At 72.9% G+C, this 57,481-nt stretch carries 46 protein-coding genes and 2 tRNA genes (1 of these 48 cut by a window edge); 22 read left to right on the forward strand and 26 right to left on the reverse strand.

The genetic code is table 11. The features are described from left to right. The 8 genes from HCN08_RS00675 to HCN08_RS00705 form a co-directional block, all read left to right on the forward strand. Window positions 1-316, forward strand: the end of a protein-coding gene (locus tag HCN08_RS00675) for a hypothetical protein (protein WP_167980812.1). 761 nt of this gene lie to the left of the window's left edge; 316 of the gene's 1,077 nt are visible here — the last part of the coding sequence; the start codon falls outside the window, past its left edge; its stop codon occupies window positions 314-316. Then, entirely contained in the window at window positions 313-1,995 is a 1,683-nt protein-coding gene (locus HCN08_RS00680) for a hypothetical protein (RefSeq protein WP_167980813.1), read from the forward strand. The genes HCN08_RS00675 and HCN08_RS00680 overlap by 4 nt, the downstream gene beginning before the upstream one ends. Then, on the forward strand, window positions 1,992-3,362 hold the full coding sequence (locus HCN08_RS00685) for an AAA domain-containing protein (protein ID WP_167980814.1): 1,371 nt from the start codon (window positions 1,992-1,994) through the stop codon (window positions 3,360-3,362). The genes HCN08_RS00680 and HCN08_RS00685 overlap by 4 nt, the downstream gene beginning before the upstream one ends. Before the next feature lie 167 nt (window positions 3,363-3,529). Beyond that, complete coding sequence (locus HCN08_RS00690) at window positions 3,530-3,736, forward strand: hypothetical protein (RefSeq protein ID WP_167980815.1); 207 nt, start codon at window positions 3,530-3,532, stop codon at window positions 3,734-3,736. Further along, entirely contained in the window at window positions 3,720-4,244 is a 525-nt protein-coding gene (locus tag HCN08_RS00695) for a DUF6879 family protein (protein ID WP_167980816.1), read from the forward strand. Before HCN08_RS00690 ends, HCN08_RS00695 begins: the two co-directional genes overlap by 17 nt. 269 nt (window positions 4,245-4,513) lie before the next feature. Then, window positions 4,514-4,648, forward strand: a complete 135-nt coding sequence (locus tag HCN08_RS36030) for a hypothetical protein (protein ID WP_265738138.1) — start codon at window positions 4,514-4,516, stop codon at window positions 4,646-4,648. Then, a complete protein-coding gene (locus HCN08_RS00700) occupies window positions 4,645-5,817 on the forward strand; it encodes a methyltransferase domain-containing protein (RefSeq protein WP_322974158.1) in 1,173 nt (390 codons plus the stop codon). Before HCN08_RS36030 ends, HCN08_RS00700 begins: the two co-directional genes overlap by 4 nt. A gap of 206 nt (window positions 5,818-6,023) precedes the next feature. Continuing rightward, a complete protein-coding gene (locus HCN08_RS00705; RefSeq protein WP_167980817.1) occupies window positions 6,024-7,595 on the forward strand; it encodes an alpha/beta hydrolase in 1,572 nt (523 codons plus the stop codon). Between the two features lie 377 nt (window positions 7,596-7,972). Here HCN08_RS00705 and HCN08_RS00710 read toward each other — a convergent pair whose 3' ends face one another. From HCN08_RS00710 to HCN08_RS00725, 4 genes are all read right to left on the reverse strand, one after another. After that, window positions 7,973-10,429 (reverse strand): phosphatidylglycerol lysyltransferase domain-containing protein, encoded by a 2,457-nt coding sequence (locus tag HCN08_RS00710; RefSeq protein ID WP_167980818.1) that lies wholly within the window; start codon window positions 10,427-10,429, stop codon window positions 7,973-7,975. A 150-nt stretch (window positions 10,430-10,579) separates the two neighbouring features. Next, window positions 10,580-10,653, reverse strand: a tRNA-Lys gene (locus tag HCN08_RS00715). Between the two features lie 56 nt (window positions 10,654-10,709). Further along, the gene (locus tag HCN08_RS00720; RefSeq protein ID WP_240969656.1) at window positions 10,710-11,312 is read right to left on the reverse strand and encodes a bifunctional DNA primase/polymerase; all 603 of its coding nucleotides are present in this window, start codon (window positions 11,310-11,312) and stop codon (window positions 10,710-10,712) included. Between the two features lie 176 nt (window positions 11,313-11,488). Further along, on the reverse strand, window positions 11,489-11,869 hold the full coding sequence (locus HCN08_RS00725; protein ID WP_167980819.1) for a hypothetical protein: 381 nt from the start codon (window positions 11,867-11,869) through the stop codon (window positions 11,489-11,491). Window positions 11,870-12,223: 354 nt separating this feature from the next. On the opposite strand from HCN08_RS00725, the gene HCN08_RS00730 reads away from it, so the two are divergent. The 3 genes from HCN08_RS00730 (at window position 12,224) to HCN08_RS00740 (ending at window position 14,370) form a co-directional block, all read left to right on the forward strand. Then, window positions 12,224-12,646: a hypothetical protein gene (locus HCN08_RS00730; RefSeq protein ID WP_407648628.1), complete on the forward strand. Its 423-nt coding sequence runs from the start codon at window positions 12,224-12,226 to the stop codon at window positions 12,644-12,646. Between the two features lie 83 nt (window positions 12,647-12,729). Further along, complete coding sequence (locus HCN08_RS00735) at window positions 12,730-13,599, forward strand: spermidine synthase (protein WP_167980820.1); 870 nt, start codon at window positions 12,730-12,732, stop codon at window positions 13,597-13,599. A 75-nt stretch (window positions 13,600-13,674) separates the two neighbouring features. Further along, window positions 13,675-14,370: a response regulator transcription factor gene (locus HCN08_RS00740; RefSeq protein WP_167980821.1), complete on the forward strand. Its 696-nt coding sequence runs from the start codon at window positions 13,675-13,677 to the stop codon at window positions 14,368-14,370. Between the two features lie 74 nt (window positions 14,371-14,444). Here HCN08_RS00740 and HCN08_RS00745 read toward each other — a convergent pair whose 3' ends face one another. The 4 genes from HCN08_RS00745 to HCN08_RS00760 all read right to left on the reverse strand — a co-directional run bounded on the left by HCN08_RS00745 (window position 14,445) and on the right by HCN08_RS00760 (window position 19,468). After that, a complete protein-coding gene (locus HCN08_RS00745; RefSeq protein WP_167980822.1) occupies window positions 14,445-15,926 on the reverse strand; it encodes a GH1 family beta-glucosidase in 1,482 nt (493 codons plus the stop codon). Window positions 15,927-16,028: 102 nt separating this feature from the next. Next, window positions 16,029-16,943, reverse strand: a complete 915-nt coding sequence (locus tag HCN08_RS00750) for a carbohydrate ABC transporter permease (protein WP_167980823.1) — start codon at window positions 16,941-16,943, stop codon at window positions 16,029-16,031. A 3-nt stretch (window positions 16,944-16,946) separates the two neighbouring features. Further along, entirely contained in the window at window positions 16,947-17,948 is a 1,002-nt protein-coding gene (locus HCN08_RS00755) for a carbohydrate ABC transporter permease (protein WP_167980824.1), read from the reverse strand. 161 nt (window positions 17,949-18,109) lie between these two features. Further along, a complete protein-coding gene (locus HCN08_RS00760) occupies window positions 18,110-19,468 on the reverse strand; it encodes an ABC transporter substrate-binding protein (RefSeq protein ID WP_167980825.1) in 1,359 nt (452 codons plus the stop codon). Between the two features lie 307 nt (window positions 19,469-19,775). Here HCN08_RS00760 and HCN08_RS00765 point away from each other — a divergent pair, with 307 nt between their 5' ends. Further along, a complete protein-coding gene (locus tag HCN08_RS00765) occupies window positions 19,776-20,807 on the forward strand; it encodes a LacI family DNA-binding transcriptional regulator (RefSeq protein WP_167980826.1) in 1,032 nt (343 codons plus the stop codon). Window positions 20,808-21,037: 230 nt separating this feature from the next. On the opposite strand, the gene HCN08_RS00770 is transcribed toward HCN08_RS00765, so the two are convergent. Both HCN08_RS00770 and HCN08_RS00775 read right to left on the reverse strand, forming a co-directional pair. After that, the gene (locus HCN08_RS00770) at window positions 21,038-22,873 is read right to left on the reverse strand and encodes a discoidin domain-containing protein (protein WP_167980827.1); all 1,836 of its coding nucleotides are present in this window, start codon (window positions 22,871-22,873) and stop codon (window positions 21,038-21,040) included. A 278-nt stretch (window positions 22,874-23,151) separates the two neighbouring features. Then, window positions 23,152-24,714 carry a cellulose binding domain-containing protein gene (locus HCN08_RS00775; protein ID WP_167980828.1) on the reverse strand — a complete coding sequence of 521 codons (1,563 nt, stop codon included), beginning with the start codon at window positions 24,712-24,714 and terminating at the stop codon, window positions 23,152-23,154. 242 nt (window positions 24,715-24,956) lie between these two features. Between HCN08_RS00775 and HCN08_RS00780 the strand changes: the two genes are divergently transcribed. Then, on the forward strand, window positions 24,957-27,893 hold the full coding sequence (locus HCN08_RS00780) for a glycoside hydrolase family 48 protein (RefSeq protein ID WP_167980829.1): 2,937 nt from the start codon (window positions 24,957-24,959) through the stop codon (window positions 27,891-27,893). 240 nt (window positions 27,894-28,133) lie between these two features. Here the strand turns inward: HCN08_RS00780 and HCN08_RS36840 are convergent, their stop codons facing one another. After that, complete coding sequence (locus HCN08_RS36840) at window positions 28,134-28,862, reverse strand: NADPH-dependent F420 reductase (protein WP_167980830.1); 729 nt, start codon at window positions 28,860-28,862, stop codon at window positions 28,134-28,136. Between the two features lie 313 nt (window positions 28,863-29,175). Between HCN08_RS36840 and HCN08_RS00790 the strand changes: the two genes are divergently transcribed. Beyond that, on the forward strand, window positions 29,176-29,571 hold the full coding sequence (locus tag HCN08_RS00790) for a winged helix-turn-helix transcriptional regulator (RefSeq protein ID WP_167980831.1): 396 nt from the start codon (window positions 29,176-29,178) through the stop codon (window positions 29,569-29,571). Window positions 29,572-29,646: 75 nt separating this feature from the next. Here the strand turns inward: HCN08_RS00790 and HCN08_RS00795 are convergent, their stop codons facing one another. Beyond that, entirely contained in the window at window positions 29,647-30,459 is an 813-nt protein-coding gene (locus HCN08_RS00795) for an SDR family NAD(P)-dependent oxidoreductase (RefSeq protein ID WP_167980832.1), read from the reverse strand. Between the two features lie 143 nt (window positions 30,460-30,602). On the opposite strand from HCN08_RS00795, the gene HCN08_RS00800 reads away from it, so the two are divergent. Continuing rightward, on the forward strand, window positions 30,603-31,247 hold the full coding sequence (locus tag HCN08_RS00800; RefSeq protein ID WP_167980833.1) for a winged helix-turn-helix transcriptional regulator: 645 nt from the start codon (window positions 30,603-30,605) through the stop codon (window positions 31,245-31,247). Window positions 31,248-31,315: 68 nt separating this feature from the next. Next, on the forward strand, window positions 31,316-31,573 hold the full coding sequence (locus tag HCN08_RS00805) for a hypothetical protein (protein ID WP_167980834.1): 258 nt from the start codon (window positions 31,316-31,318) through the stop codon (window positions 31,571-31,573). Window positions 31,574-32,145: 572 nt separating this feature from the next. Here HCN08_RS00805 and HCN08_RS00810 read toward each other — a convergent pair. The 3 genes from HCN08_RS00810 to HCN08_RS00820 all read right to left on the reverse strand — a co-directional run bounded on the left by HCN08_RS00810 (window position 32,146) and on the right by HCN08_RS00820 (window position 34,280). Further along, window positions 32,146-32,218: transfer RNA gene (locus HCN08_RS00810), tRNA-His, on the reverse strand. A 110-nt stretch (window positions 32,219-32,328) separates the two neighbouring features. Further along, on the reverse strand, window positions 32,329-32,946 hold the full coding sequence (orn, locus tag HCN08_RS00815; RefSeq protein ID WP_167980835.1) for an oligoribonuclease: 618 nt from the start codon (window positions 32,944-32,946) through the stop codon (window positions 32,329-32,331). Window positions 32,947-32,951: 5 nt separating this feature from the next. Next, on the reverse strand, window positions 32,952-34,280 hold the full coding sequence (locus HCN08_RS00820; RefSeq protein WP_240969657.1) for a helix-turn-helix domain-containing protein: 1,329 nt from the start codon (window positions 34,278-34,280) through the stop codon (window positions 32,952-32,954). 771 nt (window positions 34,281-35,051) lie between these two features. On the opposite strand from HCN08_RS00820, the gene HCN08_RS00825 reads away from it, so the two are divergent. Beyond that, window positions 35,052-35,600 carry a universal stress protein gene (locus HCN08_RS00825; protein WP_167980836.1) on the forward strand — a complete coding sequence of 183 codons (549 nt, stop codon included), beginning with the start codon at window positions 35,052-35,054 and terminating at the stop codon, window positions 35,598-35,600. A 40-nt stretch (window positions 35,601-35,640) separates the two neighbouring features. On the opposite strand, the gene glmS is transcribed toward HCN08_RS00825, so the two are convergent. From glmS to HCN08_RS00855, 6 genes are all read right to left on the reverse strand, one after another. Further along, window positions 35,641-37,455, reverse strand: coding sequence for a glutamine--fructose-6-phosphate transaminase (isomerizing) (gene glmS, locus HCN08_RS00830; RefSeq protein ID WP_167980837.1), 1,815 nt, complete (start codon window positions 37,453-37,455; stop codon window positions 35,641-35,643). A 155-nt stretch (window positions 37,456-37,610) separates the two neighbouring features. Then, a complete protein-coding gene (locus tag HCN08_RS00835) occupies window positions 37,611-37,886 on the reverse strand; it encodes a hypothetical protein (protein ID WP_167980838.1) in 276 nt (91 codons plus the stop codon). A 236-nt stretch (window positions 37,887-38,122) separates the two neighbouring features. Next, window positions 38,123-39,283 carry an acyl-CoA dehydrogenase family protein gene (locus HCN08_RS00840; RefSeq protein WP_167981217.1) on the reverse strand — a complete coding sequence of 387 codons (1,161 nt, stop codon included), beginning with the start codon at window positions 39,281-39,283 and terminating at the stop codon, window positions 38,123-38,125. A gap of 9 nt (window positions 39,284-39,292) precedes the next feature. After that, window positions 39,293-40,264, reverse strand: coding sequence for a hydroxymethylglutaryl-CoA lyase (locus HCN08_RS00845; protein ID WP_240969688.1), 972 nt, complete (start codon window positions 40,262-40,264; stop codon window positions 39,293-39,295). 107 nt (window positions 40,265-40,371) lie between these two features. Further along, window positions 40,372-42,462 (reverse strand): acetyl/propionyl/methylcrotonyl-CoA carboxylase subunit alpha, encoded by a 2,091-nt coding sequence (locus HCN08_RS00850; protein WP_167980840.1) that lies wholly within the window; start codon window positions 42,460-42,462, stop codon window positions 40,372-40,374. Between the two features lie 8 nt (window positions 42,463-42,470). After that, on the reverse strand, window positions 42,471-44,099 hold the full coding sequence (locus HCN08_RS00855) for a carboxyl transferase domain-containing protein (RefSeq protein WP_167980841.1): 1,629 nt from the start codon (window positions 44,097-44,099) through the stop codon (window positions 42,471-42,473). Window positions 44,100-44,197: 98 nt separating this feature from the next. On the opposite strand from HCN08_RS00855, the gene HCN08_RS00860 reads away from it, so the two are divergent. The 3 genes from HCN08_RS00860 to HCN08_RS00870 all read left to right on the forward strand — a co-directional run bounded on the left by HCN08_RS00860 (window position 44,198) and on the right by HCN08_RS00870 (window position 46,936). Further along, a complete protein-coding gene (locus HCN08_RS00860; RefSeq protein ID WP_167980842.1) occupies window positions 44,198-44,809 on the forward strand; it encodes an SACE_7040 family transcriptional regulator in 612 nt (203 codons plus the stop codon). Window positions 44,810-44,889: 80 nt separating this feature from the next. Beyond that, on the forward strand, window positions 44,890-46,047 hold the full coding sequence (locus HCN08_RS00865; protein ID WP_167980843.1) for an acyl-CoA dehydrogenase family protein: 1,158 nt from the start codon (window positions 44,890-44,892) through the stop codon (window positions 46,045-46,047). 13 nt (window positions 46,048-46,060) lie between these two features. Continuing rightward, complete coding sequence (locus HCN08_RS00870; RefSeq protein WP_167980844.1) at window positions 46,061-46,936, forward strand: acyl-CoA thioesterase; 876 nt, start codon at window positions 46,061-46,063, stop codon at window positions 46,934-46,936. A 95-nt stretch (window positions 46,937-47,031) separates the two neighbouring features. Here HCN08_RS00870 and HCN08_RS34955 read toward each other — a convergent pair whose 3' ends face one another. The 3 genes from HCN08_RS34955 to HCN08_RS00885 form a co-directional block, all read right to left on the reverse strand. Beyond that, entirely contained in the window at window positions 47,032-48,219 is a 1,188-nt protein-coding gene (locus HCN08_RS34955) for a sensor histidine kinase (RefSeq protein WP_167980845.1), read from the reverse strand. Beyond that, window positions 48,216-48,905 (reverse strand): response regulator, encoded by a 690-nt coding sequence (locus HCN08_RS00880; protein WP_167980846.1) that lies wholly within the window; start codon window positions 48,903-48,905, stop codon window positions 48,216-48,218. The genes HCN08_RS34955 and HCN08_RS00880 overlap by 4 nt, the downstream gene beginning before the upstream one ends. A gap of 84 nt (window positions 48,906-48,989) precedes the next feature. After that, window positions 48,990-49,793, reverse strand: a complete 804-nt coding sequence (locus HCN08_RS00885) for a phosphatase (protein ID WP_167980847.1) — start codon at window positions 49,791-49,793, stop codon at window positions 48,990-48,992. Window positions 49,794-49,991: 198 nt separating this feature from the next. Between HCN08_RS00885 and speB the strand changes: the two genes are divergently transcribed. Beyond that, window positions 49,992-50,957, forward strand: coding sequence for an agmatinase (gene speB, locus HCN08_RS00890; protein ID WP_167980848.1), 966 nt, complete (start codon window positions 49,992-49,994; stop codon window positions 50,955-50,957). 170 nt (window positions 50,958-51,127) lie between these two features. Further along, entirely contained in the window at window positions 51,128-54,946 is a 3,819-nt protein-coding gene (locus HCN08_RS00895; protein ID WP_167981218.1) for an ABC transporter ATP-binding protein, read from the forward strand. Between the two features lie 45 nt (window positions 54,947-54,991). On the opposite strand, the gene HCN08_RS00900 is transcribed toward HCN08_RS00895, so the two are convergent. Next, a complete protein-coding gene (locus HCN08_RS00900) occupies window positions 54,992-56,818 on the reverse strand; it encodes a glycoside hydrolase family 3 protein (protein WP_167980849.1) in 1,827 nt (608 codons plus the stop codon). A gap of 168 nt (window positions 56,819-56,986) precedes the next feature. After that, complete coding sequence (locus tag HCN08_RS00905; protein WP_167980850.1) at window positions 56,987-57,460, reverse strand: hypothetical protein; 474 nt, start codon at window positions 57,458-57,460, stop codon at window positions 56,987-56,989. Window positions 57,461-57,481: the final 21 nt, after the last annotated feature.

A 57,481-nucleotide genomic window follows, 5' to 3' on the forward strand; every position in this document is an offset into this window, starting at 1 on the left:
CGTCACCTTCGACCCGGCCGCCCCGCGCCCGGAGCTGACCGCCGCGGTCGACGCGGTCCCGGCCGCGTACGCGCCCGAGTGCCTGTCCAGCTGCGAGCTGGCCTTCCACTGCCGCGCCCGGGCCCGCGAGGCCGACGCCGTGGACGCGCTCGGCCGCGCCCTGCGCTCCGACCTCGGCGACCTGACGACGCTGGCGTCGGTGCGCGCCGCCTCCTGCTCCACCGCCCCCACCGCCGACCCGGCCGTCGCCGCCCTGCGCCGCGCGGCGGCCCTGCGCGCGGAGGCGCTCGCCGCGGCGACCGGCGGCCCCGCATGAGCCTGATGAACGTCCTGGCCCGCGCCGAAGCGGTGGCCGCGGGCCGGGCCGTCCCGGCGGCGACCGTACGGCACCGGCGGATCGCCGAACGGCCCCTCGTACTCGTCCCGCTCACCACCGCGGGCGAGGCGGGCGCGCCGCTCGGCGCGATGGTCGGCACGGACCGGGCGGAGCCCACGCTGCTGGTCGTCCCGCAACCGCTGGACCGCGAGCTGCGGTTCGCCTTCTTCGCCGGGCTCGCGGCGGCCGTGCTGCCGGTCGTGGACGCGTACGCCGACGAGGTCGAGACCGAGCCGGCGACGAAGAACCGCGAAGAGGTGGAGGTGTGCGCGGACGCGCCGCAGATCGTCGTGCCCAACTCCGCCGCACTGGACTACGTACGGCTGCTCGGCCGCTCCACGCGCTACCTGCGGACGGTCGAGGACCCCGACGCCCCGCACCCCGTGCCCGTCCCCGTGCCGCTGCTCGGCCGCTGGCTCACCCACTACGCCGAACGGGCCCGCACGCCCGGCAGTTCGCTGCTGGTCGCCATGACGGAGCTGCTCACCCGGCACTGGGCGACCGGCCAGAGCGCCATGGAGGACCAGCACCTCGGCGCGCTGCTCGGCTGGATCGACCCGCCGGACGGCCTGGACGGCGGGTCGGCCGCCGCCCGCGCGCAGACCGGCCGCGGCCCGGACGGCCTGCTGCTCAGCCCGCCCGCCGGCCCCGCGACCGACCCGGTCTTCGACAACCGCGTCCTCGCCCCCGCCCTGGAGCGCTACGACGCCGCGCGGTCGGCCGGCGCGACCGGCCCCATGCGGGTCGCCGAGGCGGACGTACGGCGGCTGGTCGCCTCGCAGCTGCGGCCCACATGGGACGACGTATGGCACGGCGTGGACCTGCTGCGGGCCCTCCCGGAGGGTGCGCACGTCGAGGAGCGGTGGAAGCGGGACCGCTGGTCCTTCACCGGCCACCGCGACCGGCTGCGCGCCGGCGAGCCCCCGCAGCCCCGCCGCGACGACGCGGTGACCGCCGCGCAGAAGCTCGCGGGGCGCGAGACCGCGCAGGCCAGGCTCTACGCCCAGGAGGCCCTGGACGACCCGCTGGTCATGGCCGCGCGCCGGCTCGCCGGCGAGGCGTTCACCGGCACGGTGCTCTCCGTCGAGATGACCTGGTCCGAGGGCCGCCGCCCCATGCCCCGCCCCCTGCTGACCCTGACCACCCCCGACCTCCCCCAGGCCGACCCCGCGACCCGCGCCTACCGCGCCCTCCCCGGCGCGAAGTCCGCCCAGACGGCGGAGGTCGTCTCCCTCACCCCGGCGCCCGGGGTCCCGGCGCAACGGGGGGCGGGCGGCGCACCCGCCGAGGGGCCGTCGGCGGCGGGTGGCGGGCCAGCGGCGGCGGACGTGCCGCCGGCCGCGGGCCCGGCGCCGGCGGCGGAGCCGCAGTCCGGTCCCCTGTGGCAGGTCGTCGTGCGGCTCACGGGTGGGATGGGCACGGGGAAGACGCCCCGCGAAGGGAGCGTGCCGGAGCCCGGGGACCGGGTGACGTTCACGCTCTTCGCGCACGACCAGCGGGGCGGGCCCGCGCTGCCCGAGGCGGAGGCGACACCGTGGACGCACGGCGGGCCGCCCCAGGCGCGCGAGACGGCCGTGCCCGAAGCTCCCGACACCGCGACCGCGGAGGACTTTCTGTGACGCAGGGCCTCGACCCCGCCGCGCCCGCCGACCCGTTCGACCCCGGGGCCGAGGCTGCCGCGGCGACCTCGGCGATCCTGGCCAGCACCCTGCGCGGGACCGCCCGCGGGGTGGTCGTCGACTCACCGCCGGGCGCCGGCAAGTCCACCCTCGTGGTGCGCGCGGCCCGCGAACTGGCCGCGTCCGGCGAGCAGTTGATGATCGTCGCGCAGACCAACGCCCAGGTCGACGACCTCGCCGACCGGCTCGCCACCGCCGACCCCGAGCTGCCCGTCGGCCGGCTGCACGGCACGGACTCGCCGCCCGACCCGGTCCTGGACCGGCACGCCCAGGTCGCGAAGTCCACCTCCGTCGCCGACCTGCGCGACCGCGCCGTCGTCATCGCGACCGCGGCGAAATGGGCGTACGTCAAGGACGTCGAGCCCTGGCGGCACGCCATCGTCGACGAGGCGTACCAGATGCGCTCCGACGCGCTGCTCCAGGTCGCGGGCCTGTTCGAACGCGCCCTGTTCGTCGGCGACCCCGGCCAGCTCGACCCGTTCAGCGTCGTGGGCGCCGAGCAGTGGGCGGGCCTGAGCTGGGACCCGTCCGCGAGCGCCGTCGTCACCCTGCTGGCCCACAACCCGGGCCTGCCCCAGCACCGCCTGCCGGTGTCCTGGCGGTTGCCCGCCTCGGCCGCGCCCCTGGTCTCGCGGGCCTTCTACCCGTACACCCCCTTCCGCAGCGGCACCGGCCACGGCGACCGGCGGCTCGCGTTCGGCGTGCCCGGCGACGGGAGCGGGCCCGACCGGGTGCTGGACGAGGCCGCGGAATCCGGCTGGGGCCTGCTGGAGCTGCCCGCCCGGCACACCCCGCGCACCGACCCCGAGGCGGTACGGGCCGTCGCCGCGGTCGTGCGCCGGCTGCTGGACCGCGGCGGCGTCACGTACTCCGAGCGCGGCCCGCAGCCCGCCCCGCTCACCGCCGACCGCATCGCCGTCGGCACCGCCCACCGCGACCAGGCCGCCGCCGTCCGCACCGCCCTGGCCGCCGCCGGCGTCCCCGCGGGCCCCGGCGGCGTCGCCGTCGACACCGCCAACCGCCTCCAGGGCCGCGAGTTCGACGTCACGGTCGTCCTGCACCCCCTGTCCGGCCGCCCCGACGCCACCGCCTTCCACCTGGAGACCGGCCGCCTGTGCGTCCTGACCTCCCGCCACCGCCACGCCTGCATCGTCGTCTGCCGCGCCGGCGTCCCCGAACTCCTCGACGAACACCCCTCCTCCGAACCCGTCCGCCTCGGCGTCACGGTGAAGTTCCCCGACGGCTGGGAGGCCAACCACGCGGTCCTGGCCCACCTGGCCGAACACCGCGTCCCGTGGCGCCCGTGAGGCGTACGGCTGCGCCCATCCTGACCAGCCGTCCCGACCGGCCGTCTCAGCCTGCTCTTTATGCAATGACGCGCATAGTCGCGTGAGCGCATGGACGGCTCACCCGCCCCGCTCGTACCGTCGTGACGACCGGCCTGCAAAGGGCCCGTGGCAGGGGGTTCGCAGCTATGGCTCGTGAGGAACTGACCCGACTGACCGGCAATGGGAACGGGAACTGCAACAACGACGACTGCCCGAACGTCTACCGCACCGCGTCCGGCTCGTTCGTGGTCCAGGGGGACGTTTCCAAGGCGTTCACCGCACCGGACGGCGAAGGGCTCGTCGAGATCCCCGAGAAGACCTTGAGGGAGGCTTTCGGTGCTCTTGGATGGTGAGGCCTGGACGGCGAGGACTCAGGGCTTCAAACACGAAGCGTGGCGACTCGAAACCCTTCCCGTCTACAAGGTGCCGAGTGAGGACGGAGACATCCGGGACTTCCTGGCCGGGCAACGGCTTGACCCCGAGAACTACTCCTCCGGTTACATGGAGGGCCTGAAAAGGATCAGGGCAGAGGGGAAGTCCAAAGGGCGGGTCCACATCGTCAGGCAGCCGCTCACGGACTATCTCCGCTTTGAGTTCATGTACTACGACGTTCACTCACGGGCCGGGGACGACATCCGCATCCTGGACGTAACAGAAAGACCCAACCCCCTTGCAGGGGTCCAGGACTTCTGGCTTTTCGACCGCTCGGAAGTCGTCCTCATGAACTACGCGGAGGACGGCACCCAGACCGGCCGGGAACTCTACGACGGCGACCCCGCGCCGTACATCGAACACCAGCGGATTGCCCTCGCGGAATCCGTACCGTTCAGGGAGTACATCAACGGTGGCCATCGAGCCTGACGAGCTGGACCAGTCGGGGCGTGAACTCGCGGCCATCCTCAAGCATCTGCGCAAGCAAGCCGGGCTCTCAACAAGTCCCGCCCGTCGATCCTGGATACAGGGCAGGAGCACGCGCGCTGATCACAGCGGCGGTGGACTCGCTCGGGTGAACGTCCGTGCAATCTCGTGCAACCTCGTGGACGGGCAACTCAGCCCCCTCCTAACGTCCTTGACGTAGGTAGTCATGCCGGTGAGGGAAACCGTGGGACTGACATACGAGGGAGACCGTCATGCACAGCGCACAGCCGTGGATCGTCAAGGGCGGGGAGGACGACAGTTCCAGCGGCAACAAGCACGGGGGCGGCGGCCAGGGTGAGGGCGACGACTCCGGTCACAGTGACACGAACGGTGGCAGCAGCAGGTGACCGAGCACCACGCGCGGGGGGTTGGCCCGGAAGGGCTGGCCTCGCAGCTCATGGCGAGCGGAGCGCTGACCTCGGACTGGCTGCCTGCTTACCGGGCCGTGCCCCGGGAGTTGTTCGTACCGGATGTCGTGTGGCCCGGGCGGCTCACGGGTACCGGTCAGGGTGAAGCGGTGGACCGCCGCGCCGACCCCGAGGCGTGGCGGGCGGCCGTGTATGCCGATGTGTCCTTGACCACGCAGTGGGACGACGGCGACCACACCGGCACGGACCGGGGCCGCTCCCCGACGTGTTCGAATTCCCAGCCCTCCATGGTTTTCCGCATGCTGGGCGCGTCGGACGTGCACGGCGGCGAGCGGGTCATGGAGGTGGGCACCGGAACGGGATGGAACGCCGCGCTGCTGTCGGCGCGGGTCGGAGCGCGCAACGTCGTGACCATCGAGGTTGACGCGTCCAATGCGGCAGCGGCGCATGAGCGGCTGGACAAGGCCGGCTATCGGCCCACCGCCGTGGTCGGCGACGGAGCGGCGGGCTATGCGGCGGGCGGGCCCTATGACCGGGTTCTGGTCACCGCGTCGGCTACCGGGATTCCCCGGGCGTGGTTGGGGCAGACCCGCACGGGAGGGGTCGTCGTCGCTCCCTACGCGACCGCCTACGGGAGCGAGGCGATCGTCCGTCTGACGGTCCAGCCGGATGGCTCGGCATCTGGGCCGTTCGTCCACTCCTCGGCGTTCATGCGTATCCGCCAGCACCGCTACAGCCGGTTGCACACCCGTGAATACCTCGGTGGGAAGCCCTGGCCCGCAGACGGAGACAAGTCGCTGTCCGGGCTGTCTCCGGAGGCGGTCGGCGACTGGTTGCCCATGTTCGTCATCGGGCTGAGGACCAAGGGCATGTTCCCCTGGGCTCAGACATACCCGGACGGGTCGTACACGCTGTGGCTGCGGGACAAGGCCGTGTCGTCGTGGGCGACGGTGGACTACGAACCGGGCCGGGAGGTCTTCGAGGTCTACCAGGGCGGAGAACGCCGGCTGTGGGACGAGGTGACCGACGCCTACGCCTGGTGGGAGAGCCACGGCAGACCCGGATTCGACCGGTTCGGCCTGACGGTCACCCCCGAGGGCAGCCACACCCCTTGGCTGGACGATCCCGGCACCCCGATCCTGGGGTGAGCCACCCCGAAGCGACGAAGCAGGGTCCGCGACCGACCTGGCCTCGTCGAGGTGCGCGGCTGGGACCGCGTTCCGGACGCCGGGTGTCCGCTTCGGGAGAGCTGTGGTTTCCGCCGTACGCCGGGTGCCGGTGCGCTTGGGTTCATGGCTTGGGTCGGACGCCGGGTGCGGGTGCGGGGGGAGCGGGCTGCGCTTACGTTGGGCGCATGGAGCGACTGCGTACCGTCGTCGTCGTTGCGGCGCTCGCGGCGGCTCTGGTGGCCGCGCCGCACGCGGCGGGCGGCTCTGCCGCGCGGGACCCGTACGGGCAGAAGATCACCTGGGCCGGGTGCTCGGACGCGCCGCCGCGCAGCCCGCAGGGCATGGAGTGCGGCACGCTGTCCGTGCCGCGCGACTACGCCGATCCCAAGGCCGGTGAGCTGGACCTCGCCGTGAGCCGGATCCCGGCGACCGGGCCCGGGCCGCGTATCGGCTCGCTCTTCGTCAACTTCGGCGGGCCCGGCCTCCCCGGTATCGACGAGCTCGCGATGGTCGTCGGCTCCGGCAAGCTCGCGTCACTCAACCGGCGGTACGACCTCATCGGCTTCGACCAGCGCGGGGTCGGGCGCAGCACGCCCGTCGACTGCGGCGACCTCTCCGGGGTCACCACGTCCGACCCCGTCGCCCAGGCCCGCCAGGTCGCCAAGGCGTGCCGGTCGCACTCCGGCGCGCTGCTCCCCTGGGTCGGCACGCCCAACGCCGCGCACGATCTCGACGTCGTGCGGTCCGCTCTCGGCGACGAGCGCCTGACGTATCTCGGCTTCTCCTACGGCGGGCGGCTCGGCTCGATGTACGCGCACGAATTCCCGCAGCACACCGGGCGGATGGTCCTGGACGGTGTCCCGGACCCCACGCTCGACGACGTCGGGACCGCGCTCGCGCAGGCCACCGCCTTCCAGCACGCGCTCACCGACTTCGCCGCGGACTGTGCTGCGCACAGCTGCCCCATCGCCGGGTCCTCGCCGGCGGAGATCGTGGCCGGGATCGCCGAGCAGGGGCGCACGCTGGACGCGGGCGGTGTGCCGACGGTCACCGGGCAGCTCGACCACGCGGGCTTTGTGCAGGGCGTGCAGAACGCTCTGTACTCCAAGGACGACTGGCCCGATCTGCGGGATGCGCTGGCCGCGCTGCGGGAGGGGGACGGGGAGCCGATGATGCAGCTGGCTTATCCGGGGGAGCCGGGGCAGCGGGTTGCCACGGGCGATTCGGCGGGGGCGGCTCGTGCCGCCGGGGGGTTGTGGCGGGTGGCGCTTCCGGCGCAGCCGCGGCAGCTGCGGCAACCGGGGCAGCCCGGGCCTACGCCGGGGCCGGGGTTCACGGCGCCGGACAACTACGAGATGGCGAAGCTCGCGATCGACTGCCGGGATACGCCGGAGCGGCGGACGGAGGCGGGGGTGCATCGGCTGGACGGGCGGTTCGAGCGGGCGTCGTCGGTGTTCGGGACGTCGCTGGAGGCGACGCTTCTGGCGTGTACGGGGTGGCCGGCGGGGGATGCGGCGACGCGGAACGTTGCCGCGCGGACGGCGCCGGAGGCGTTGCTGGTGGGGACGACGGGGGATCCGGCGACGCCGTATCCGGGGGCGGCGCATATGGCGGCGGCGCTCGGCAACAACAGCGTTGTTTTGACGTACCGGGGTGAGGGTCATGGGGCGTACTTCGCGCACAACGCGTGCGTGACGTCGACGGTCGACGCGTACTTCCTCTCCGGCACCCTCCCCCACCGCCCGGCCACCTGCTGACCGTCCTGGCCGGGCGGGGTGGGGCGCGGTCGGTTCGGTGGGTGGGGTGGTCGGGGGCGCTCCGGGGGGTACCTCCTCGGACTGCGCACCATGGCCTGCGTCCGCATTCGGTGGCCTCTTGTCGTGCGCAGTCCTGCGGGGGCACCCCCCGGATCACCCCCTCCCGCCCGTCGTCGGGCGGCTCTCCGCCGGTGGGGGCGGGGGTGGGTGGGGTGGACGTCCATGGTGCGCTGGGGCAGCTTTCCGCCGCCGCGGCTGGGGTGGGTGGGGTGACGTCCACACATGGACGGAGAGCCCCCGACGGTGGGAAAGGGCCACAGGGAGACCCGCACCCGCCCACTCATTCGCACGGGTGGCTGGGGGTGGGAACACACCTGCTACCCCCGGAGGGTGCGGTGGGGGAGGAGGAAGCCCTCGGCCACCGCGGTGGCCGCGGCTACGCGGGGGAGGTCGAGGCGGCGTTCGTAGAGGAGGAGGCGGCGCTCCCAGGTCGGGGCGTATGCCCCGTACGCATGGGCGCGTTCGGTGATGCGCCAGTGGTGGGCGAGGAAGCGCAGGGGGGCGCGGGCCAGCGCGGTGGAGTGGAAGGCGGTGACGTTGAGGGAGACGCGGGTGACGCCCGCGGGGGCGGTGAGGAGGAGGTCGGTGAGGAGGAAGTCGACCGGCGTACGGCCGGACTCGCGGTCGTACCGGACGAGGTCGAGGGTGAGCCCGTCCGCGCCCCAGGGGACAAAGCCGAGGAGTGCGCAGGTGCGGCCGTTGGGGTCGCGGCACTCCGCGAGGAGGCATTCGGCGTCGGCGGGGTCGCCGAGCCGGCCGAGGGCGACGGAGAAGCCGCGTTCGGCGGGGTGCCGACGCCAGGCGTCGGCGAGGTGGGCCAGGCGCTTGAACTCCTCGGGCTCGATCTGCCCCTGGCGGCGGTACGCCGCCGTGTAGCCCGCGTCGCCCACCATGCGGTGCAGCTCGCGCAGCCGCGCGGAGGTGAAGGCCGCGGGGGAGACCAGCGCCTCCTCGCCGGAGGTGATCGCGTGGAAGCCGGCCGCCGAGTAGGCGATCGCGGCCTCGGGCGTGGTGTTGGTGGCGGCGGGGACCCAGGCGTGCCGGCGGGCGAGGGTGAGCCAGGTGGTGATCGCGGTGGGCCAGGCGGCGGGCGGGCCGAGGGGGTCGCCGGAGGCGAGGGCGACACCGTTGACGACGCGGTAGCAGATCGCCGCGTCGCGGGCGGGGGTCCAGCTCACGGACTTGTCGCGGCGCAGGGCGAAGTAGCCGAAGGAGTCGCCGGCGCCGTGCGCGCGCAGCAGTTCGCGCAGCCGGCGTTCGTCGGCGGGCTGGAGGCGGGCGCGGCTGCGGGGGGAGCGGAAGAAGGCGAGCAGCACGACGAGCATCAGGGCGACGCTGAGGATGTTGATGGCCAGGTCGGTCCAGCCGGGCACGGTGATGCCGGGCACGTCGAACAGTCCGGAGACGGTGAGCACCCGGACGGAGGCGTACCGCAGGCTGCGGGCCCATTCGCGCGGCGGTGTGCGGTCGGTGGCGTGGACGAGCAGCGTGCCGACGCCCACGGCGACGACCGCCCCGACGAGCAGGCTGGTCAGGCCCAGCAGGACGTTGCCGCGTTCGCCGCGGACGTTGAACAGCGGGCGGGAGGCCAGCAGGGCGAGCAGGAAGAGCAGGGTGAGGGCGAGGGAGACCCAGTTGAAGGCGTGGCCGCGCGAGGAGCGCACGCCGAGGAGGGTGCCGGCCAGGATGAGGGTGTAGCTGGCGGCGAGCACGGTGGTGAAAATCCACGCGGCGCGCTTGCGGCGGCGCAGGGTGACGGACAGCACGAGCGCGAGGACGGCGCCGGTGAAGCCGGGGCTGACGAGGAAGGCGGTGACGTACTCGCCGTCGGTGGCGGCCCGGACGCGGGAGCGGAAGGGGGCGACGAGGCCGGTGACGACGTTGACCGCGGTCGCGGCCCGCAGGTACCAGACGGCCGCGACCGCGCCGGGGTCGCGCAGCGGGCGCAGCACCCGGTCGAGCAGGATCTCCAGGCGGGACGGCGGGATGTCGACGATGGTGGGCCGGGAAGGCGGCGCCTTGGTGAGGGAGACCGGGCTCGGCGCGCCGGCCACCGCGTCCATCGCGCGGGTCTTCCACGCCACCATCCGTACGTGGATGCGCTCCTCGCGGCGCTCGGAGCGGGCCATCCGGCGCGGCCTGCTGCCGTACCGCCAGCGGGCCCACGGGCTCGCCGGGCGGGCCAGCCGCAGGGCGCCGATGACGGCGAGGAAGGGCAGCATGACCCCGAGCAGGCCGGTCCACACCTTGCCCTTCATCAGGCACACCACGACGAAGGCCAGCAGCAGCGCCGCGACCAGGTACGTCGCGTAGGAGGTGCCGCCGACGTAGCCGCCGAGGGGCGCCTGGCCGATCAGGAGCAGGCCGATGACGCTGACGGCGAGGATCACCGCGTCGACGGACTGCCGGCCCTCCTCGCGCCAGTAGACGTCCTCCAGGTGCAGTACGAGCGCGAACTCGTCGAGGACCAGGCCGCAGCCGGCGCCGAAGACGACGGCCAGGACGTTGTGGGTGACGGGGCCGCCGTGCACGGCGAAGGAGCCGACGCCGCCGACGATCATCATGATCTGGCCGAAGACGACATGGTGGATGTGCAGGCCGCCGGGCTGGACGTTGCCGGGCCACCAGGACACGCCGCGGCGGATCATCCGGACGCTGAAGCGGATGAAGAGGAAGGAGCCGAGCAGGCCGGCCAGCAGCAGGAACAGGGGGGTGCGTCCGCCGGTGCCGGAGATGTGTACGTGGACGGCGTCCGACAGCGACCAGTGCCCCATCGTCCAAGGGTGCGGGTCGGGGCACACCGGGCCAAGCGGGCTCGCCGGTGGGCGTCGCGGAGGGCTGCACGGAGGGGGGAGCGGGGGTGAGCGGGAGCTCCCGGGCGTACGACGAAGGCCCTCCGCGACTGCGGAGGGCCTTCGATCAGGTGCGCCGCCAGGGACTCGAACCCCGGACCCGCTGATTAAGAGTCAGCTGCTCTAACCAACTGAGCTAGCGGCGCCTGCTGACGTGGAAAACATTAGCACCCACCCCGGCGACCTGGAAAATCGATAAGGCTCACGCGCTTCCGGGCACGCTCGCCAGGGCCGGCGGGGCGGCCGTCCGGGCGGCCTTGACGGCGCGGACGCAGGCCCACAGCAGGACGTCGGGGCCGGGCAGCCACGGGTGCCGGGTGTCGGGGGCGACGACCCAGCGGGACAGGGCGGTGCCGTCCTGCGGCGGGGCGGCGGGGTCGGCGTACAGGGGCGGGACGGTCACCGCGTCGCCGGCGCCGTGGCAGAGCATCGGCGGGACCGCGCCGGCCCACTCCTCCCAGCCGAGCAGCGCGGGCAGCCGCTGGGCGGTGCCCGGGGCGACCAGCAGCAGGACGCGGCCCCGGTGGACGGCGACCGGGCCGCTGCCCGGGCCCGCGGACCACAGCTGCTCCAGGAGCTTGCGGCCGAACAGCGGCGTGAGGTTGACCACGTCGAAGGCCCTGCCGCACGGCAGGACGCTGGGCGCGCCCGGCCGGGCCGACCACAGGGCCTCGACGCTGCGCGGGAAGGCGCTCGCGGAGGCGAGCCAGGCGGCGCCTTCCGGGGTGACGTACGCGGTGTGCTGCCGCCGCTGCGCTTCGGTGACGATTCCTACGACGCTGGTGGTCCCCTGCCATTCATCCATGGCGTCTACAGGTACCCGCTGGTGGGCGGCGCGCCGGTGGAATCGGCGGAATACGGGACAGCGGCGGGCCCGGGGCGTACCCTTCGACCCCGCACGGCGACGGGTCGGTTACGCGGTGACACCGCCCGGACCCGTTACGGACCCGCCGCGGGCTGCTTCACGTGGCCCGGGCCCCGTTACGGGGTGACGCCGCCGCCGGCGATCAGGCCGCGCCCCCACTCGGCCATCTTCTTGGCGTAGTCCTCGGACCAGCCGGCCCGCCCGGCGAGGTCGGCGATGCTGAGCCGGTCAAAGCGGCGGGCGTCGGTGAGCTGGGCGGCGGCCACGGCCTGGAACTCCGCGGCCCGCTCGGCGGCGGTGCGGAAGGCGTGCTCCAGCTCGGTGGCCCGGGCGAGCAGTTCGCGCGGGTCCTCCATGGACTCCAGCTCGAAGAACCGGTCGCCGCCGGAGTCCACGACGTCACCGGGCTCGAAGGTCAGCCGCGCGGGCCGCCGGGGCCGCTCCGTCCGCGCCTCGTCCCCTTCGCGGGCCGGCCGGCCCTGGTGCTCCTGCGACATTCCCTGACCTCCGCGCTGTCGTTCTCCCGCTCCCATTCTCCCGCCCGACCGCAAGTCCCCGCTCATGGCCGGCACGTCACGCAGTGTTCCGCCGGCGGCGGAAGCCGCTCGCGCGAGCCACACGCATGCTCACCCGAACAGCCGACGCCGCCGGCCGAGAATCACCCGCGGAGCGAATACGCCAGGAAACGCCACCCCCAACCGCCCGAATCCCACGTAGCCGGCGGAGCCGATGCGCGTTGTACCGGTGTGGCAGAGAAACGGTACGGCCGCGTCCGCCGCCGGACCGGGACACCGGGGGCCGGGCCCGACGGGGCCGGCGGCGAACCGGTCGTGAGAGGAGCGTTTGCCTTGGTGGAGACCAGTGGTAGCGGCACGCACAGGTCGGGGCCCAGCGCGGAGCGCAGCGAGTTGCCGGCGCCGTGCGATCTGGTGACCGTGCCGGCGCGGCAGGGCCTCGAAGCGGTGGACCTGCTGCGGCACGGCAGCGGGGTCGGCCCGGTGCTGCACGACCGCACGGGCGCGAGCCTGTGCTTCCTCGTGCCGCCCGGCACCGCCGACGCCTGGGACGTGCCCGGCAGTTCCTGTACCCGCACCGACGGCCGCGGCCTCGTCCTCGGAGCCGACGCGCCCCCCGTCGAGGACGGCGGCTGGCTGGTCCCGCCGCACACCGACACCGCCGTCACCGACCCGGCGGTGCTGCGCGCCGCCCTCGGCCAGGCGGCCCGCACGATCGAGCTCGCCGACTCCTACCAGGGCCGCCGCCAGACCCGCTGACGCCCGAAAAACCCCGCGGCGCCGGGCGGAGCCCCGCAGGGCCGTGCGTGAGAGCAGCCCGTACGCCACGGATAATGCAGCGCATGGCAGGCAGAAGGCAGCGCGGCGGCCGGGCGCGTACCCCCGAGGCGGTCACCGCACAGGTCGGCGGCGGCGCCGCGGCGCTCGTACCGGACCGGGAGCGCCCGCAGGCGTGGGCGCTGGTGGTGGACGGGGCGCCGCAGTCGCATGTGGACCTCGCCGCGCCCGACCACCTCACCTTCTCCTACCAGCGGCGGCTCGGCCACGTCATCGACCTCGTCGCGCCGCCCGGCGCCCCGCTGCGGGTGGTGCACCTGGGCGGCGGCGCGCTGACCCTGGCGCGCTACACCGCCCACACCAGGCCGCGCTCGACGCAGCAGGTCATCGAGCTCGACACCGCCCTGGTGGACCTGGTGCGCGCCCACCTGCCCTGGGACCGCGGCTGGCGGATCAAGGTGCGCGGCGGTGACGCCCGCGCGGGCCTGGCCAAGCTCCAGGACGGCTGGGCGGACCTGGTCATCGCCGACGTCTTCGGCGGCGCCCGCACCCCCGCCCACATGACCAGCGCCGAATTCCTCGCCGACGTCCGGCGCGTGCTGCGCCCCGGCGGCTCCTACGCCGCCAACCTCACCGACGGCGGCGACCTGGCCTTCCTGCGCGGCCAGCTCGCGACCGCGGGCCACGCCTTCGCCGAGCTGTGCCTGGCCGCCGACCCCGCGGTGCTGCGCGGCAAGCGCTTCGGCAACGCCGTCCTGTGGGCCGCCGACCGCCCGCTGCCCACCGCCGACTTCACCCGCCGGGTCGCGACCGACCCGCATCCCGGCCGGGTCGACACCGGGGCCGCGCTGACCGCCTTCACCGCCGGCGCCCCCGTCGTCACCGACGCCACCGCCGCGCCCTCGCCCCCGCCGCCGCCGGGCGCCTTCGGCTGACGCGCCCTCACCGCGCGCAGCCCGGTCGCGACGTTGTGCCACCAACTGGTGGCGCGACGCGCTAAGTTGCCGCCCATGGCCCGTGTGCTCGTCGTCGAGGACGACCACTTCCTGCGCTCCGCGCTCATCCGTCACCTGACGGAGTCCGCGGCGCACAGCGTGCGCAGCGCCGGTACCGCGCTGGAGGCGTTACGGGAGGTCGCCGGCATCCGGTTCGACGCCGTGGTGCTGGACCTGTGGCTGCCGGACCTGCGCGGCGCCGAGGTCCTGGCGCTGCTGCGGGCGGTCAGCGACGTCCCCGTGATCGTGACCTGCGACCCGGGCGCGGGGGAGGCCGAGGCGGTCCGGCTGCTCGACGCCGGCGCCGACGACCTCCTGGTCAGGCCGTACGCGCCCGAGCACCTCGCGGCGCGCCTTGCCGCGCTGCTGCGCCGGGCCGGGATCCGCGCGGCGGCGACCGCGGCGCAGGAGGTGCTGCGGGTCGGCGGGCTGACCGTCGACGCCCGGCGCAGGACCGCCGCGCTGGACGGCGTACCGCTGGAGCTGACCCGGCGCGAGTTCGACCTGCTGCGCTTCCTGGCCGCCCGGCCCGGCGAGGTGGTGGCCCGGCGCGAGCTGCTGGCCGAGGTGTGGCAGCAGGCGTACGGCGACGACCAGACGGTCGACGTCCATCTGTCGTGGCTGCGCCGCAAGTTGGGCGAGTCCGCCGCCCGGCCCCGCTACCTGCACACCCTGCGCGGGGTGGGCGTCAAGCTGGAGCCGCCCCCGTAGGAGCGCCCGTACACACGGAAGGGGCGGTACGGCAGCACCCTCGAACTGCCGTACCGCCCCTCTTTCCCGTCCCCTCAGGACTTCCCGTCCTCCTCCGGGAGGTCCGGAAGGACGTTTGTACGCGCCACCTGGGAGTACCAGTGCGCGCTCTGCTTGGGGATCCGGCGCTGCGTGCCGAAGTCGACGTACACCGCGCCGAAGCGCTTGCTGTAGCCGTAGGCCCACTCGAAGTTGTCCATCAGCGACCACAGGAAGTACCCGCGTACGTCCGCGCCGCCGGTGATCGCCTCGTGCACCGCGGACAGGTGGCCGCGCAGGTAGGCGACCCGCTCGGGGTCGTTGACCCGGCCCTCGGGGGAGATGTAGTCGTCGTAGGCGGCGCCGTTCTCGGTCACCATCAGCGGCAGGCCCGGGTGCTCGCGGGCGATCCGGTTGATCAGGTCGCGCAGCCCGGTCGCGTCGACGGCCCAGCGCATCGCGGTGGTCTCGCCGGGCGGCAGGTGGAAGGCGACATGCTCCGAGCCCGGCCACGGCGAGTGGTCGCTCGACCCGTGCCCGTCGTTGCGCGGCGGCTTCGGGCCGTCGCCGGCGACCCGGCCGTCGGACACCAGCGTCGGGGTGTAGTAGTTCAGCCCCAGCAGGTCGATGGGGCGGCCGATCTCGGCGAGGTCGCCGTCCCTGACCAGCGTCTCCCAGTCCACCAGGTGCGCGGTGTCGTCCAGCAGGTCGGCGGGGTAGCCGTCGCCGAGGATGGGCCCGAGGAAGACCCGGTTGCCGACCGCGTCGATCCGGCGGGCCGCGTCGAGGTCGGCGGCGGAGTCGGTGAGCGGGCGGATCTGGTGCAGATTGAGGGTGATCGAGGTCTGCGCTGTAGCGGGGAGAACGGAACGCAGAACCCCGATCGCCCGGCCATGGGCGAGGTTGAGGTGGTGCACGGCCTTCAGCGACGACTCCGGCTCGGTGCGCCCGGGGGCGTGCACACCGGAGCCGTAGCCGAGGTAGGCCGAGCACCACGGCTCGTTGAGCGTCGTCCAGTACGGCACCCGGTCGCCGAGCGCGCTCGCCACGATCTCGGCGTATTCGGCGAAGCGCTCGGTGGTGTCGCGTACGGTCCAGCCGCCGACGTCCTCCAGGTCCTGCGGGAGGTCCCAGTGGTAGAGGGTGGCGACCGGCGTGATGCCCTTGTCGAGCAGCTCGTCGGTGAGCTGCCGGTAGAAGTCCAGGCCGCGCTGCACGGCGGGGCCGCGGCCGGTGGGCTGGACGCGCGACCAGGACACCGAGAAGCGGTAGGCGCCCAGGCCCAGGTCCGCCATCAGGGCGACGTCGTCGCGGAAGCGGTGGTAGTGGTCGGCGGCGATGTCACCGGTGTCCCCGTTGCGGACCCGGCCAGGGGTGTGGCTGAAGGTGTCCCAGATCGAAGGCGTACGGCCGTCCTCGGCCGCGGCGCCCTCGATCTGGTAGGCGGCCGTTGCCGCCCCCCAGACGAAACCGGGGGGAAAGCGGAGCGAGGCAGAGCCGGTCGATAGCTCGGTGCCCTCTGAATGGACAGCTGTCATGACGGGGGACTCCAGGGGAATCAGGGGGTAGTCGGGGGAGGGGGGCTCCCACCGGGGGCCCGTACGGCACAGGGGGGTTGCGTCCCGTACGGGCCGGTGGGGTCAGCTCTTGACGGCGCCCGCGGTGATACCGCCGACGATCTGCTTGCCCAGCACGGCGAAGACGACCAGCAGCGGCAGCGTCGCGACCAGGGCGGCGGTCACGACCACGGCGTGGTCGACGGTGTGGTTGCCGGAGCCGACGCCGGCCAGCGCGACCTGCACCGTCGGGTTCTGCTCGTTCAGCGCGATCAGCGGCCAGAAGAAGTCGTTCCAGGCCTGGACGAACACCAGCATGCCCAGCACGGCCATCGCGGGGCGGGCGATGGGGAAGACCACGTGCCACAGGATGCGCAGGCTGTGCGCCCCGTCCACCCGGGCCGCCTCGATCAGCTCGATCGGCAGCGCCTCGGACAGGAACTGCCGCATGAAGAACACGCCGAACGCGGCGACCAGCGAGGGCAGGATGACCGACTGCAGATGGCCGACCCAGCCGACGTTGGTGATGATCTGGTACAGCGGGATGACGCTCAGCTGCGGCGGAATGGTCATGGTGGCGACCACGATCATCAGCAGCGCGTTGCGCCCGCGGAACTCCAGCTTGGCGAAGGCGAACCCGGCGAGCGTCGCGAACAGCACGGTGCTGAGCGCCACGCAGCCGGCGACCACGGTGGAGTTGATCAGCGCCTTGGTCATGTCGACCTCGCTCCACACCACCTTGATGTTCTCCACCAGGTGGCTGCCGGGCAGCAGCGGCGTCGGCGGGGAAACGATGTCGGTGTCGGTGTGGGAGGCCGCCACGACCGTCCAGTACAGCGGGAAGAGCGACACCGCGGCGGCGAAGATCAGCAGGACGTACGCGACCGGTCCCGCGTGCTGCTGCTTGCCCGGCGCCCCGGCCTTGGCGCGGCGGCGCGCGGGGGCGGCGGTGGAGTGGCGGGGCCCCGCGCTCTGCGTGGCCTGGGTCAGTTGAGCCATGGGTCAGCCCCCCAGCTTCCGGCGGTTGGCACGGGCGACGAGCAGGTTGGCCGCGCCGATGAGCAGCAGGATGAGCAGCATGACCCAGGCCACCGCCGACGCCCGGCCGAGCTCGCCGACGTTCCAGCCCTGGTCGTACATGTACAGGCTCAGCGTCTGGTACTGGTGGTCGGTGCCGCCGGTGATGCCGACGCCGCCGCCGTACATCAGCGGCTCGCCGAACAGCTGGGTCGCGCCGATGGTGGAGACGATGATGGTGAACAGGATCGTCGGGCGGATCGAGGGGATCGTGACGTTGATGAACTGCCGCCAGCGCGAGGCGCCGTCCAGCGCCGCCGCCTCGTACAGGTCATGCGGTACGGCCTGCATCGCGGCCAGGTAGATCAGCGCGTTGTAGCCGGTCCACCGCCAGGTGACGATCGAGGAGATGGCGATCTGCGCCGGCCACTTGGACGACTCCCAGTCGATGTGGCCCGCTCCGATGTGGCCCAGCAGCTGGTTGATCATGCCGTAGTCGGGGTTGAACAGCTGGATGAACACCAGCGTGGCCGCCGCGACCGAGGTCGCGTACGGGGCGAGGATCGCGACCCGGAAGAAGGACCGGCCGCGCATCTTGTAGTTCAGCAGGTGCGCGATGCCGAGCGCCATCATCAGCTGCGGGACGGTGGAGATCACGCCCAGCGTGAAGGTGTTGCGCAGCGCCTTCCAGAAGAACGGGCTGTTCCACAGGGCGGTGTAGTTGTCGAAGCCGATCCACTTGCCGTGCGCGCCCAGTTCCACCTGCTGCAGCGACAGGTAGCCGGTGTAGATCAGGGGGAAGAGGCCGAAGGCGGCGAAGACGATGAAGAACGGGGCGACGTAGGCGTAGGGGGACGCCTTGGTGTCGAAGCGGTAGAGCCGGGTGCGCCAGCCGGGAGGTCGGCTGCCGTCCTGGGTTGACGGGCGCTGGGCGGGCCTGGACGACGGCGGGCTGCCGTCGGACGTCGCCCTGACGGAGGTGGCCACGAGGGGCGTCCTTCCCGTAGGGGTGCGGGCGGTGGACCGGGTGGGGGAGGGTTGTTCAGAACTTGTAGGGGCCTCGGCGCGGTGCGTTCATTTGTCGCAGCCGGCCGTATGACGGGCCGCCCGGCAGGTGGGAGACACTGCCGGGCGGCCCCGCCTGGGGGTTACTGAACGACCTTGTCCTTGATCTGGCTGGTCACGTTCGACCAGGCCTTGTCCTTGGACGTGTGGCGCTTCTCCATGTCCATGATGCCGTTCTTGGTGATGATGTCCTTGACGTTGCCGTCCCACGGGCCGATCGGGGCCGGGGTGATGTTCTTCGCGGCACTCGCGAAGAGCTTGCCGACCGGGGTGCCCGGGAAGTACGGGTTCGTCAGGTTCTGCACCGCGGGGTCATCGAGGGCCTTGACGGTGGAGGGGATGTTGCCGAACTTCTGGAAGACCTTGATCTGCTGCTCGGGGGCGGTCAGCCACTGGGCGAGCTCGGTCGCCTCCTTGACGTGCTTGCCGGACTTGGGCACGGCCAGGAACGAACCGCCCCAGTTGCCGACCTGCGGCGGCGCCGCGATGTCCCACTTGCCCTGGCCCGCCGGGCCGGAGTTGCTCTGCACCAGGCCGACCATCCAGCTCGGGCAGGTGACGGTGGCGAACTTGTTGGTCTTGAACGCCGCGGTCCACGCGTTCTGCGGGTCCAGCTGCTGGTAGCCGGCGGTGATACCGGCCTCCACGGCCTCCGTCGACAGGTCCCAGGCGGTCTTGACGCCCTGGCTGGTGTCGTAGATGAGCTTGCCGTTGGCGTCGGAGTACTGGGTCGGCTGGCTGGCCAGGATCGCGTTGAACAGGCCGCTGCCGGAGTCGGAGAACTTCATCCCGGCCGGGGCCTTGGCCTGGAACTGCTTGCCCAGGTCGATGAACTTCTGCCAGTCGCCGTTCCACTGCGAGGCGAGCTGGTCGCGGTCGGTGGGCAGGCCGGCCTTGGCGAAGGCGTCCTTGTTGTAGCAGATCGCGGTCGGGCCGGCGTCCGTGCCCAGGCCGATGATCTTGCCGTCGCCGGTGGTGGCCTGCTTCTCCTTGTACGGCAGCCAGTCGTCGGCGTTGAAGCCCTGGACCGTCTTGAAGTCCACGAACTTGTTGGCCAGGTTCGGCTGGATGGCCAGGCCGATGTAGCCGACCTCGATGGCCTGGATGTCGTCCAGGCCGCTGTTCTGCGTCAGGTGCAGCTTGAGCTTGTCCCAGTACTGCTGGCCGTCGGAGACGTTGTCCTCGACGATCGTGATGTTGGGGTGCAGCTTCTGGTACTCGGCGTAGAGGGCCGCGCCCTTCTCGTTGTCGTAGCCGAACGAGCCGAAGTCGCCGACATGCAGGGTGATCTTCTCGTTCGACGACGCGGAGCTGCTGCTGTCGCTGCTGCCCTTGCTGTCGTCCTTGCTGTCGCTGCTGCAGCCGGTGATCAGGGTCGCGCAGGCTGCGAGACCCGCGACCGCGATGACGGCGGCCTTGCGGGTTCTGCCGGAAGTGCGCATTCCACTCTCCTTGTCAGGGTGGGTCGGCGTGCGGGTGGTGCGTGGTCCCCGGGGGTGTGACGGAAGTTGGCGTTGTGGGAGCGCTCCCACGTAGGCTTTCCGGAACATTCACGCCTAGGGGGGGTCAGTGTCAAGATGTGAAGTCCATTTCGTTGCCGGAACGTGTCCGGAGCTGACTGGCGATTACTTCTTGAACGGAAGCCGCGGCCTGGGGCTTGTAGTGTGGGAGCGCTCTCAAGAACCGCTCCTGCGGGGAAGGACCGGGCGCTAAGGTGGCGCGAAATGAGTACAGGAGGCGGCAGTGGCCATGAACGGACGGCACAGCGGGCGTCCCACCCTTGAGGAGGTGGCGCTGCGCGCCGGGGTCGGGCGGGGCACGGTCTCCCGGGTGATCAACGGATCGCCGCGGGTGAGCGACCGCGCGAAGGCCGCCGTCGAGGCCGCCATCGCCGAGCTCGGCTATGTGCCCAACCGTGCGGCCCGGGCCCTGGCCGGCAACCGCACCGACGCGATCGCGCTGGTCATCCCCGAACCGGAGACCCGGCTGTTCGCCGAGCCGTACTTCTCCGACATCATCCGGGGCATCGGCGCGGAGCTCGCCGACACCGACATGCAGCTGCTGCTCACCTTGATCCGGACGCCCAAGGAGCGGGCGCGCTTCGCGCAGTACCTGGCCGCCCACCGGGTCGACGGGGTGCTGCTGGTCTCCGTGCACGAGGACGACCCGCTGCCGGACCTGCTGGAGCAGCTGGAGATGCCCGCGGTGCTCAACGGCCGCCGCAGCGACCTGGAGTCCGTCTCCTACGTGGACGCCGACAACGTCGGCGGGGCGCGGGCCGCGGTCGCCCACCTCATCGCGCGCGGCCGGCGCCAGGTCGCCACCATCACCGGGCCGCCGGACATGTACGTGGCCCGCAGCCGCCTCGACGGCTACCGGCAGGCGGTGGAGTCCGCGGCCGGCGGCCTCGGCGGCTTCGACACCGCGCTGGTCGCCCGCGGCGACTTCACCGAGGAGGGCGGCCGGCGCGCGATGCGCGAGCTGCTGGTGCGCCGCCCCGGCATCGACGGCGTCTTCGCCGCCTCCGACGTGATGGCCGCCGGCGCCCGCGCGGTGCTGCGCGAGGCCGGCCGCCGGGTGCCCGAGGACGTCGCCCTGGTCGGCTTCGAGGACTCCGCGATCGCCCGCCACATGGACCCGGCCCTCACCAGCGTGCGCCAGCCCACCGAGGAGATGGGCCGCACGATGGCCCGGGTGCTGCTGGAGGAGATCGCCGAGCGCGCCTCCGTACGCCGCCACGTGGTCCTCGCGACCGAACTGGTCCAGCGCGACTCCGTCTGACCCCGCGGGCCCCCCAGGGGCCCCTCAGGCCCCGGGGAGGCCCCTGGGCGGCCCCCCCGGGCCGCACGACGCCGCCGGGGGCGGAGCCGGTGCGCGTGGGGCGCGTACCGGTCCGCCCCCGGCGGTTTTGTGGGGGGACTCGTGGGGGGTCTCGGGGAACGGGCCGTCGGGGACGGCCGGTCGGGCGGTGGGCCCTGGGCGCGGCGGTGCCGGCCCAGGGCCCGGTCGGCTCAGTAGCCGACCGCGATCTCCATCCACTGCGGGTTCTGCTGCGAGGCGTAGGCCGCCTGGCCGGCCACGTCGTCGTACGGGAAGCCGTACGCGAGGTGGTTGATGCCGTGGTCGTGCCAGTACTTGGCGTACCAGTTGGCCGGGTCGCCGCTGTAGAACTTGGTCGGGTCCTGCTGCTGGGCGGCGGGCAGGGTCGCGGTGTGCCGGTTGAGCGCCGCGCACTTGGCGGCGTCCGCGCCCATCGAGCCGGCGCAGCCGAAGATGTTCGACGTCGGCTCGTTCACCCCGACCGACTGGGCGTACGCCGTGAAGTAGTTGGCGTTCACCCCGCCCTCGCGGAAGCTCGGGTCGCTGCCGGGCGCGATGATCCGGTACGGCGCCTGGGTCTGCGCGAGCACCTTGAACTGCTGCGGCACCGAGGCCTGGAAGTTCGCGAAGACCTGGTCGCGGCTCATCGTGAACAGGTCCTGGCTGTCACCGAGCTGGATGTCCTGGCCGTCGTGCGAGTGCAGCCGGATGGCCAGCGGCAGGCCCCACGCGTCGACGCGGGTGGTGTTGCCGTTGAAGACGGTCGCGCCGATCGTGAACTCGATGAAGTCGTAGTACTGGCTGTTCGGCGAGCCGACGTAGAAGTACATCCGGCCCGAGGAGTTCGCCGGCATGTCGAAGTACGGCTGGTCGGCGATCGAGTGGACCTGGCCGTTGAAGCTCCAGTAGACCTGGCTGTCCGGGTAGGCGCCGTTGGTCCGGTTGAGGATCTTCAGCTCCATCACGTTGTGCGCGGCCGGGATGTCGTCGGTGGTGCCCCAGAAGGAGTCCGGCGGGGTGGTGCCGCCGGTGCTGCCACCGGTCGTACCGCCGTTGTTGCCGCCGCCGTTGGTGGTGCCGCCGGTGGTGGTGAAGACCTGGAACTCCCACAGCGAGACGCCGTACGCGGTGGCGCGGGCGGTGGTGTTGATCCGCACGTACCGGCCGGTGCCGGTCACGTTGAGGTTCTGCACGCCGCCGGTGGCGCTGGTCGTGGAGTAGACGGTGGTCCAGGTGCCCGACGGGTTGTCGGTGACCTGGATCTGGTACGCGGTCGCGTACGCCGCCTCCCAGTTCAGGCCGATGCCGCAGACCTGCTGCGACGCGCCGAGGTCCACCTGGAGCCACTGCGGGTCGCTGAACGCGCTGGACCAGCGGGTGCCGGTGTTGCCGTCGACCGCCGCGGAGGCCGGCGTGCCGGCGTTCTCGGTGGAGGAGGCGGTCGCGGTGTGGTTCAGCGCCGCGTTGGTGGTGTTGCACGCGCCGGGGTTGGTGCCGCCGGCGCCGTAGACCTGGAACTCCCACAGCGAGTAGCCCCACTGGGTCGCCCGCACGGTGCCGTTGAGCCGCACGTAGCGGCCGGAACCGTTTACGGTCAGGTTCTGCACGCCGCCGGTCGCGGTGGTCGTGGAGTAGATCGTCGTCCAGCTGGTGCCGTTGGTGGACGTCTGGAGGGTGAACGCCTTCGCGTACGCCGTCTCCCAGTTGAGCGTCACCTGGCTGATGGACTGGGTGCTGCCGAGGTCCACCTGGATCCACTGGGGGTCGGAGGCGGCGCTGGACCAGCGGGTGCCGGGGTCGCCGTCGAAGGCCGCCGAGGCGGGCGTGCCCGCGTTCTCGGTGGACGACGCGGTGGCCGGCTTGCCCTGCGAGAGCAGGGTGCCCGCGGCGCGGGCCGGTGACTGCGAGGTCACCACCAGGAGGAAGCCCGCCACCAGGGCGAGCAGGGCGGTTAGGACCAGATACGGCTGGCGCCCGCGATGGCGCCCCGGCCGTCGGCGCACCAACAGGGAAGTGCTGCCTGACATGTGTTCTCCTCAACCGGGTGGGGGTCCGTGACGGAGGCCGCCAGAGCGGGATGAGAGCGCTCTCTCGGCGAGGTGATGTATACAAGGCGCTCACGTCAGCGTCAATAAGTTGTTCAATAATGGCCGGTTGAGAGTTCGCGGGATTACGAGACTCGAACGAACTCCCGCCCCGCTCACGGCGGTTCAGCCGCTGCTCAGGGGGCCGGGAACGCGGGAGGGGCGGGCCCGTGCACGCCATCCATGCACGGGACCGCCCCCGTTCGCGGGGTGCCGCCGGATCAGCCCAGCGACGCCAGGTGGTTCTTCAGGCCGAGGCCGTAGTTGGTCGCCGTACCGTCGTAGCTGGAGATCAGCGAAGGGCCGGAGGAGCAGTCCCAGGTGTTCCAGGTCCACCCGAGGTAGGACAGCTGGTGGCTGTCCAGCCAGCTCATGAAGCTGTCGGTGAAGGAGTGCGCGCAGGTGTTCTCGCCGATCTCACCGGCGACCAGCGGCACCTTCGCGGCGACCGGCGCCAACTGGGAGTCCCAGCAGGAGCTGTTCGCGCATGAGTTGAAGTTGTACACATGAACGGCCGCCGCCAGGTTGCCCGTCGGGTCGGTCGGCTCGTGCGCCAGCCACCCGGTGAGGTCGTTGGAGTAGGCCAGTCCGCCCATCAGCACGACGTTCTGCGCGCCGGTGCCACGTACGGCGTCCAGCATGTCCTGCATACCCGCCACGTCGTAGCCGATGCCCGGGCAGGTGCCGCCGTCCCGCCAACACGTCCACGCCTGCTCGGTGTTGGAGGTCGCGCGGTCCGGGTAGGGCTCGTTGAACAGGTCGAAGACGATCGAGGTGTTCGACTTGAACGTGTTCGCCACACCGGTCCAGAACGGGATCGCGTACTGCGCGTCCGGCATCGGCTTCTGGCAGGTGGCGTTGACGTCCGTGCAGCCCGCCGAGTTGCCGGTGTAGAGGCCGTGCGTCCAGTGCAGCTCGACGATCGGCGTGATGCCGTGCGCGACCAGGCGGTTGACCCAGCCGGTGATCGCCGCGATGTAGTTGGCGCCGCCGTCGGCCGCCGGCACGTACGAAAGCCCCTCCCAGCAGTCCTCGTTGAGCGGCACGCGCACCGCGGTGACGCCCTTCCAGCTCTTGATCGCGTCGATCGCCGCGTCGTCGACCGGGCCGTCGAAGATGCCGTTGCCCTGCGCGCACGCGAACTCGGTGCCGGACCGGTTCACTCCGTGCAGGACGACCTGCTTGCCGGTGGAGTCGACCAGCTTGTTTCCGGCCACATGCAGCTTGGGCGGCGCGGTGTCCCCGCCGGGCGGGGTCGTGGGCGGCGTGGTCGGCGGGGTCGTCGGGGGAGTGGTCGGCGGGGTCGTGGGCGGTGTCGTCGGCGGGGTGGTGGGCGGCGTGGTCGGGGGCGCGGTGCCGTCGACGTTGCACGCCGTGCCGTTGAGCGTGAAGCTCGTCGGCGCCGGGTTGCTGCCCGACCAGCTGCCGAGGAAGCCGGCGCTGACGGTGCCGCCGGTGGGGATCACGCCGTTGTACGACATGGACGCCGCGGTCACGGTGCCGCCGGACTGGGTCCAGGTGGCGTTCCAGCCCTGGGTGACCTTCTGGCCGCCGGCGAAACCGAAGGTCAGGGTCCAACTGGTGGTCGGTGCCGCGTTGTTGGTGATGACAACGTTGCCCTGGAATCCGCTGTCCCACTGGTTGGTCACCGAGTAGGAGACCGCGCAGGCGGGCGCCGCGCCCGCCGCGCTGGTCGCGCCGAGCGTGGGTAGCAGCGCGGCGGCTGCCGCCGCCGTGCTCACGGCGGCCATGGACAGCGCCGCGGTGCGCGTGGGTCGTCGCATGTGCGACTCCTCGTGATGTGGGGGGATCAAGAAGTGGACGCGCTCCCACTGGTCCGGCGCAGAACCCTAGCGTCAAGTCCGCTCCAGGGGTAGAGGGGAATATGCGTCGGCCCGCGAACAGGCCGTTGCGCTTCACCTCTTGACAGGTCTTTGGCAACGCCTTGATGGTGGGAGCGCTCCCACTGGTTCACAGATCCATCGCAGGACACATCCCCCCACGAACCGCGAGGAGGACCTCTCGCATGGCAAGAGGAAGACCGATCGTCACGCGCGCGCGACGGCGGACCACCAAGTTGCTGACGGCGCTGGTCGCGGCGCTCGCCCTGCCGCTCGGCCTGACCGTGGCCACCGGCGGCGGTGTCGCGCACGCGGCCGGGCTGCAGTGCAGCGTCGACTACACGACGCAGGACTGGGGTTCCGGCTTCACCGCCAACGCCAAGATCACCAACCTGGGCACCGACGCGATCAACGGCTGGACGCTGACGTACTCGTACACCGGCAACCAGGCGCTGCAGAGCGGCTGGAACGGCACCTGGTCGCAGTCCGGCAAGGCCGTCACCGTCAAGTCGCTGGACTGGAACAAGACGATCGCGCCGAACGCCAACATCACCACGAGCGCGAACTTCAACTACAGCGGCACCAACGCCGCGCCGACGACCTTCAGCGTCAACGGCACGGTGTGCGGCGGCGCCCACCAGCCGCCGCTGCCGGTGCTCACCAGCCCGGCGGCCGGCGCCACCTACAGCGCGGGCGCGACCATCCCGCTGGCGGCGACCGCGGTCGCGGCGGACAGCGCGACCATCACCAAGGTCGAGTTCTACAGCGACACGACCCTGCTGGCCACCGACACCACCGCGCCGTACTCGTTCGACTGGACGAACGTCTCGGCCGGTGACTACTCGGTCTACGCCAAGGCGTACGACAGCCTCGGCGCGTCCGCCGAGTCCACCCCGGTGGGCGTGCACGTCGCGACCGGCCCGGCGATCGTCGCCTCGCCGACGACGCTGTCGGTCCAGCAGGGCAAGACCGGCACGTTCGGCGTGAAGCTCTCCAGCGCGCCGACCGCCAACGTCACGGTGGCCGTGGCCCGCACCGCGGGCAACACCTCGCTGAGCGTCCAGTCCGGGGCGAGCCTGACCTTCACCCCGGCCAACTGGTCCACCGCGCAGAACGTGACGATCGCCGCAGCCGCCACCGGCTCCGGCTCGGCCACCTTCTCGGCGACCGCCACCGGCTACAGCGCGGCGACCGTCAGCGTCAGCGAGATCGGCGCGACCGGCGACTACGCGGCCCGGTTCCTCACGCTCTACGGGAAGATCACCGACCCCGCGAGCGGCTACTTCTCGCCCAAGGGCATCCCGTACCACTCGGTCGAGACGCTCATGGTCGAAGCCCCGGACTACGGTCACGAGACCACGTCCGAGGCGTACTCGTACATGATCTGGCTGCAGGCCATGTACGGCGAGGTCAGCGGGGACTGGAGCAAGTTCAACGCGGCGTGGACGACCATGGAAACGTACATGATCCCCACACACGCCGACCAGCCGACCAACAGCTTCTACAACGCCAGCTCGCCGGCCACCTACGCCCCCGAGCACCCGCTGCCGTCGGACTACCCCTCGCAGCTGGACAGCAGCGTCAAGTCCGGTGTCGACCCGATCGCCGGCGAGCTGAAGTCGGCGTACGGCACGGACGACATCTACGGCATGCACTGGCTGGAGGACGTCGACAACGTCTACGGCTACGGTGACACGCCCGGTGGCGGCTGCGAGCTCGGCCCGACGGCGGCCGGCCCGTCGTACATCAACACCTTCCAGCGCGGCGCCCAGGAGTCGGTCTGGGAGACGGTCCCGCAGCCGACCTGCGACGCCTTCAAGTACGGCGGCAAGAACGGCTACCTGGACCTCTTCACGGGCGACTCGCAGTACGCCCAGCAGTGGAAGTACACCGACGCCCCGGACGCCGACGCGCGCGCCATCCAGGCCGCGTACTGGGCGGACACCTGGGCCAAGGCGCAGGGCAAGTCCGCGGACGTGGCGGACACCGTCGCCAAGGCCGGCAAGATGGGCGACTACCTGCGGTACTCGTTCTTCGACAAGTACTTCAAGAAGATCGGCAACTGCACCAGCCCGAGCTGCCCGGCCGGCACCGGCAAGGACAGCGAGCACTACCTGCTGTCCTGGTACTACGCCTGGGGCGGCTCGTCCGGCTCCGGCGGCGGCTGGGCCTGGCGCATCGGTGACGGCGCCTCGCACTTCGGCTACCAGAACCCGCTGGCGGCCTACGCGCTGACCACCGACCCGGCCATGGCGCCGAAGTCGGCGACCGGCAAGCAGGACTGGACCACCAGCCTGAGCCGGCAGCTGGAGTTCTACCAGTGGCTGCAGTCCTCCGAGGGCGCCATCGCCGGTGGCGCCACCAACAGCTGGGACGGCGCCTACGGCCAGCCCCCGGCCGGCACGCCCACCTTCTACGGGATGGCGTACGACTGGGAGCCCGTCTACCACGACCCGCCGTCGAACCAGTGGTTCGGCATGCAGGCCTGGTCGATGGAGCGGGTCGCGGAGTACTACCAGCAGACCGGTGACGCCAAGGCCAAGAAGATCCTCGACAAGTGGGTCGCCTGGGCCATGTCCGAGACCACCGTCAACGCGGACGGCACCTTCAAGATCCCGTCCGACCTCCAGTGGACCGGCGCGCCGGACACCTGGAACGCGGCCAGCCCGGGCAGCAACGCCGGCCTGCACGTGACGGTCTCGGCCTACGGCAACGACCTGGGCGTCACGGCGGCCTACGCCAAGACGCTGTCCTACTACGCCGCCAAGTCCGGCAACACCCAGGCCCAGAACATGGCCAAGGCGCTGCTCGACGGCATGTGGACGAACTACCAGGACCCGCTGGGCATCGCCACCCCGGAGACCCGGGCGGACTACAACCGGTTCGACGACCCGGTCTACGTGCCGTCCAGCTTCTCCGGCACGATGCCCAACGGCGACAAGATCGACTCCAACTCGACGTTCATCGAGCTGCGGTCCTTCTACAAGAACGACCCGAACTGGCCGAAGGTCCAGGCGTACCTGAACGGTGGGAGCGTGCCGAGCTTCACGTACCACCGCTTCTGGGCCCAGGCCGACATCGCGATGGCGATGGGGGCGTACGGGCTGCTCTTCGGGGCGTGACGCCCGGGGGGTGGCCTTCGGGGGTGTGACCTCCGGAGGCCGGCCCTCGGGGGTGATCCGGACCCCCGGTGGGAGCGGGGGCGGGAGATGACCCGGGACGCCTGACAGTCGCCCGGCCGCCTCCGCCCTCCCACCGGGCCTCACCGCGGCTCCGTTCCCTCCCCGGCACTGGGGGGAGCGGGGCCGCGGTTCTTTTGCGGCGCGGTTTCTTTTATGCCGCGGGGGCGCGGGGGCGGGGGCTTACGCGTCCGGAGCCGGCAGGCTGATGTGCGGGACGGCGCTCGCGGGGTCCACGCCCGCGAAGGCCAGGCCGATGACGAAGCCGGCGACCTCCTCCAGCTGCCGGGCCCGGCGCAGGGGGCCGAGGACGGCGGGCTGGCCGCCCGCGTCGGCCACGAGCTGCGACACGGCGGCGAGGGCGGCGTCGTCGTCGCCGGCGAGCACGACGGTGACGGGCTCGCGGGCGGGCTCGGCGGCGGGCTCTCGGCGGCGCTGCTCCGGGCCCGGCTCGGGGTGCGGCTCCGGGCGGGGCTCGGGGCCCGGCTCGGGGCAGGGCTGCCACTGGTCGGCGGCGAAGAGGTGGAAGCCCTTGACGACGTGCGCGCCCGGCGCGAGGTCCGCGAGGTGCTCGGCGGCCGAGCGGCCGTCAGGGGTGAGGAGTTCGCCCACGCCGTGCGCGACCGCGTTGGTCGGGTCGAGCAGGGGCGTGCCGGCGAGCGTGCCCTCCTTCGCGCCGGCGAGGGCGAGGATGTCGGCGAGCCCTTCCCACGCGACCGCGACCAGCACCACGTCGGCGCCCGCCGCCGCCTCCCGCGGTTCCACGGCGACCGCCGCCCCGCCGATCCGCCCGGCGGCTGCGGCGGCCTTCTCCCGCGACCGCCCGCCGATCCGTATCGCATGCCCCGCCCGCGCCCACGCCGTCCCCAGCCCCACGGCCAGCGTGCCCGTCCCCAGGATCCCGATCCGCATGCCCTGCTCCCGTTCCCGTTGCCGTTCCGGCTTCCCGGCGCCCCCGGCCTGCCCGGCGGCGTACCGGGGGCCACGGTAGGAAACCCGATACGCACCACCCGGTAGGCAACGCCTGGGGCACGATGGGGTGATGGAGACCGCGCGGGGCGCTCCGGGCGCCGGTGAGGGCACGGGTGCCGCCGGCGCGCGGCCCGTCCGGGGGTGCGGGGCGCCTGCGGGCGCCCGGGGGGCCGCCGATGCCGGGCCTTTGGCGGAGCGCGGGGTGCCGGCGGGCGCCGGGGCTGCGTGGGGCGCCGGGGCCGTACCGGAGTCCGTGGCAGGGGCGGGTGCCGACGGCTCCCGGGCGGCCGGCGACTGCCCGCCCTTCCTCGCCGACTGCCGGCTGCGGGCGGCGACCGAGTTGCTGGCGCACACCTGGGACGGTGTCGTCCTCGCGGGGCTGCGGTCCGGGCCGCGGCGGCGCCGGGACCTGCTCCGGTGGCTGGGCGGGGTGAGCGACAAGGCGCTGACCGAGACCTTGCGCCGCCTCCAGGCCAACGGCCTGGTCGACCGCCATCCGCGCCCGGCCGCCCCGCCGCACGTCGACTACGCCCTGACGCCGCTCGGCGCCTCCCTCGTCGACGGCCCCCTGCGGGCGCTGGCCGACTGGACGCTGGCCCACGGCGACGACCTCCTCGCGGCCCAGGACCCGCCGCCCGCGGCGGGGTGAGCCGGCGGTTACCCGGAGGGTGGGCCCGGCGGGGAACGGACGCCCCGCCGTCGATGCGCCCCGCGGGGCCGCGGCTCAGTCGACGAGCGCGCCGGCCGACATGTTGACGATCGCGCCGGTCATCGCGGCCGACCGGTCCGACGCCAGGAAGGTCGCGGTCTCGGCGACCTCGGCGAGCGTGGGCAGCCGCCCCAGCAGCGTCCCCTGCGCCATGCCTCCGCCCTCCAGCAGCTCCCGTACCGACACCCCGGCCGCCGCCGCGATCTTCTCGAAGAGCTCCCCGGTGTAGGAGCCGGCCGCCGGGGCGTCGACGACGGCGTGCGGCCGGATGCCGATGACCCGGACGCCGGCCGGCGCCAACTCCGCCGCCAGCGCCCGCGAGAAGGCCTCCTTGCCGGCCGCGCTGACCGCGTGCCCGAGGATGCCGCCCACCGCCAGCTTCGCGCCCGGCTCGGAGAGGGTCAGGATGACGCCGGACCGGTCGCCGCCCATGTGCCGCGCCACGGCCTTGCTGGTGAGGAACTGCGCCCGCAGGAAGCCGTCGACGGGCCGCATGAACTCCTCCAGGGTGAGGTCAGCGAGCGGCGTCCCCTGGTCGTGCGGGAAACTCACCGCGTTGAGGGCGATGTCGATGCCGCCGGCCGCCGCGGCGACGCCGGCCGCGTGCTCGTCGACCGCCCGCTGGTCGAGCACGTCGACCCGCGCGGTCTGCGCCGTCCCGCCCGCCGCGGCGATCTCGCCGGCCACCGCGTCGAGCGTCGCCTTCGTCCGCCCGGCGAGGAAGACCCGCGCGCCTTCCCGGGCGAACGCCCGCGCGACGGCACCGCCGATGGCGCCCCCGCCCCCGTAGATCACGGCGTTCTTGTCCTTGAGCAGCTGTCCACTCACTACGAAGCCTCCCGGCTCGCACTCGTCCGGGCCCGGTGCGGCCCGTGCGGAAAACCAACCACATCAGGTTGTGAAAAACAATCACCCGCTGTGCTATTTTCGGCTCGGAGCCGGACGGGGAAGTGACGACAGGGAGTGCGACCATGCCGACCACCCGCAGCTACCGGGACGCATGCGGGATCGCCCGGGCCCTCGACGTCGTGGGGGAGCGGTGGGCGCTGCTGGTCGTACGCGAACTGCTCCTGGCCCCGCAGCGCTTCTCCGAGCTGCGGCACGCGCTGCCGCACGTCAGCTCGAACCTGCTCGCCGACCGGCTGCGCGAGCTGGAGCACAACGGCGTGGTGCGCCGCGGCCAGGCCCCGGCGGCGGATCCGCGGGCCTATGAACTGACCGAGCGCGGCCGGGCGCTGGAGCCGATCCTGCTGGCGCTCGGCGACTGGGGCATGGCCGCGCCGCAGCCCCCGCCGCCGGCCTCACTCAGCGCGACCTCCGTGCTGATCTTCCTCCAGGGCGCCGCCCGCCCCGACCCGGCGGCCCCACCCCTCGACTGCCGCCTGGAGCTCGACGACCGCGTCTGGACGGTCCGCCTCGCCGCCGGCCGCGCCCACGTCCACCCCGGCGCGACCACCACCGCCGACGTCCTCCTGCGCACCGACCCCACGACCCTCAGCACCCTCCTGACCGACCCCACCACCCTCCCCGCCGCCTGCGCGGCCGGCACCGCCACGGTCGTCGGCGACCCCGCCACCGTCTCCCGCCTCCTCCACGCGATCCCCCCACCCGCATAACTGGCGCCCCGCCCCCGCCCCCGGTACCGTCGTCCGCCCGTTCCCGCCCGACGCCCTCCGGAGCCCCCATGCCCGCCGAGCCCCTCAAAGCCCACTTCACCCCGGACCCGATACAGCTCCCCGACGGCCGCAAAGTGCGCATCAGCGCCTACCCCGACGGCAGCATCCGCATCCGCGTCGACGGCCTCCCCTACGTCCTGACCGAGGCCTACCTCTCCGGCAACCCGGACAAGGACCAGGCGATCCTGAAGCTCTCCCCGGGCAAGCAGGGCAGCAACGCCGCCTACAACTACGTCGAGGAACTCGAAAAAAAGCTCCACCCGTAGGACCCGCCCCGGCCGCCACGCCCCCCTTAGTCCCCCACCACCCCACCCCGCCACCAACGCCGGCGTTTTCCAGCCTTTCCCCGAACGCCCCTCGGGGGGAGACCTGTCCGTACCCACCGGAGCAGACACCAAAGCCCCGGCGCCACTTGCCCGGCGCCGGGCCGGCCCAGCGGCAGTAACCCCGGCCGCCGCGACGGGGGACGCGGACGACCGGGGCCGTACGGGGGCGGGTCAGTGGGGGATGCCCGCGATGATCTCCCTCGCGCCCTGCCGCAGCAACTCGGCGGAGACGCGGGCGCCGACGGCCCGGACTCCTGGTTTGAGGCCCACCAGGCCGGTAGCGAGATCGTGGTGGGCATCGTCGATCTCCTCGTGGCCGTTTGGGACGGAATCCCGGCGCGGGGCTTCGGAGGCACGGCTGATGAGGCCCCGACCGAATCCGGTCGGGGCCTCTCCTAGCAGATCGGGCCTACCCAGGCAGTGTGTTCACGTCATGTTCGCGAGGGCCGACGCTGACCCAGCGAAATGGCCCCTGGCCTGCGTCGCCGCAGGTCAGGGGCCATTGTCAGGAGGGTGAGTGACGGGACTCGAACCCGCGACATCCTGGACCACAACCAGGTGCTCTACCAGCTGAGCTACACCCACCATCAGCGGCGTTTCCCCGGTGATCTTGCCGGGGTGGCGTCGCCTCGAAAAGTGTACAGGGTGGCGAGGGGTGGTCGCGCCCTGCTTTCGTGCCCGGTGCGGGCGGGTCGTCAGCGCGGGGCGTGGGGTTCCGCGGGGACGGTGTGGCGGGCGGCGATGGAGCGGGCGGTGTCGGAGTCCGGGCCGGGCTGGGGGACGAAGACGGCCTCGCGGTAGTAGCGCAACTCCGCGATGGACTCGCGGATGTCGGCGAGCGCCCGGTGGTTGCCGTTCTTCTCGGGGCTGTTGAAGTACGCCCGCGGGTACCAGCGGCGGGCCAGCTCCTTGACCGAGGAGACGTCCACGATGCGGTAGTGCAGGTGCTGTTCGAGCGTCGGCATGTCGCGGGCCAGGAAGCCGCGGTCGGTGGAGACCGAGTTCCCGCACAGCGGCGCCTTGCGCGGCTCCGCGACATGCGCGCGCACGTAGTCGAGCACGATCCGCTCCGCCTCCGGCAGCGACATCCCGCCCGCCAGCTCCTCCAGCAGGCCGGACGAGGTGTGCATCGACCTGACCACCTCGGGCATGGTGTCCAGCGCCTCGGCCGGCGGGCGGATGACGACGTCCACCCCCTCGCCGAGCACGTTCAGCTCCGAGTCGGTGACCAGGGCCGCCACTTCGATCAGCGCGTCATGCGCCAGTGACAGCCCGGTCATCTCACAGTCGATCCACACCATCCGGTCGTTCATGCGTCTCACCCTACGGGGCGATCACGCGGTCCCGGCAGTGCGGCGCCCAGACCGCGTCCGGCGCGCAGCCGGGCCCGGCCCGTACCGTCCGGGGGATCGCCCCGGCCCGGCTGGTCCGGCACCCGCGCGGCATAGGCGTCGCCGTCCGGTTTGCCCGGCGCCGCGAGCACCTGGGAGACCGGCCCGTGCAGCGGCCCGCCCGTACCGGCCGCCGCCACGCCCCGGCGCAGCGCGGACAGGTCCGGCGGCGTGGGCGCCCGGTCCTGCTCGTCCTGCGGCCTGCGGGCCCGGTAGGCCGCCCGGTAGGACGCCGGCGACGAGCCGAGCTGCCGCCGGAAGTGGCCGCGCAGCGCCACCGGGGAGCGGAAGCCGCAGCGGCCCGCGACCTCGTCCACCGAGTAGTCGGACGTCTCCAGCAGCCGCTGCGCCTGCAGCACCCGCTGGGTGATCAGCCACTGCAGCGGCGCACTGCCGGTGAGCGACCTGAAGCGGCGGTCGAACGTACGCCGGCTCATGTACGCGCGCGCCGCCAGCGCCTCCACGTCGAACTGCTCGTGCAGGTGCTCCAGCGCCCACGCGACGACCTCGGCGAGCGGGTCGGCGCCGATCTCCTCGGGTAAAGAGCGGTCCAGGTGCCGCTGCCCGGTCTGCCAGTCCGACCGCCGCGGCGGTACGACGAGCCTGCGGGCCAGCGCCGCAGCCGCCTCGCCGCCGTGGTCGGTGCGTACGACATGCAGGCACAGGTCGATACCGGCGGCGGTGCCGGCCGACGTGAGCACGTCGCCGTCGTCCACGAACAGCTCTCGCGGGTCGACATGGACCGACGGGTAGCGCTTGGCGAGCGTGGGCGCGTACATCCAGTGCGTGGTGGCGGGCCTGCCGTCCAGCAGCCCGGCCGCGGCCAGCACGAAGGCGCCCGTGCACAGGCCGATGATCCTGGCGCCCTCCTCGTGCGCCCGGCGGATCGACTCCAGCGCCTCGGGCGGCGGGGCCTGGGAGATCGACCGCCAGGTCGGCACCACGACCGTGCCGGCCCGCGACAGCGCCTCCAGGCCGTAGGGCGCGGTCAGTTCGAGGCCGCCGGTGGTACGCAGCGGTCCGTCCTCGCCCGCGCACACCAGCAGCCGGTAGCGCGGGACCCCGGCGTCCTGGCGGTCGATGCCGAAGACGGACAGCGGTATGGAACTCTCGAAGATCGGGCCACCGCTGAACAGCAGCACGGCGACGACTTCCGGTCGCCGGCGCGCGGAAAGTTTACGGATGGCGCGAGGCGATGCCGATGGTACCTGCGACGGGCCCTCCGTCGCCGTAACGGAACCGGACTCCTGGCTCATGGAGCTCAAGCCCCCCTCGTATCGACGCGTCGTCACCTCGGTCCTGCACGTTCCCCCCGCAAGGCCACCCAAGATCAAATCTACTGTGTCAGGTGGGGCGTCAGTGACCCCTTTGTCACCTGACGCTAAGTCGACAAGACAACGTGGCGTAAAGCATTCGATCACGAAGCGTTTCACTCGTTGCGCGCTGAGGGAAGTACGCCTCCCGTCACTTCGGCCACGCAGCGCTTCATCCGCGACACGCCGCATCGTAGAACCGCAGGTGACGGAGGTGTTAGCGGGCCTCGTCGCGAACTGCGGCGCGCGGCCGAGAAGTTGGCCGAAAAACGCCGTTCCGGAGGCGGGGGCGCGTACAAGGCGCGCCGTCGTGCGCCGGGCGTCCGCGCGGCCGGGCGCGAGCGGCTCGCCGAGGCGGTCGATTCCGGTGGATTTCCCATGGCAGTAGTGGGTATCACCCCGATACGGCGCGCGGACGCCCGCGGGTGATCCGGTGCGCCCCCGGTGCGCTCCGGTGCGCCGCGCCGTGCAGCCGGTTGGCGGGATGGCGTTGCGCTCACGGCGCCGCTCCGGCATTCTCCTGGGAACTCGGGGCACGCGACCTGTGAAGGCCCCGGCGCATCTGTGCACGCGGTCGTCGCGGCCGTACTCTTGAGAGAGCGGGACGGGAAGTGGCGAACTGGCCCAAACCGGCCGATCCGGCGGCCCGACCCGCACGCACCGTCCTGTCCGCTGCTCGGCGCGTCAGCGCCGCCCTCGCCGAGAATCCGCATCATGGCCGGTCATGACATTCCCGAGCCCGCCGATCGCAGGCCGGACCGCAGAGCCGAGCGCAGGCCACTGGCCGAGTCGGCCGCGGCGCTGCCCGAGCCGCAGGCCGGCCGGGCCCATCCCTGTGATCCCGCCTTCCGGCACGGCGTCGTCGTCGGCTTCGACGGCTCCCTGTCCAGCGAGCGCGCCCTCGCGTACGCCATCGGCATGGCCCGCAGGACGCGTTCGGCGCTGATCATCGTGCATGTGGCCAACCGGCTGCCGGCGACGGTGTGGGCGGGCTGCGAACCCCCGGTCTTCGTCGACGTCCCCGACCACCGCACCGAGGTGCTCGGGCTCGAACTGGCCTGCTCCGACCACCTCTCCGAGCTGTCCTGGGTGCTGGTGGAGCGCGGCGGCGACATCTGCCACGAACTGGAGGAGGTCGGCCGGGAGTACGAGGCCGACGCCATCGTGGTGGGCGGCACCCACGGGCTCGCCGGCCGGATCTTCGGCTCGGTCGCCGGGCGGCTGGCCCGCCGGGCGCAGCGGCCGGTCGTCGTCATCCCGTGAGCGGGGGCGTACGAGGCGTACGCCCCCGCGTCCGGAGCGGCTACTCCACGGTGACGGACTTCGCCAGGTTGCGCGGCTTGTCGATGTCCCGGCCCAGCGCCAGCGCCGTGTGGTAGGCGAACAGCTGGAGCGGGATGCCCATCAGGATCGGGTCGAGCTCGTCCTCGTTCTTGGGAACCACGATCGTGTGGTCCGCCTTCTCCTGCACCTGGTGCGCGACCGCCAGGATCCGGCCGCTGCGGGCCTTGATCTCCTCCATCGCCGCGCGGTTCTTCTCCAGCAGGTCGTCGTCCGGCACGATCGCCACCGTCGGCATCGAGGGGTCGATGAGCGCCAGCGGCCCGTGCTTGAGCTCGGAGGCCGGGTACGCCTCGGCGTGGATGTAGCTGACCTCCTTGAGCTTCAGCGACGCCTCGCGCGCCACCGGGTAGCCGCGCACCCGGCCGATGAAGAGCATCGAGCGCGCGTCGGCGTACGCCTTCGCCAGCTGCTTGATCTCCTGCTCGGTCTTGAGGATCTCCTCGATCTGCGCCGGCAGCCGGCGCAGGCCCTCGATGATCCGCCGCCCGTCGGTCACCGACAGGTCCCGCACCCGGCCCAGGTGCAGCGCCAGCAGCGCGAAGGCGACCACGGTGTTGGTGAAGCACTTGGTGGACACCACGCACACCTCGGGGCCGGCGTGCACATACGTCCCGCCGTCCGCCTCGCGGGCGATCGCCGAGCCCACGACGTTGACGACGCCCAGCACCCGGGCGCCCTTGCGCTTGAGCTCCTGCACGGCGGCGAGCACGTCGTACGTCTCGCCGGACTGCGAGACGGCCACGTAGAGGGTGTCGGGGTCGACCACCGGGTTGCGGTAGCGGAACTCCGAGGCGGGCTCGGCGTCCGCCGGGATACGCGCCAGCTCCTCGATCAGCCCCGCGCCGATCTGGCCGGCGTGGTAGCTGGTGCCGCAGCCCAGGATCTTGATCCGGCGGACGCTGCGGGCCTCCCGCGCGTCCATGTTGAGCCCGCCCAGGTGGACGGTGGCGAACCGGTCGTCGATCCGCCCGCGCAGCACCCGGTCGACGGCCTCGGCCTGCTCGAAGACCTCCTTGTGCATGTACGTGTCGTGGCCGCCCATGTCGTACGACTCGGCCTCCCACTCCACGGTGGTCGGCGTCGCGGTGGTCTGCGAGCCCTCGGTGGTGTAGGTGCGGAAGTCGTCGGCCTTGAGGGTGGCCATCTCGCCGTCCCCGAGCGTGACGACCTGGCGGGTGTGGGCGACCAGCGCGGCGACGTCCGAGGCGACGAACATCTCCTTCTCGCCGATGCCGAGCACGACGGGCGAGCCGTTGCGGGCGACCACGATCCGGTCCGGGAAGTCCTGGTGCAGCACCGCGATGCCGTACGTGCCCTCGATCGCGCGCAGCGCCTCGCTGACCTTCTTCTCCAGCGTCTCGGCGGCGGACCGGGCGATGAGGTGGGCCAGCACCTCGGTGTCGGTCTCGGAAGCGAAGACCATGCCCTCGGCGGAGAGCCGGGCGCGCAGCTCGGAGGCGTTGTCGATGATGCCGTTGTGGACGACGGCGACCTTCTCGGCGGCGTCCAGGTGGGGGTGGGCGTTGATGTCGCTGGGCGCGCCATGGGTGGCCCAGCGGGTGTGGGCGATGCCGGTGGTGCCGGCGAAGCGCTTGGGGATGCGCGCCTCCAGCTCGCGCACCCGGCCCTTGGCCTTGACCGTCCGCAGCTCGCCCGACTTGCCGGTGATGACGACGCCGGCCGAGTCGTAACCGCGGTATTCGAGCCGCTGCAAGCCTTCGAGCAGCAGCGGCGCCACGTCGCGCTTGCCGATGTAACCGACGATTCCGCACATATGCCGTCCGTCCCTCACTGTCGTTCCGCGCTCATGCTCGTGCCCGGCGCGCTCTTGCCCTGCCCTGCCCTGACGTTGCTGCCCTGAAGTGGCCCTGCTGTTGCCCTGAAGCCCGTGTGCCCGGTCGCCGCGGGGTCGCCCCCGGCGGGCGGTCCTCATCCGTAGACGATGCGGCGCAGCTGGCGCTGCGAGAGCGCGGCGGGGGCGACCGCCCGGTGCGGCAGCTCCTCGCCGATCCGCGCGAAGATCTCCGTGTTGACCAGGCCCTTCGCCTGGAGCTCACGATGCCTGCGGCGGACGAAGTCCTCCGTCGTCTCGTCGAAGTACGCCAGGACGTCCAGGACGACCCGGGACGCCTCACCGCGGTGCAGCGGTGTGGTGCGCACCAGGTGGTCGATCAGGTCTTCGTAGGGGGTCCGGCGTTCGAGCACCCGTTGATACTGGTGTGATGATCTTTGCTTTGCAAGAATCCTGCCCGATTCCGGGCAGGATGGCGGGGCAAGAGCGGCCAAAAGGGTGAACAAGTTTTTTTGAGGGGCGGTAGGTACGGGTGAGGCGCATGGGCCCGCGGGGCCGCCGACGGCCGGGCGTCCGGCGTGGGCGGCCCCGTCAGGGCGGGGTCACGGCGGTGTGCGGGGTCAGCCCGGGTGGCCCGGTGGCGTGCGGGTCAGCTCGTGAGGCCGAGTTCGCGGGCGATGAGCATGCGCTGGACCTCGCTCGTGCCCTCGCCGATCTCCAGGATCTTCGCGTCGCGCCACATCCGGGCCACCGGATACTCGTTCATGAAGCCGTAGCCGCCGTGGATCTGCGTGGCCTCGCGCGCGTTGGTCACCGCGATCTCCGAGGAGTGCAGCTTGGCCAGCGCCGCCTGCTTCTTGAACGGCTCCCCGTGCACCAGCCGGGACGCCGCGTCCCGCCACGCCAGCCGCGCGGTGTACGCCCGCATCTCCATGTCGGCCAGCTTGAACTGGATCGCCTGGTTCGCGCCGATCGGCCGCCCGAACGCCTCCCTGGCCTTCGCGTACGCCAGCGACTCGTCCACGCAGCCCTGCGCCAGGCCCGTCGCGAGCGCGGAGATCGCGATCCGGCCCTCGTCGAGGATGCGCAGGAACTGCGCATAGCCCCGGCCCTGCTCACCGAGCAGGTTCGCCGCCGGCACCCGGCAGTCGGCGAAGGACAGCTCCCGGGTGTCCGAGGCGTTCCAGCCGACCTTGCTGTACTTCTTGGCCACCGTGAAGCCCGGCGTGCCCGCCGGCACGATGATCGACGAGATCAACGGCCGCCCGTCGGGCTTGCGCCCGGTCACCGCCGTGACCGTCACCAGCCCCGTGATGTCCGTTCCGGAGTTGGTGATGAAGCACTTCGTGCCGTTGATCACCCACTGGTCGGTCGCCTCGTCCAGCCGGGCCGTCGTACGGGTCCCGCCCGCGTCCGACCCGAAGTCCGGCTCGGTGAGCCCGAACGCCCCCAGCATCTCGCCCGAGCACAGCTTCGGCAGCCACTCCTGCTTCTGCTCCTCGGTCCCGAACCGGTAGACCGGCATCGCGCCCAGCGACACCCCGGCCTCCAGCGTGATCGCCACCGAGGAGTCCACCCGGGCGATCTCCTCCAGCGCCAGGCACAGCGCGAAGTAGTCGCCGCCCATCCCGCCGTACTCCTCGGGGAAGGGCAGCCCGAACAGGCCCATCCGCCCCATCTCCCGGACGATCTCGTACGGGAACTCCTGCTTCTCGTAGTACTCGCCGATCGTCGGGGCGATCACCTCCCGGGCGAACTCCGCCACGGTGGAGCGCAGCTCCTCGTACTCGTCGGACAGTCGGTGGTCGATGGCCATGGCTCACTGCTCCCGGTGGGTGAGGGCGCGGACGGTACGGGACGGGCTCGGCCGTCCCAGCTGCTCCGCCATCCAGACGCTTGTGGCGCTGAGGCGGTCGAGGTCGACCCCGGTGTCGATGCCGAGTCCGTTCAGCATCCACACGAGGTCTTCGGTCGCGAGGTTCCCGGTGGCGCTCTTGGCGTACGGGCAGCCGCCGAGGCCGCCCGCCGAGGCGTCCACCACGCTCACCCCGCGCTGCAGCGCGGCCAGCGTGTTGGACAGCGCCTGCCCGTAGGTGTCGTGGAAGTGCACGGCGAGCTGCTCCACCGGGATCGCGCCGCCTATGGCCCCGCCGGACGCGGCGCCGCCGGGCCCGCCGGTCAGCTCGTCCAGCAGCGCGGTCACCTGGCCGGGGGTCGCCACCCCGACGGTGTCGCCGAGGCTCAGCTCCGTGCAGCCCATGGCGTACAGCCGGCGGGCCACCGCCGCCACCTGCCCGGCCGGCACCGGCCCCTCCCACGGGTCGCCGAAGCACATCGACAGATACCCGCGCACCGCGAGCCCGGCCTGCCTGGCCCGCGCCACCACCGGCTCGAACATCGCCAGCGACTCGTCCACCGTGCGGTTCAGGTTCGCCCGCGCGAACGACTCCGTGGCGCTGCCGAAGACCGCGATCTCCCGCACCCCCAGCTCCAGCGCCCGCTCCAGGCCCTTCTCGTTGGGCACCAGCACCGGCAGCCGTACGGCGGGGTCGCGCCCCGCCAGGTCCGCCAGCAGCGGCATGAGCTCGGCGGCGTCGGCCAGCTGCGGCACCCAGCTGGGCCGGACGAAACTCGTCGCCTCGACCGTCGTGAGCCCCGCGTCGGCCAGCCGGTGCACGAACTCGGCCTTGACCCCGGTCGGCACCACGGCCTTCTCGTTCTGCAGCCCGTCGCGCGCCCCGACCTCGTGGATGCGTACCCGGCGCGGCAGCCCTTCGGCGGGCACCGCCATCGGCAGCCCGAGCCGCAGCACCTCCGGCACCCGGCTCCCGCCACCCGCCGCCGCACCGCCCGGCGCAGCATCCGCGGTTCCGCCCGCCGCTCCGTTCGCCGCCGTGCTCATGACGCCTCCCCGGCGGCGCCGCCCGCTTCGTCCAGCGGGGTGACCACGGCCAGCACCTGGTCCATTGCCACGGCGGTGCCCACGGCCACGTCGATCTCCGTCACCGTCCCGTCGTGCGGGGCGGTGATCAGGTGCTCCATCTTCATCGCCTCCACCACGAGCAGGCCCTGCCCCGCGACCACCTCGTCGCCCTTGGCGGCCTTGACCACCGTGACCGTCCCCGGCATCGGCGCGGTCAGCGCCCCGCCGGCGCCGCCCAGCGCGGCCCCGCGCAGCGCCTCGGCCACCGGGTCAAAGGCCCGTACCCACCAGCTGTCGCCGTCCCGGCCCAGCCATTCGCCGGCCCGGGAGAAGCCCAGCACCCGGTCGTCCAGGTGCAGCCGCACCCGCGGCCCGTCCTCCTCGACCCGCGCCGCCCGTACGGGCCCCTCGCCGATCCGCACCTCGCCCAGCCGCACTCGTACCGTCACCGGCTCATGGCCCGGCACCCGCAGAGGGTGTGCCGTCCAGGCCGGCTCACCGCCCAGCCGCCAGCCGCTCGGCACCGAGAAGGGGTCCGTCCAGCCGTCCGGCCCCGGCCGCGGCGCGAGTGCCGCCTGCCGCAGCAGCGCCGCCGCCGCGTAGACCTCCGCCGGCACCTCGGCGGGCACCAGCGTGGCCGCCTCCCGCTCGATCAGCCCGGTGTCCAGCTCGCCGGCCGCGACCGCCGGGTGGGCCAGCAGCCGGCGCAGGAAGCCGACGTTGGTGTCGAGGCCCAGCACCTCCGTCTCGGCGAGCGCCGCCCGCAGCCGGCGCAGCGCGGTCGGCCGGTCCAGCCCGTACGCGATGACCTTGGCGAGCATCGGGTCGTAGGCCGTGCCGACCTCCGTGCCCTGCGCCAGCCCCGAATCCACCCGCACCCCGGGCCGTCCCGCCGGCTCCCGCAGCGTCAGCACCCGCCCCGCCGAGGGCAGGAGGTCCACCCGCCCCTCGCCGAGTCGTGCCGTCTCCGCGCAGATCCGCGCCTCGACCGCATGCCCGCGAAGCTCCACCTCCTGCTGCCCGAAGCCCAGCGGCTCGCCCGCCGCGACCCGCAGCTGCCACTCCACCAGATCCAGCCCGGTCACCAGCTCGGTGACCGGATGCTCCACCTGGAGCCGGGTGTTCATCTCCATGAAGTAGTACGCCGACGGGTCCGCGCCGGGCACGATGAACTCCACCGTCCCCGCCCCGGTGTAGCCGCAGGACCGGGCCGCCTGCACCGCGGCCTCGCCCATCGCCGCCCGCGTCGCCGGGTCCAGCAGCACCGAGGGCGCCTCCTCGACGACCTTCTGGTGCCGCCGCTGCAACGAGCACTCCCGCTCGCCCAGATGCACCACATGGCCGTGCGCGTCGGCCAGCACCTGGATCTCGATGTGCCGCGGCCGGTCGATCCAGCGCTCCACCAGCAGGGTGCCGTCGCCGAAGGACCCGACGGCCTCCCGGCGCGCCGCGGCGATCTCCTCGGCCAGCAGCGCCTCGTCCCGCACCAGCCGCATGCCCTTGCCGCCACCGCCGGCGGACGGCTTGAGCAGCACGGGCATCCCGATCTCCCGGGCCGCCGCCGCCAACTGGTCGTCGGTCAGCCCGCTGCCGCTGCTGCCGGGCACCACCGGCACCCCGGCGGCCCGTACCGTCTCCTTGGCGCGGATCTTGTCGCCCATCAGCTCGATCGCGTCCGCGGGCGGCCCGATGAAGACCAGCCCGGCGTCGGCGCAGGCCCGCGCGAAGGCGGCGTTCTCCGCCAGGAAGCCGTAGCCGGGGTGGACGGCGCCGGCTCCGGCCTCCCGCGCCGCCCGTACCTGGTCGGCGGCCGAGAGGTAGCTGCCGACCTGCACCGCGGTGTCGGCCTCGCGTACATGGCGCGCCTCGGCGTCTGCGGCGGTGAACACCGCCACCGAGCGCACCCCGAGCGCCCGCAGTGTGCGCATGATCCGCACCGCGATCTCGCCGCGGTTGGCGACCAGCACGGTGCCGTAGGCGGCGGCTCCGGCGGGCGCGGCCCCGGCGGCGGCTGCGGCGGCGGCCGACCCGGTGGTGGACTGGTTCGTGGACTCGTCGGTGGTCATCACGGCCCTCACATCCGGAAGACGCCGTAGCCGGGCGCGGCGGGATCGGCGGCGGGCAGCGGGGCGTTGGCGCAGGCGGTGAGGGCCAGGCCCAGCACCGTACGCGTCTCCAGCGGGTCGATCACCCCGTCGTCCCAGAGCCGGGCGGTGGCGTAGTAGGCGTTGCCCTGCGTCTCGTACTGCTCGCGGACCGGCTTCTTGAACGTCTCCTCGTCCTCGGTGCTCCACTCCTCGCCGGCCGCCGCGAGCTGGTCGCGCTTGACCGTGGCCAGCACCGACGCGGCCTGCTCGCCGCCCATCACCGAGATCTTGGCGTTGGGCCACATCCACAGGAAGCGGGGGCTGTAGGCGCGCCCGCACATCGAGTAGTTGCCCGCCCCGTAGGACCCGCCGATCACCACCGTCAGCTTCGGCACCCGGGAGCACGCCACCGCCGTCACCATCTTGGCGCCGTGCTTGGCGATACCGCCTGCCTCGTACTGGCGGCCCACCATGAAACCGGAGATGTTCTGCAGGAAGAGCAGCGGGATGCCGCGCTGGTCGCACAGCTGGATGAAGTGGGCGCCCTTGAGCGCCGACTCGCCGAACAGGATGCCGTTGTTCGCCACGATGCCCACCGGGTGGCCCTGCACATGGGCGAAGCCGGTCACCAGCGTCGTCCCGTACTCCGCCTTGAACTCGGCGAACCGGCTGCCGTCGACCAGCCGGGCGATGACCTCGCGCACGTCGTAGGGCGTGCGCGGGTCGGCCGGCACCGCGCCGTAGAGCCCCGCGGGATCCACTGCGGGCGGCTCAGCGGGCCGCAGCGTCCACGGCGGGGCGCCCCGGGCCGGCAGCGTCGCGACGATCTCCCGGACGATGCTGAGCGCGTGCGCGTCGTCCTCCGCGAGGTGGTCGGTGACGCCGGAGATCCGGGAGTGCACCTCGCCGCCGCCGAGCTCCTCGGCGGTGACGACCTCGCCGGTGGCGGCCTTCACCAGGGGCGGTCCGCCGAGGAAGATCGTGCCCTGGTTCCGCACGATGACCGCCTCGTCGCTCATCGCCGGGACGTACGCCCCGCCCGCGGTGCACGACCCGAGGACCGCCGCGATCTGCGGGATGCCGCGCGCGGACATGGTGGCCTGGTTGTAGAAGATGCGGCCGAAGTGCTCCCGGTCGGGGAAGACCTCGTCCTGCCGGGGGAGGAAGGCGCCGCCGGAGTCGACCAGGTAGACGCACGGCAGCCGGTTGTCGAGGGCGACCTCCTGGGCGCGCAGGTGCTTCTTGACGGTGATCGGGTAATACGTGCCGCCCTTGACCGTCGCGTCGTTGGCGACCACGACGACCTCGCGCCCGCTGACCCGGCCGATCCCGGCGATCACCCCGGCGGCCGGCGCCTGCCCGTCGTACATCCCGTCCGCCGCCAGCGGCGCCAGCTCCAGGAACGGCGAGCCGGGGTCGAGCAGCCCGTCCACCCGCTCCCTGGGCAGCAGTTTCCCGCGCGCGACATGGCGCGCTCTGGCCTTCTCGCCGCCGCCGAGGCGTGCGGCGGCCAGCTTCTCGCGCAGGCCGGCGCTGAGCGCGGTGTGTGCGGCCAGGTTGGTGCGGAACGCCTCCGACGCCGGATCTGCGGCGCTGGAAAGGGCGGGTGCTGCCATGGTTCGGCCCCCCGGTGGTGCGAACGAGGACGTTAGCGGTCGTTAACTGGTTTCCCCCACGTTAACGCTCGCTAACCGAATTGTCTAGACTCGATCTCATGAACCCGACGAGAACCACCCTCAGCCGTCGCGACCAGATCCTCAGGGAAGCCGCGCGGCTGTTCGCCGAGCGCGGCTTCCACGGCGTGGGGGTGGACGAGATAGGCGCCGCCGTCGGCATCAGCGGGCCCGGGCTCTACCGGCACTTCGCGGGCAAGGACGCGATGCTCGCCGAGTTGCTGGTGGGGATCAGCGGCCGGCTGCTGACCGAGGGCAAGCGCCGGGTGGCCGACGCCGCGGGCCCGGAGAAGGCGCTGGACGCGCTGATCCGCGGCCACATCGCGTTCGCCATCGACGACCGGCCGCTGATCACCCTGCACGACCGCGAGCTGGACCGGCTGCGCGAGTCCGACCGCAAGCTGGTCCGCCAGCTCCAGCGCCAGTACGTCGAGGTGTGGGTCGCCGTCGTCGGGCGCGTCCACCCCGACGCCACCGAGCGCGAGGCGCGCTCGGCCGTCCATGCCGTCTTCGGCCTGCTGAACTCCACCCCGCACCTCGGCGCCGAGGCGACCCTCCCGGGCCGCGCGGCGATGTCGGAGCTGCTGCGCAGGCTCGCGCTGGGCGCCCTGGACGCTCTGGACAGCACGAAGGACTGGCGGGTAACTTACTGAGCGCTTGCTTATCTCGCTCGCCGCTCCCGGACGGCCCCGGAGGGCAGCGCTCACCCCCACTCGCCGACGGGAGGCGCGCCGTGCGTCGTACGGTGTTCAACGAGGACCACGAAGCATTCCGCGAGACGATACGCGCCTTCATCGAGGCCGAGGTCGTCCCCGTCTACGACGAGTGGCTGGCCGCCGGCCAGGCGCCGCGGGAGTTCTACTACAAGCTCGGCGAGCTGGGCGTCTTCGGCATCGAGGTGCCCGAGGAGTTCGGCGGCGCCGGCGAGGAGAGCTTCAAGTTCCAGGCCGTCATCACCGAGGAGTGCGCCCGCGCCGGCGTCAGCTTCGGCGGCAGCAGCGTCCACACCGGCCTGTGCCTGCCCTACGTGATGGCCTACGCCACCGAGGAGCAGAAGAAGCGCTGGCTGCCCGGCTTCGCCACCGGCGAGACGATGTTCGCCATCGCGATGACCGAGCCCGGCACCGGCTCGGACCTGGCCGGCATGAAGACCACCGCCAAGCTCGCCGCCGACGGCAGCCACTACGTCCTCAACGGCGCCAAGACCTTCATCACCGGCGGCGTCCACGCCGACCGCGTCATCGTCTGCGCCCGCACCGCGCCCGCCACGCCCGAGGACCGCAGGGCCGGCATCTCCCTCTTCGTCGTGGACACCAAGTCCGAGGGCTACGCGGTCGGCCGCAAGCTCGACAAGCTGGGGCTGAAGACCTCCGACACCGCCGAGCTGTCCTTCTCCGACGTCAAGGTCCCGCTGGAGGACCTGCTGGGCGAAGAGGGCAGGGGCTTCTCCTACCTCGGCCAGAACCTGCCCCAGGAGCGGCTGGCCATCGCGGTCGGCGCCTACGCGCAGGCCGCCGCCGCGATCCGCTTCGCCCAGGCGTACGTGCAGGAGCGCACCGTCTTCGGCAAGACCGTCGCGTCCTTCCAGAACACGAAGTTCGAGCTGGCCGCCTGCAAGGCCGAGGTGGACGCCGCCCAGGCCGTCGTCGACCGCGCCCTGGACGCCCACGACCGGCGCGAGCTGACCGCCGCAGACGCCGCCTCCGCCAAGCTCTTCTGCACCGAGGTCGCCTCGCGGGTCATCGACCGCTGCCTGCAGCTGCACGGTGGATACGGTTATATGAACGAGTACCCGATCGCGCGCCTGTACGCCGACAACCGCGTCAACCGCATCTACGGCGGCACGAGCGAGGTCATGAAGTCGATCATCGCCAAGTCGATGGGCCTGTGAGCGAAGCGAACGAGTGAACGAGCCCCTGCAGTCCCTCCTGGACCTGCTCGATCTCGAACCGATCGAGCAGGACATCTTCCGCGGCGTCAGCCGCCCGGCGGTCGTTCCCCGGGTCTTCGGCGGCCAGGTCGCCGCCCAGGCCCTGGTCGCCGCCGGGCGCACCGTGCCCGGCGAACGCGGCGCCCACTCGCTGCACGCCTACTTCCTGCGGCCCGGCGACCCCGGCGCCCCGATCGTCTACCAGGTCGACCGGATCCGCGACGGCCGCTCCTTCACCACCCGGCGGGTCGTCGCGATCCAGCACGGCCAGCCGATCTTCCACCTGTCGGCCTCCTTCCAGGCCGCCGAGGAAGGGCTGGAGCACCAGGACCCGATGCCGCGGGCGCCCGACCCGGAGACGCTGCCGGACGCCGCGGAGCTGCTGCCCGCGCACGCCGACAAGTTCCCCGACCCCGGCGTCATCGACCGCCTCCTCGAAGCCCGCGCCGCCGTGGACCTGCGCTACGTCGAGGACCCGCCGTTCCTGACCGCCGGCAAGCCGCGCGAGCCGCGCTCCCAGGTGTGGTTCCGCACCCGCGGCAAGCTCGCCGACGACCCGCTGCTGCACGTGTGCCTGGCCACGTACGTCTCCGACATGACGCTGCTGGACTCGGTGCTGCTCGCGCACGGCCGCGGAGGCTGGGCGGTGGGCGACGTGGTCGGCGCGAGCCTGGACCACGCCATGTGGTTCCACCGGCCCTTCCGCGCCGACGAATGGCTGCTCTACGACCAGCACAGCCCCTCCGCCTCCGGCGGCCGGGGCCTGGCGTCCGCGAGCATCTACACCCAGGACGGCCGCCTCGCCGTCTCGGTCATCCAGGAGGGCCTGGTCCGCATCCCGCGCACCTGAGGGGCTGTTACGGGTCCGGTCCGTCGACGTGTCCGGTCCGTACGGGTGCGGTCCGTACGGGTACGGTCCGCGCGGCTGTGGGCCGGGGGCCCGCCTCACACCGGCTGGGCGGCCTGCCCGAGCGGCAGCCTGGCCCGTACGAGGAAACCGCCCGACGCGGCGGGTACGGCGGCGAATTCCCCGCCCAGTTGCGTGGCGCGTTCGCGCAGGCCCGCCAGGCCGTGGCCGCCGGACGGCAGGGCGTCGGGCGACGGCCGGGTGCCGGGGCCGTTGCGCACCTCGACGAGCAGCATTCCGTCGCGCTGCCGCACCCGCACCCGGGTCCGGGCACCCGGCGCGTGCTTGCGCACATTGGTCAGCGCTTCCTGCACGATGCGATAGGCGGCGTGCTGCACCTCGGCAGGCGCCCCGTCGCCGTCCGGACCGTCCGCGACACCGGCGAGGTCGCCCCGGGTGCGCGGACCGGCCGCCGCGACGAGCGCCGGGATGCCGGCCAGGCCCGGGCCCGGGGCCCATTCCCCCGCCGAGGCCGCGGGCAGCCGCAGCAGGCCGACCATACGGCGCAGCTCGTCCAGCGCGTCCCGGCTCAGCTCCCCGACGGACGCCGCCGCCTCGCGCGCCCGCGGGCCGCCCGCGGTGGCCTCCAGCGCGCCGGACTGCACGGCGATCAGGCTGATGTGGTGGGCCACCGTGTCGTGCATCTCCCGGGCGAGCCGGGCCCGCTCCCGTACCACCGCCTGCTCGGCCGCCAGCGCGTGCTCGCGCTCCCGGCTGGCCGCCAGCTCCGCCAGCCGCCCGGCCAGCTCCCGGCGGGAGGAGGCCAGCAGGCCGAGCGCGGTCGGCGCGACGGCCAGCAGCGCGGACAGCATGACCGCGAGAATGGTGTCGGAAAGCGTCCAGCTCACCGGGCCGCGGAAGGGCCACGGCACGAAGTTCACGACCGCCGCGAGCAGCGCGCAGCCGCCGGTCAGCGCCGCCCGGCCCGGCACCCATTGCCGAGCCTCGGGCGAAATCCGCTGCAATATGCCACGTGACCGCGCGGCGCCGCCCGCGGAGACCTCGTAGAGGGCGCCCATCGGCGAGAACCAGATGTAGCCCAGCGCCAGCGCGGGGAGCGTCGCCGCGAAGGCCGCCAGCGGGAAGCGGCGCCGGGCCGGCAGCGCCGCCGTACCGAGGCACGCGAAGACCAGGGAGACCGGCCCGCCGAAGGACCTGGTGGCCCACACCTCGGTCGCGGACAGGGCCAGCAGCGCGGTGTCGGGGGCCGCGGCGCGGAGCCTCACGGGCGCTCCGGCAGCCGGGCGAGCCCCGACTGGTGCGCGATCACCGCGGCGGCGACCCGGTTCGGCGCGCCGAGCTTGCGCAGCACGGCGCGGACGTGGTCCTTCACCGTGCCGACCGAGATCCGCAGCTCGTCCGCGATCCGGGCGTTGGGCTCGCCCGCCGCGAGCAGCCGCAGCACCTCGCGCTCCCGGTCGGTGAGGCCGCCCGCGGCACGCGTGTCCCGGGCCGCGGCGACGGCAGGCGCCGCCGCCGGGGCAGGCTCCGGCGCGCCGAGGTAACCGTCCACGACCGCCCGGCCGACCGTGGGGGTGAAGACGGTGCCGCCGGAGGCCAGGATCCGCACGGCGTCGATCAGCGTGCCGACGGCGGTGTCCTTGAGCAGGAACCCGGTGGCCCCGGCCGCCATCGCGGCCCGCAGGTGGGCGCTGGTGTCGAACGCCGTGAGCATGGCGACCGCGGGCGGCTCCGGCAGCGCGCGCAGGGCTCGCAGCACGCTCAGTCCGTCGTCGGGCGCCGGCATCACCGCGTCCAGCAGCACCAGGCCGGGACGGGCCGCGGCGATCGCTGCCAGTGCCTGGTGGCCGTCACAGTCGGCGACGACCCGGATGTCGCCGGAGGATTCGAGGATGCTCCGCAGGGCCGCCCTGACCAGTGCTTCGTCGTCGACGATCGCTACCTCGATCACTGTGCCGCCTGCCTTCCTCGACCTCCTTCACTGATCGTAACGACGGATCGGGGACACGTCAGGTCCGTATCGGCGCCCGCGGCCTCACGCGGGCTGCGGCAGGCCCGCCTGCGCCAGCAGATACGCGGTCATCGGCGCGTAGAAGTGCGGCGGCACGTTGTCGTCGAGCGGCACCGTCACCAGCACCTTGCCTTCTGCTTCGGCGACGAAGAGGGCCGGGTCGTTGCAGTCGGCGAAGCCGACCGTGTCGATGCCGCGCCCGCCGGCGCAGCCCGCCCAGCCGTGGTCGGCGACGACCAGGTCCGGCGGCGCCTCCCCGGCGCGCTCCAGGGCGTTCAGGATCTCCCGCATCGGGTCGGGCGAGTGGGTGTGCACCAGGCCGCCGGCCCGGTGCAGCATGGCGACCGAGCCCAGGTGCCGGATCTCGCCGCCGTCGGCGTAGAGGTGGTCCGGCGGGAGGACCAGGGTGCAGCCCGCCGCCCGCAGCGCCGCCGCGAGCACATGGTGCACGGCGTACAGGCCCGCCGGGTGCCCGGTGGCCAGCAGCACCCGGGAGCGGTTCTCCACCGCCTTGTGCAGCGCCACCGCCATCCGGTCCAGCCCGTCGACGGTCAGCTCGGGGTCGATCGTGTCCTGCCCCACCCGGTGCCCGGGCTCGGGGACCACACCGCAGCGCTCCGCCATCAGCTCCAGCACCGCGCCCGGGTCGCTCCAGCGGTCGCCGAGGTCCAGGCCGAACCAGTAGTAGCGGTTGCCCTCCGCCAGTTCGCGGTAATGGTCGAGGTTGTTCTCCCGGGTCGTCGCGACATCCCCGGCGATCCGGGTGCGTATCAGGTGGGAGACAAGGGCGCGGCGGGACGGCGCGGCGGCGCCGGAATGCTTGGGCATGGGGACATTGTCCCGCCCCGGCGCCCGGACGTGCGATGTCCCGCGGATCGACGCCGAGGCGTAATAGACGCGGCCGTTGCGCGGGAACGTACAAATCGGCGGCATATGGCGACGTCGTACGGTCACCGGGACCCACCGGGGCCGGGTACGGAAGAGACCGGGTACGGAAGAGAACCAGGCACGGAGAAAGGCAGCACCATGAGCAGCAGCAGCGCGGAGCCCCGCGGCCCCGTCGACTCCTCGCGCGTCCCGCGCTTCGCCGGCCCGGCCACCTTCGCCCGGCTGCCCCGGCTCGACGAGGTCGGCGCCGCCGACGTGGCCGTGGTGGGCGTGCCCTTCGACAGCGGGGTGTCCTACCGGCCCGGCGCCCGTTTCGGCGGCAACGCGATCCGCGAGGCGTCCCGGCTGCTGCGGCCGTACAACCCGGCGCAGGACGCCGCGCCCTTCGAGCTGGCGCAGGTCGCGGACGCCGGCGACATCCCCGTCAACCCCTTCGACATCACCGAGGCGGTGGAGGGCGTCGAGGCCGGGGCGGACGAACTGCTCGGCACCGGCGCCCGGCTGATGACGCTGGGCGGCGACCACACCATCGCGCTGCCGCTGCTGCGAGCCGTCGCCCGGCGGCACGGCCCGGTGGCGCTGCTGCACTTCGACGCGCACCTCGACACCTGGGACACCTACTTCGGCGCCCCCTACACCCACGGCACGCCCTTCCGCCGGGCCGTCGAGGAGGGCCTGCTCGACACCTCCGCGCTCAGCCACGTCGGCACCCGCGGCCCGCTCTACGGGCGGCGCGACCTCGACGACGACGCCCGGATGGGCTTCGGCATCGTCACGTCCGCCGACGTCATGCGGCGCGGGGTCGACGAGGTCACCGAGCAGCTGCGCGAGCGGATCGGCGACCGCCCCCTCTACGTCTCGGTCGACATCGACGTCCTCGACCCGGCCCACGCGCCCGGCACCGGCACCCCGGAGGCGGGCGGCCTCACCTCGCGCGAGCTGCTGGAGATCCTGCGGGGCCTGGCGTCCTGCCGGCTGGTCTCCGCCGACGTCGTCGAGGTCGCCCCGGCCTACGACCACGCCGAGATCACCTCGGTGGCCGCCTCGCACACCGCCTACGAGCTGACGACGATCATGGCCCGGCAGATCGCGGCGGCCCGCTGACCCGTCCGCGGCCGTTTCAAACCACCCGAAGGGATTACGACCAAGGTCGCACTCATGTGCGACCTTGGTCGTTGGTTTTGTTGCGGGAGGATGAAATGCGCAGCATGGCGCGTTGAGCCTCGCGGTGAAGGACGAGTCGGTGGGAGGACCGTGTGACGACGGCTGAGCCGGTGACAGCGGCGGAAGGCGCCCCGCAGCAGGGATGGCTGAGGCGCCTGTCCGCGTACTGCTGGCGGTACAGGAGCGGCGTGCTGCTCTCGCTCGGCGCGTCGCTGGCCGGCATGGCGGTCACCGCGCTGGTGCCGCTCGTACCGAAGCTGATCATCGACGACGTGATCGTCAAGCACGACAAGCCGCTCCTGCCCTGGGCGGTCGCCCTGATCGCCGCCGCGGTCGTCGTCTATGTGCTGACGTACATGCGCCGCTACTACGGCGGCAAGCTCGCGCTGGACGTGCAGCAGGACCTGCGCACGGAGATGTTCGGCACGATCATGCGGCTCGACGGCCGCCGCCAGGACGAGCTGAGCACCGGCCAGGTCGTCGGCCGCGCCACCAGCGACCTCCAGCTGATCCAGGGCCTGCTGTTCATGCTGCCCATGGTCATCGGCAATCTGCTGCTGTTCCTGCTCTCCCTGGTCGTCATGCTGGTGCTCTCACCGCTGCTGACGGTGATCGCGCTGGCCGTCGCGCCCGCCCTGTGGTTCATTGCCAACCGCTCGCGCCGCCGGCTGTTCCCCGCCACCTGGTACGCGCAAGGCCAGGCCGCCGCCGTCGCCGGGATCGTCGACGGCTCGGTCACCGGCGTACGGGTCGTCAAGGGCTTCGGCCAGGAGCAGCAGGAGATGGGCAAGCTGACCGAGGTCAGCCGCAGGCTGTTCGCCGGCCGGCTGCGTACGGTCCGGCTCAGCGCCCGCTACACGCCCGCCCTGCAGGCCGTGCCCTCGCTCGGCCAGATCGGCATGCTCGCGCTAGGCGGCTGGATGGCCGCCCGCGGCCAGATCACGCTGGGCACCTTCGTCGCCTTCTCCACCTACCTGGCGCAGCTCACCGGCCCGGTCCGGATGCTCACCGTGGTGCTGACCATCGGCCAGCAGGCCAGGGCCGGCGTCGAGCGCGTCTTCGAGCTGATCGACACCGAGCCGACGCTGGAGGAAGGCACCAAGGAACTGCCGGCCGACGCGCCCGCGACCGTCGACTTCGACCACGTCACCTTCGGCTACACCCAGGACCGCCCGGTCCTCGACGGCTTCGACCTGACCCTCGCCCCCGGCGAGACCGTCGCCGTCGTCGGCTCCTCCGGCTCCGGCAAGTCCACCCTCTCGCTGCTGCTGCCCCGCTTCTACGACGTCACCGGCGGCGCCGTCCGGCTCGGCGGCGTCGATGTACGGGAGCTGACCTTCGACGCGCTGCGGTCGCAGATCGGCATGGTCCCCGAGGACAGCTTCCTGTTCTCCGACACCGTCCGGGCCAACATCGCCTACGGCCACCCCGAGGCGACGCAGGAGCAGATCCTCGCCGCCACCCGCGCCGCCCAGGCACACGACTTCATCTCCGCGCTCCCCGAGGGCTACGACACCGTCGTCGGCGAGCAGGGCCTGACCCTGTCCGGCGGCCAGCGCCAGCGCGTCGCCCTGGCCCGGGCCATCCTCACCGACCCGCGGCTGCTGCTGCTCGACGACGCGACGTCCGCGGTCGACGCCCGGGTCGAGGCCGAGATCTTCGACGCACTGCGCCAGGTGATGTGCGGTCGCACCACGCTGCTCATCGCCCACCGCCGCTCCACGCTCGCCCTCGCCGACCGCATCGCCGTCCTCGACGCCGGGCGGCTGTCCGACATCGGCACCCACGAGGAGCTGCAGGAACGCAGCGCCCTCTACCGCGCGCTGCTGACCGACCCGGACGCGCTCGGCGCCGATGCCGTCGACATCGACCCGGTCGCCGCGCTCGGCGGGGCCGGCGGGGCCGCCGTGGCGACCGAGGACCGGCCGGCGGCGGACGCCGGGGCGGCCGGGGGCGTCACGCCCGAGCTGTGGCCGGCCGACCGGCGGGCCGCGGCGCAGGACGACACGGCCGGCGGCGCCCGTCCCGTGGCGGGGCTCCCGGCGCGGCCCGGCGGCGGCCCGGGCGCGATGGCCGGCGCGCTCGCGGGTATGCCCGCGACACCCGAACTGCTCGCCAAGGTGGCCGCGCTGCCGCCCGCCACGGACACCCCGGAGATCGACGAGGAGCAGGCCCGGGCCGCCGACGCGTCCTTCGGGCTGCGGGCGATGCTGCGCGGCTTCCGCTCGCCGCTGCTGCTGAGCCTGGCGCTGGTCGCCGTCGACGCGCTCGCCGGGCTGCTGCTGCCGGTGCTGATCCGGCACGGCATCGACGCCGGTGTGCGCCGCCAGGCGCTCGGCGCGGTCTGGGCGGCGTCCGCGATCGGCCTGGCGATCGTGCTGACGCAGTGGGTGGTCGAGTGGGGCTCGGCCCTGCTCACCGGCCGCACCGGCGAACGGGTGCTGTACACGCTGCGGCTGAAGATCTTCGCGCACCTGCACCGGCTCGGCCTGGACTACTACGAGCGCGAGCTGACCGGCCGCATCATGACCCGGATGACCACGGACGTGGACGCGCTGTCCACGTTCCTGCAGACCGGCCTGGTCACCGCCCTGGTCAGCGTGCTCACCTTCGCCGGCATCCTGGTGGCGCTGCTGGCCATCGACGTGGAGCTGGCCCTGCTGGTCTTCGCCACCCTGCCGCTGCTGGTCGTGGGCACCTGGCTCTTCCGCCGCAGGTCGGTGCGGGCCTACGAGCTGGCCCGTGAGCGGGTCGCGGTCGTCAACGCCGACCTCCAGGAGCATGTCGCGGGCCTGCGCGTCGTGCAGGCCTTCCGCGGCGAGCGGCGCGGAGCCGAGCGATTCGCGCGGCGCAGCGACGACTACCGCCGGGCGCGGGTGCGCGGCCAGTTCCTGATCTCGGTGTACTTCCCGTTCGTGCAGCTGCTGTCCAGCGTGGCCGCCGCGCTCGTCCTGATCGTCGGTGCCCACCGGGTGAGCGCCGGCACCCTGACTGCGGGCGCCCTGGTGGCGTACCTGCTCTACATCGACCTGTTCTTCTCGCCGGTGCAGCAGCTCTCCCAGGTCTTCGACGGCTACCAGCAGGCGACGGTCTCGCTCGGCCGGATCAGGGAACTGCTGCGCGAGCCCACCACGACGCCCGCCGCCGCGGCCCCGCGGCAGGTCGGCCCGCTGCGCGGCGAGATCGCCTTCCGCGACCTGCACTTCCGCTACGGCGGCCCGCAGGCCGACGGCAGCGAGGCGCTCTCCGGGATCGACCTGCGGATCCCCGCGGGCCAGACGGTGGCCTTCGTCGGCGAGACCGGCGCGGGCAAGTCGACGCTGGTGAAGATGGTCGCCCGGTTCTACGACCCGACCGACGGTGCGGTCCTCGTCGACGGCCACGACATCCGCGAACTCGACCTGACCGCCTACCGGCAGCGGCTGGGCGTCGTCCCCCAGGAGCCGTACCTGTTCGCCGGGACGGTCCGCGACGCCATCGCCTACGGGCGGATGGACGCCACCGACGCCGAGGTGGAGGCCGCGGCCCGCGCGGTGGGCGCCGACCAGATGATCGCCACGCTGGACGGCGGCTATCTGCACCAGGTCGCCGAGCGCGGGCGGAACCTGTCGGCGGGCCAGCGGCAGCTGATCGCCCTGGCCAGGGCCGAGCTGGTGGACCCGGCGATCCTGCTGCTCGACGAGGCCACCGCCGCCCTGGACCTGGCCACGGAGGCGCTGGTCAACCAGGCCGCCGACCGGCTCGCGCGGCGCCGTACGACACTGGTGGTCGCCCACCGGCTGAGCACCGCCGCCCGGGCCGACCGGGTCGTGGTCCTCGACCACGGGCGGATGGTCGAGGACGGCACGCACGAGGAGCTGCTCGCGCAGGGCGGGCGGTATGCCGCGCTGTGGCGCACCTTCATCGGCGAGGTGCGGGCGGCGGCCTGACGCGCCGTCCGCCCGCACCCTTCGCCGGCTCCGTGCCGCGGCGGCTCAGTACCGCAGGCCGTACCCGATCGGGTAGAGCGCCGTCGCCGGGTCGTCGGCGCGCGGCACCGCGACCGGCAGCCGGCCGGTGGGCTCCGCCTTGCCGGTGACGACCCTGGCCACCGCGCGCATCGAGACGTCCGTCCAGCCGTACGCGGCCAGCGACGCCGCCACCGGCGGGAGGTAGGCGATGTCGTACGGGTTGCGGATCGCGACCTGCACCACCGGGACGTCCGTCGCGGCCAGCGCGGTGACCAGCGCGATCTGCTCGGCGGAGGCGGAGGTCACGTTGTAGGTGCAGACCACCACCGCGTCCTTGCCGGCCGCCGCGGCCACCGCCTGGTCGATGAGCGCCGGGGAGGGCGCGGTGCCGGTGGACAGCGCGCTCGCCCGGTGGCCGAGGTCGGTCAGGGCGCGGGCGAGCACCGCGGTGGGCGGGCCGCCGGTGCCCGAGGGCGCGGCCGGGTCGGCGCCGACCACCAGCAGGCCGCGGTGGGAGCGGCGGGGCAGCGGCAGCGCCCGCTTGCGGTTGGTGAGCAGGGTGATGCCGCGGTCGGTGATGCGGTCGGCGGTCGCCAAGTGCGCGCGGGTGCCGACCGCCCGGTCCACCCCGGCGTGGGTGACGAACGGGTTGCGGAACAGCCCGAGCCGCAGCTTGAGCGCCAGGATGCGCTCCAACGAGACCGCGAGCCGCTCCTCGGTCAGCTCACCGGACGCGACGGCGTCCATGACGCCCCGGTAGGCGACCTCCAGCAGCGGCGGGTTGAGCAGCTGGTCGACCCCCGCCTTGAGCGCCAGCACCGGCACCCGGTCGTCGCCGTACTTCTCCCGTACCCCCGCCATGTCCAGTGCGTCGGTGACCACCAGCCCGTCATAGCCGAGCTGCTCGCGCAGCACACCGGTGAGGATGGGGTACGAGAGCGTCGCCGGGTCACCGGAGTCGTCCAGCGCCGGCACCAGGAGGTGCGCGGTCATGATCGAGTCGATGCCCGCGGCGATGGCGGCCCGGAAGGGCGGCGCGTCGGTGGTCTGCCACTGCTCCAGGGTGTGGGTGATGACCGGCAGCGAGAAGTGGCTGTCGGTGCCGGTGTCGCCGTGCCCGGGGAAGTGCTTGGCGGTGGAGGCGATACCCGCGCTCTGATAGCCCTTCACCTGCGCCGCCGCCAGCGCGGCGACCGCGGCCGGGTCACCGCCGAAGGACCGCACGCCGATCACCGGGTTCGCCGGGTTGATGTTGACGTCCGAGACGGGGGAGTAGTTCTGGTTGACGCCCATCGCCGCGAGCTCGGTACCGATGACCCGGGCCGCCGCGCGGGCGTCCGCGGGGCTGCCGTCGGCGCCCAGGGCCATGCCGCCGCCGAAGAGCGTGGCCGGCGCGCCGATCCGCGCGACCGCGCCCTGCTCCTGGTCGGTGGAGATCAGCAGCGGCACGGGCGCGCCCTGGGAGAGCGCGGCACGCTGCAGGCCGTTGGACAGGTCCGCGATCTGGTGCGGATTCTGCGTGTTGTGCGCCCACGCGAAGTAGATGATGCCGCCCACGTGGTACTTGGCCAGCAGCTCCGCTCCGTCGGCGACGCCGATCTCGCTCTGGTTGGCCGCGACGTCCGCGGGGTCCGGATCGGTCGCCGACGCCCCGTAGACGCGCATGACGAAGAGCTGGCCGACCTTCTCCTCCAGGCTCATGCGCTGGATGATCGCCCGGACTTTACGGCGGTCCGTGCTGCTGAGCGCGGACCGGCCGCTCGCGGCGACTGCGGGCGCCGCGCCGGCCACGACGGCGGAGCCTGCCGCCGCGGCGGTGAGCAGCGTGCGGCGGGATGGGTGGTGGTGCACGACGGACTCCTTCGGGACGGAGGAGAATGCACACGGACGAGAAGCTGAAGGAAATTTCCAGGTGTACACGGATAGCGTGGAAGTTTTCGCCAGTCAATGGGCTGGTCGAACCTCCGCGCGAACTCCTCCGAACGGTCCCCCTCCCGCCGCCGCCCCACGGGCGCCGTCTCAGCCGAACTCCGGCCGCTCCGGCATCAGCTCCCGGTCGACCCGGAAGACCACCGACACCCGGAAGGGCGCCACGCACTCCGGCAGCGGCTCGGGCTGACCGACCCGCAGCTCCAGCCGGTTCCCCGACACCCGCAGCGCCGCGCCGGTGGCCGCGCTGCACCCGGTGGCCGCCGTCCACCCGACCAGCACCTGCCGCCCGAAGTCCGTCCCCCGCGCCGCCGCCTCGATACGCTCCCGCGCCCGCGGATCCCGCTCCCCGAACGCGGCGGCGTACCGTACGGCCCCGGCCCGGTCCTCCAGCACCTGATGGCCGTTCAGCGGCCCCCGTGGCGCGGCGGAGAAATACACCACCTGCGGCTGCGCCACCCCGCCCGTACCGCCTTGCCCGCCGCACCCGGCGACCAGCACCGAGCAGACCGCGGCCAGCACCGCCGCGCGCACCGCCGCGTACGAACTCCTCGTCACCGCCATGCCGCTGAGACGGCCGGCCCG

The sequence above is a fragment of the Actinacidiphila epipremni genome (assembly GCF_012034175.1).
Taxonomy (GTDB): Bacteria; Actinomycetota; Actinomycetes; order Streptomycetales; family Streptomycetaceae; genus Actinacidiphila; species Actinacidiphila epipremni.

Excerpts from the sequence above, each read along its gene's own strand:
- HCN08_RS00680 (WP_167980813.1), top strand. The coding sequence starts at position 313 with ATGAGCCTGATGAACGTCCTGGCCCGCGCCGAAGCGGTGGCCGCGGGC.
- HCN08_RS00690 (WP_167980815.1), top strand. The coding sequence starts at position 3,530 with ATGGCTCGTGAGGAACTGACCCGACTGACCGGCAATGGGAACGGGAAC.
- HCN08_RS36030 (WP_265738138.1), top strand. The coding sequence starts at position 4,514 with ATGCACAGCGCACAGCCGTGGATCGTCAAGGGCGGGGAGGACGACAGT.
- HCN08_RS00705 (WP_167980817.1), top strand. The coding sequence starts at position 6,024 with ATGGAGCGACTGCGTACCGTCGTCGTCGTTGCGGCGCTCGCGGCGGCT.
- HCN08_RS00710 (WP_167980818.1), bottom strand. The coding sequence starts at position 10,429 with ATGGGGCACTGGTCGCTGTCGGACGCCGTCCACGTACACATCTCCGGC.
- HCN08_RS00720 (WP_240969656.1), bottom strand. The coding sequence starts at position 11,312 with ATGGATGAATGGCAGGGGACCACCAGCGTCGTAGGAATCGTCACCGAA.
- HCN08_RS00725 (WP_167980819.1), bottom strand. The coding sequence starts at position 11,869 with ATGTCGCAGGAGCACCAGGGCCGGCCGGCCCGCGAAGGGGACGAGGCG.
- HCN08_RS00735 (WP_167980820.1), top strand. The coding sequence starts at position 12,730 with ATGGCAGGCAGAAGGCAGCGCGGCGGCCGGGCGCGTACCCCCGAGGCG.
- HCN08_RS00740 (WP_167980821.1), top strand. The coding sequence starts at position 13,675 with ATGGCCCGTGTGCTCGTCGTCGAGGACGACCACTTCCTGCGCTCCGCG.
- HCN08_RS00745 (WP_167980822.1), bottom strand. The coding sequence starts at position 15,926 with ATGACAGCTGTCCATTCAGAGGGCACCGAGCTATCGACCGGCTCTGCC.
- HCN08_RS00750 (WP_167980823.1), bottom strand. The coding sequence starts at position 16,943 with ATGGCTCAACTGACCCAGGCCACGCAGAGCGCGGGGCCCCGCCACTCC.
- HCN08_RS00760 (WP_167980825.1), bottom strand. The coding sequence starts at position 19,468 with ATGCGCACTTCCGGCAGAACCCGCAAGGCCGCCGTCATCGCGGTCGCG.
- HCN08_RS00765 (WP_167980826.1), top strand. The coding sequence starts at position 19,776 with ATGAACGGACGGCACAGCGGGCGTCCCACCCTTGAGGAGGTGGCGCTG.
- HCN08_RS00770 (WP_167980827.1), bottom strand. The coding sequence starts at position 22,873 with ATGTCAGGCAGCACTTCCCTGTTGGTGCGCCGACGGCCGGGGCGCCAT.
- HCN08_RS00775 (WP_167980828.1), bottom strand. The coding sequence starts at position 24,714 with ATGCGACGACCCACGCGCACCGCGGCGCTGTCCATGGCCGCCGTGAGC.
- HCN08_RS00780 (WP_167980829.1), top strand. The coding sequence starts at position 24,957 with ATGGCAAGAGGAAGACCGATCGTCACGCGCGCGCGACGGCGGACCACC.
- HCN08_RS36840 (WP_167980830.1), bottom strand. The coding sequence starts at position 28,862 with ATGCGGATCGGGATCCTGGGGACGGGCACGCTGGCCGTGGGGCTGGGG.
- HCN08_RS00800 (WP_167980833.1), top strand. The coding sequence starts at position 30,603 with ATGCCGACCACCCGCAGCTACCGGGACGCATGCGGGATCGCCCGGGCC.
- HCN08_RS00805 (WP_167980834.1), top strand. The coding sequence starts at position 31,316 with ATGCCCGCCGAGCCCCTCAAAGCCCACTTCACCCCGGACCCGATACAG.
- orn (WP_167980835.1), bottom strand. The coding sequence starts at position 32,946 with ATGAACGACCGGATGGTGTGGATCGACTGTGAGATGACCGGGCTGTCA.
- HCN08_RS00820 (WP_240969657.1), bottom strand. The coding sequence starts at position 34,280 with ATGAGCCAGGAGTCCGGTTCCGTTACGGCGACGGAGGGCCCGTCGCAG.
- HCN08_RS00825 (WP_167980836.1), top strand. The coding sequence starts at position 35,052 with ATGGCCGGTCATGACATTCCCGAGCCCGCCGATCGCAGGCCGGACCGC.
- glmS (WP_167980837.1), bottom strand. The coding sequence starts at position 37,455 with ATGTGCGGAATCGTCGGTTACATCGGCAAGCGCGACGTGGCGCCGCTG.
- HCN08_RS00845 (WP_240969688.1), bottom strand. The coding sequence starts at position 40,264 with ATGGCGGTGCCCGCCGAAGGGCTGCCGCGCCGGGTACGCATCCACGAG.
- HCN08_RS00850 (WP_167980840.1), bottom strand. The coding sequence starts at position 42,462 with ATGACCACCGACGAGTCCACGAACCAGTCCACCACCGGGTCGGCCGCC.
- HCN08_RS00855 (WP_167980841.1), bottom strand. The coding sequence starts at position 44,099 with ATGGCAGCACCCGCCCTTTCCAGCGCCGCAGATCCGGCGTCGGAGGCG.
- HCN08_RS00860 (WP_167980842.1), top strand. The coding sequence starts at position 44,198 with ATGAACCCGACGAGAACCACCCTCAGCCGTCGCGACCAGATCCTCAGG.
- HCN08_RS00885 (WP_167980847.1), bottom strand. The coding sequence starts at position 49,793 with ATGCCCAAGCATTCCGGCGCCGCCGCGCCGTCCCGCCGCGCCCTTGTC.
- speB (WP_167980848.1), top strand. The coding sequence starts at position 49,992 with ATGAGCAGCAGCAGCGCGGAGCCCCGCGGCCCCGTCGACTCCTCGCGC.
- HCN08_RS00905 (WP_167980850.1), bottom strand. The coding sequence starts at position 57,460 with ATGGCGGTGACGAGGAGTTCGTACGCGGCGGTGCGCGCGGCGGTGCTG.